Here is a 55,456-nt window from a genome sequence, read left to right as displayed (position 1 = left end):
TGATCCCCATGAGGACTTCAAGCGTCCCGGCAAACACGATGGCGGTGGCATCCAGCGTATCCAGCCGCAACACGGCGTCGGTCGGGCCAAACTGATCCAGCAGCCAGCAGGCGTCGCCGACGCGGCCGTCGGCGACCAGGGCATCGAGCACGGCCTGATAGTCCCCCTGTCCGTTGTGGTCGCGCAGGAACCATTTGTAGCCGCCCGCGCAGGGGTTCTTGGCTTTGACGAATTTCTTGGTGAGTTGCATGGCGCTGAATCGAAAAGGTGCGGTGCGTGGCCGCCGTGCAAGCCGGAAAGGGCGTGCGAGCGGCGAAATGGGGACGAGCGCCCGCCACGCGGCAGTGCGCCCGCCGGCCGGTTTCAGGCTGCAGGACGCGCGGATGTGCGCAGGCAGCCGGCAACGGGCCGGAGCAAAAATCAGAATGGGGAGAGGCGGGCGATTAGCCGGGCTTGGACCGCGCGTAAGCGGAACGCGCGGCGACCTCCTGCGAACTCAACAGCGTTGAGCGCAGGGCGCAGAGAGCGCAGGTGACGCAGGGAAGGGAAGATATATCGGATTGCACGGGGCAGATGCTACCACCGGCGCAATTGCCGTCAAGCGGGGACGAATGCAAAGCGGGGCGCCAACCGCAAACCGCCGGCCCGCGCCCCGCTCGTCAGGTTGCGATCAGTTCGTCAGGACGATGTTGCGGTCCTTGGCGATGCGCTGGCGCAGTTCAAGTTCGCGCTTGATCTGTGCGGCGTACTCGGCCGGCGTGTTGCCGTCCACGATCGATCCGCCGTCGGCCAGACGCTGGGCGATCTTCGGATCCTTCAAGGCCTTGACCGCCGCCGCGTGCACGCGGTCGACCACGGCTTGCGGCGTGCCGGCGGGAGCCACCAGGCCGTACCAGGCCATATTGTCCATGTCGGGCAGGCCACCCTCGGCGAACGTCGGCACGTCCGGCAGGGCGGGCAGGCGCTTGGGCGCCGCCACGGCCAGCGCGCGCAGCTTGCCCGCCTGGATGTGCGGCATGGAGGAGGGCAGGTTGTCGAACTGGACGTTCACCTGGCCGGCGATCACGTCGTTCAGCGCCGGACCCGATCCGCGGTAAGGAACGTGAACCATGTCGGTCTTGGTCAGCGACTTGAACAGCTCGCCGTCCAGGTGGCTGATGCCGCCCGCGCCCGACGAGGCATAGCTGTACTTGCCGGGGTTGTTCTTGAGCAGGGTGATGAATTCGGCCAGGGTCTTGGCGGGCACGCTCGGGTTGACCGTCATGACGTTGGGCACGTTCACCATGTTGGTGATGGGCGTGAAGTCCTTGAGCGGGTTGTACGGGTTCTTGGGGTTCGTGGCCGGATTGGTGGCCATGGTGCTGACCGTGGCCACGCCCAGCGTGTAACCGTCGTTGGCAGAGCGCACCAGGGCGTCGGCGCCGATGGACCCGCCGCCGCCGGCGCGGTTTTCCACGACCACGGGCTGGCCGAGTTCACGGCCCAGGCCCTCGGCCACGACGCGCGCCACGATATCGGTGGTGCCGCCGGCTGCAAACGGGACGATCAGGCGGATGGGTTTATTGGGGTAGGGATCTGCGGCCTGGGCAGCGGAGGTCAGGCAGGCGCCAGCGATGGCGGCGGCCAGGACGGCCTTGGCATGTGACAACACGTTCAAGAGTCTTCTCCATATTGTTGTTCCGAGCCGGCCATCTTGCCGGGCCAGCTTCGGTGAGGCGCGCATTGCCGGGGTGTCGCAAGCCAACGCCTCGTGGCCGCATTCCACACAGGTATGTCCCCATGGTCAACTCGGGATTGTCCCTGTCATGAGAAATCGCAAAATTTCTAACGTGTTCCTAAAAAGCGCGGAGATGACAGAAGTTACAGGAAAAAGTCAGTCTGACAGGCAGTTGAACACAAATTGAGAAGCTTTCGGTGCGCAATCGCTGCGCAGTCATCTTGCTGTCATTAGCTGGGTACGTACATAAATCCCTGCATAACTTACAAGAATCTGATATTTTTCGGCTGAGATTCTTGCCCGGTCTTGCAAGAAAGCTATTGCGTTTGTTTCTGTCTGCGCCGTTCAATTGGCGTTGGTTGATGACCCCTCGGGGCAACGTGTAGTGCAGCGACGCACCGGGCCAAGGGTTCCGTCCGTTTTTCAATCCCCGGTCTGTTTCGTCTCTCGCTGCCCCGCGCTGGCGGGAGGGGGCCCGGACATTTTCGGAACGCCATGTCGCTGATCCTGATCCTCGCTCTGCCGTTCGCCGGCAGCCTGTGCGCCGCGCTGCTGCCTTCCAACGCCCGCAACGCCGAGGCGTGGTTGGCTGGCCTCATCGCCCTCGCGTGCGTGGTTCTGATCGCGACGCTCTATCCGGACGTCGCCAACGGCGGCGTCATACGGGCCGACATGCCTTGGGCGCCCGCCCTGGGTCTGCAATTCACCCTGCGCATGGACGGCTACGCGTGGCTCTTTGCGCTGATCGTCTCCGGCATGGGCGCGCTGGTCGTGTTGTACGCGCGCTATTACATGTCGCCGGAAGACCCGGTCCCACGCTTCTTTTCCTTCTTCCAGGCCTTCATGGGCGCCATGCTCGGCGTGGTGCTCTCGGGCAACCTGATCCAGCTGGTTCTGTTCTGGGAAATGACCAGCCTGGCGTCGTTCATGCTGATCGCCTACTGGCACCACCGCCTGGACGCGCGCCGGGGCGCGCGCATGGCGCTGACGGTCACCGGGGCGGGCGGTCTCTGTCTGCTGGCCGGCGTGCTGATCCTGGGTCATATCGTCGGCAGCTACGACATGGACCGCGTCCTGGCGTCGGGCGACCTGGTCCGCGCCGACCCCTGGTATCCAGCCGTCCTGGTGCTGGTGGCGCTGGGCGCGCTGACCAAGAGCGCGCAATTCCCGTTCCATTTCTGGCTGCCCAACGCCATGGCCGCGCCCACGCCGGTGTCCGCCTATCTGCACTCGGCCACGATGGTCAAGGCAGGGGTTTTCCTGCTGGCGCGCTTCTGGCCCGTGCTGTCTGGCACCGACGAGTGGTTCTGGATCATCGGCGGGCTGGGTCTCATCACCCTGGTGCTGGGCGCCTACGCGGCCATCTTCCAGCAGGACATGAAGGGCGTGCTGGCGTATTCCACGATCAGCCACCTGGGCCTCATCACGCTGCTGCTGGGTCTGAACAGCACGCTGGCGCTGGTGGCCGCCATCTTCCACATGATCAACCACGCCACGTTCAAGGCGTCGCTCTTCATGGCGGCGGGTGTGGTCGACCACGAAACCGGTACGCGCGACCTGGGCCGGCTGTCCGGGCTGTATAAGGCAATGCCCATCACGGCCACATTGGCGATGGTGGCCGCGGCTTCGATGGCGGGCGTGCCGCTGCTGAACGGTTTCCTGTCCAAGGAAATGTTCTTTGCGGAAACCACCTTCGTCAGTGCCGACCGCTACGTCCAGCTTGGCCTGCCGCTGCTCGCCACGATCGCCGGCGCATTCAGCGTCGCCTATTCGCTGCGTTTCATCCTGCAGGTGTTCTTCGGTCCCCCGGCCACCGACCTGCCGCGCGAGCCCCACGAGCCGCCGCGCTGGATGCTGTTGCCCAGCGCATTGCTGGTCATGATGTGCCTGTTGGTGGGCATCGTTCCCAGCCTGACGGTCGGCCCGTTCCTGGCCACTGCGGCGCAGAGCATCCTGGGCGAGAACATGCCCGACTACAGCCTGGCCGTCTGGCACGGTTTCAATCTTCCGCTGGCGATGAGCCTGGTCGCCACTACCGCAGGCGTGCTGCTGTACCTGGCCCTGCGCGCGCATCAGCGCGCCAATCCGGGCCGGGTGCCGTTCATCTACCGCCTTGACGGCCGCCGCACCTTCGAAGCGCTGCTCGATGGCTCCAGCGTCGCCGCCGCATGGCTGCTGCGCTGGGTGTCGTCCACGCGCCTGCAGGTCCAGATGGTGCTGATCCTGGTGGGCACGCTGTTCGTCGCGTGGCTGCCGCTGCGCGCCGGCGGCTGGCTGGACGGCGCCGTGCGCCTGACGCCGGTCGATCCGGTTTTCGCCTTGCTGTGGATCGTGGGCGGCACCTGCGCCCTGGCCGCCGCGTTCCAGGCCAAGTACCACCGCCTGGCCTCCCTGGCGCTGGCGGGCGGGGCAGGGCTGATCACCTGCCTGACCTTCGTCTGGTTCTCCGCGCCCGATCTGGCGCTGACGCAGCTGTCTGTCGAGGTCGTGACGCTGGTGCTGTTGTTGCTGGGCCTGCGCTGGCTGCCGCGCCGCATCGTGCAGGACGACGAGGAAAGCCTGAAAGCCACGCTGCAGGCACGCGGCCGCCGCCTGCGCGATCTGCTGCTGGCAGTCGCCGCCGGCACAGGCATGTCCGCGCTGGCCTATTCGGTGCTGGCGCGGCCGCAGACCAATCCCATTTCGTCCTATTTCGTGGATCGGGCGCTGCCTGACGGCGGCGGCACCAACGTCGTCAACGTGATCCTCGTGGACTTCCGCGGCTTCGATACGTTCGGCGAAATCACGGTGCTTGGCATCGTGGCGCTGACCGTCTACGCGCTGTTGCGCCGCTTCCGTCCAGCCGCCGAGAGCGCGGACATTCCGCGCCAGCAGATGGATCAGGACGGCGGCATCCCGGACGCGCCCGACATCAAGTCTCCGGTGCCCGCAGGCTCGATGATGGTGCCCGCGGTGCTGGTGCGCCTTCTGCTGCCGATCGCCGCGCTGATCTCCGTGTATTTCCTCTTGCGCGGCCACAACCAGCCCGGCGGCGGTTTCGTGGGCGGCCTCATCTTCGCCACCTCCGTCATCCTGCAATACATGGTGGGCGGGGTGTATTGGGTCGAATCCCGCAGCCGCCTGAATCCCCAGAACTGGATCGGCATCGGGCTGCTGTCCGCCGGCATTGCCGCCGTGAGCGCATGGCTGGCCTACAAGCCGTTCCTTGCCGCGCTGGCCTGGGACGTCGCGCTGCCGCTGATTGGTCACGTCCACGTGTCCAGCGTGCTGCTTTTTGATCTGGGCGTCTACATGCTGGTCGTCGGATCCACCGTGCTGGTGCTGGTGGCGCTTGCCCACCAATCGCTGCGCGCGCAACGCAAGGCCGCCGCCGAGCTCCAGGCGGCCGCCGTTCAAACAGGAGAAGCCTGATGGAATTGATATACGCTGCCGCAATCGGCGTGCTGGCGGGCTCGGGCGTGTGGCTGCTGCTGCGGCCCCGGACGTTCCAGTTCATCATGGGCCTGTCGCTGGTCTCCTACGCGGTGAACCTCTTCATCTTCGGCATGGGCCGGCTCACGTCCGGCAGGCCGCCGGTGGTGGATCCGTCCATGGCGCATGATCCTTCCTGGTATGCGGATCCGCTGCCGCAGGCGCTGGTGCTGACCGCCATCGTCATCGGCTTTGCCACCACCGCGCTGTTCCTGGTTGTGCTGCTCGCCTCGCGGGGCCTCACGGGTACCGACCACGTTGATGGACGGGAGTCCCAATCTTGAGTTTCTGGCTTCAACACCTTCCTGTCCTGCCCATCATCATTCCGCTGGTCGCGGGCGCAGCGATGCTGCTGTTCGCCGACACCAGCCGCTACGCGCGCGGCGGGGTCGCGCTTCTGTCGACGCTTGCCCAGTTGGCGGCCGCGATCGCCTTGCTGGTCGTGGCCGGCGGGGGCGTGCCCGGCGTCTGGGAAAACGGGGTAGGGGCCTACCTGGTGGGCGACTGGCCCGCGCCGTTCGGCATCGTACTGGTCGTCGACCGCCTGGCCGCCGTCATGCTGACGCTGACGGCCGTACTCGGTCTGGCCACGCTGGTCTACGCGCTGGCCCGCTGGGACCGCGCCGGCGTGCATTTCCATTCGCTGTTCCAGTTCCTGCTGATGGGCCTGAATGGCGCCTTCCTGACCGGCGACCTGTTCAACCTGTTCGTGTTCTTCGAAGTGCTGCTGGCGGCGTCCTACGGCCTGCTGCTGCACGGGTCCGGCGTGGCGCGCGTTAGCGCGGGCCTTCAGTACATCGCCGTGAACCTGGTGGCCTCGTTCCTGCTGCTGATCAGCATTGCGCTGATCTACGGCGTGACGGGCACGCTCAACATGGCGGACCTGGCCCTGCGCGCAGGCAATCTGGCGGGCGCCGAACGCATGCTGTTCGAGGCTGGCGCCGCCATCCTCGGCGTGGCGTTCCTGGTCAAGGCAGGGGCCTGGCCGCTCAACTTCTGGCTGGTCAAAGGGTATGGTTCGGCCGGTGCACCGATCGCGGCCATGTTTTCCATCATGACCAAGGTCGGCATCTACGCGCTGTTGCGCATCGGCTCGCTGCTGCTGCCGACCGGCGCGCCCGCCGCCTTCAGCCTGGACTGGATGTTTGCCGCCGGACTGGCCACGCTGCTGTTTGGCGCCCTGGGCCTGTTGGCGACCCAGCAGCTGGAGAAAATGGTCGGCTACTGCGTCATCGTGTCGGCCGGCACGTTGCTGACCGCGTTGGGCATGCCGGGCGTGACGCTCACGGGTCCCGCGCTCTTCTACCTGATCAGCTCGGTGCTGACCACGGGCGCGTTCTTCCTGCTGGCCGAACTGATCGAACGCACCCGCAGCTTCGGCGCGAACGTGCTGGCGGTCACGCTCGATGCCTTCGACCTGGACGATCCAACCTCTGTGAACCGCTCCGACGACGTCGTCGGCGTGGCGATTCCCGCGGCAATGGCGTTCCTGGGCCTGGCCTTCATTTCCTGCGCGTTGCTGGTGACCGGCCTGCCGCCGCTGTCCGGCTTCGTCGCCAAGTTCTCGCTGTTGTCGGCAGCGGTATCGGCCGCCACCGAGTCGGCGCCGCCGATGGACGCCTGGCTGCTCGTGGCCGCCGTGCTGGTGTCGGGCCTGGCGGGCCTGATCGGCCTGGGCCGCACCGGCATCCGTATCTTCTGGGCCAGCGACGACCGCAGCACGCCGCGCCTGCGCGTAATCGAGGCAGGCCCGGTCGCCGTGCTGGTGCTGCTGTGCGTGGGCCTGGCCGCCGGCGCGGGTCCCGTGTCGGCCTACCTGGACGACGCCGCCCGTTCGCTCGACCAGCCCGCGTCGTATATCGACGCCGTCATGTCCGCGCAGACCGTGCGCGGCGTCAAGGGAGGAAGCTGATGCGCCGCCTTTACTTCCTGATCCTGCCCACGCTGCTGTTTGCACTGTGGCTGCTCCTCAATGAAAGCGTGTCGCCGGGGCAGATCGCCCTGGGCATCGCGCTGGCGCTGTGGTTCACGTGGGCCGCCTCGCGCCTGCGCCCGCTGCATGCACGGCCGCGCCACCTGTGGAAGGTGATCCCGCTTTTCCTACACGTGACGTGGGACATCATCAAGTCCAATATCGCGGTCGCGCGGCTGATCCTCAATCCGCGCCGCAATGAGTTCTCGCCGGGATTCATCCTGATCCCGCTCACCATGCGCGACCCGCATGGTCTGGCGATGCTGGCCTGCATCGTCACCTACACGCCCGGCACGGTCTGGGTGAGCCTGACTGAAGACCACGCGCTGAAACTGCATGTGCTCGATCTGCAAAACGAAGACGAGTGGATCGAACTGGTGCAGCAGCGCTACGAGCGCCCGTTGATGGAGATGTTCGAATGAATTCCGTACTGTATTGGGCGGCATCCTTTGCCTTGCTCTGCTTTGCGCTGGGCATGGTGTTCGCCACCATCCGCCTCTTGCGCGGCCCCACCGCCCAGGACCGCGTCCTGGCCCTGGATACGCTGTACATCAACGGCATGCTGACGATGCTGGTGTTCGGTATCCGGTCCGGCACGTCGGTGTACTTCGACATCGCGCTGCTGATCGCGCTGTTCGGCTTTGTGGGCTCTACCGCCATGGCGCGCTTTCTGTTGCGCGGTGAGGTCATCGAGCCATGATGGAAGTCGATATCCCCCTGTGGGCCGGCATTCCCGCCACCATTCTGCTGGTGCTGGGCGGACTGCTGGCCGTCACCGGCTCGGCCGGGCTGCTGCGTTTCCGCACCTTCCAGTCGCGCATCCATGCCCCCACGCTGGGCAACACGATGGGCTGCGCCTGCGTGCTGGCGTCTTCCATCCTGGTGTTCTCGGCGCTGTCTGCGCGCCCGGTGTTTCACGAGGTCATCATCACGCTGCTGCTGATTGTGTCGTCGCCTGTCACGGCCATGTTGCTGATGCGCGCAGCTACGTACCGCAACCGCCTCACCAAGGCGGAGGCGGACAAAGACGCGCGCTGATTTCGGGCCGTCCCTGTTTGCTGACGTTGAAACGTAACCTTACGAATTCACGTCGCTAGTTATGTCCCCCATCGCGCGGTCATGGGATAGTGAGCTCAGTTGGCGGCGCGGTTGATACCGCGCCGTCCGGGTTCAATCTCTTCATAAGGAGCTGACCATGAATACTGTTCCCATGCCTTCGAAGCGCCTTGCTGCCATTCTCTGCACCGCCGGCCTGATGCTCGCCGCTGGCGCGGTTCAAGCGCAATCTTCCGGCGCCTCGGCGCAGTCCAGCTATCAGCAGGACGTCGCCGCCTGCAAAAGCGGCAGGACCGGGCAAGCGCTGGATGCCTGCCTGCGCGAAGCCGGCGCGGCGCGCCAGGAGCGCAGCCGCCAGAATCTCCGCGAAGAAAGCCCCGAACAACTGCAGCAGAACATGGTGGCGCGCTGCAACCGTCTGCCCGAAACCCAGCGCCAGAATTGCGTCACGCAAATGACCGCGCCGGGTAACGTGCGCGGCAGCGTGCAGGGCGGCGGCGTGCTGCGCGAGACCGTGATCCAGGTGCCCGCCGGCACGGCCCCGGGCATGGCCCCCGCGCCGGGCATGGCTCCCGCCCCAGGCATGGCGCCCGCTCCCGGCACGGGAACGATGACCGCGCCGATCCGCCAGTAAGGCGTTGCTCCGAACCAGGGCGCATGATTTAAAGCGCATGAAGCGAAGGTGAAGCAGGGCGCTGCGTGATGCACCGCGCTGCTTCCAAGGCGCAGCCGCTGCCGCATTCAGGCAAAATGGCGGCTGTCGCCATTTTTCACGCATATTCATGTCCGACGTCATCGCCCTGATTTTCGATTTCGACGACACGCTGGCCTCGGACAGCACGTCCGGTTTCCTGGACAGCATCGGCGTGGACACGGCCTCGTTCTGGAAGGAAGAGGTCGATCCCCTGCTGTTTCAGCAGGACTGGGATCCCGTGCCGGCCTATCTCTATAAGATGATCGAACTGTCCCGGCAGGGACGGCACGGCCTCATCACGCAGCAGCGCCTGAAAGATTGGGGCGCGCGCCTGGATCTGCACGATGGCGTGGCCACGCTGTTCCAGCGTCTGCGCGCCGCGGTCCGGGCCGAGCACCCGCAGGTGCAGCTCGAGTTCTATCTCATCTCCAGCGGCATCGGCGACGTGGTGCGCTCAACGCCCATCGCGCATGAATTCACCGAAATCTGGGCGTCCGAATTCGTCTATGGTGAGGACGGCGGCATCGCGTTTCCGCGGCGCGTCGTCAGCTTTACCGACAAGACTCGCTACCTGTTCCACATCCAGAAGGGCATCATCGGCCGCGAATTCCGCAACAAGCCGTTCGAGGTCAACCGCAAGGTTCCCGAGGACCGGCTGCGCATCCCGTTCGACCAGATGGTCTTCGTGGGCGACGGGTACACCGACATCCCGTGCTTTTCCCTGATCCGCCGCGCCGGCGGCTTTGCCTTCGGCGTCTGGGATCCCAAGCACCGCGACAAGCGCAGCCGCGCCTGGGGCTTCATCGAAGAAGGGCGCGTGTCCAACCTGAACCAGGCCCGCTACGACGAAGAAGCTGAGTTGTATCAATGGCTCGAAGAAGCAGTCACCAGCCTGGCGGGCCGCATCGCGCTGAAATCGCGGGTGTACCGTGGCTGAGCTGGCCCCGATGGACGCGGTGCCGCGCTGGACCGAGCAGGACGCGCGTTTCATGACCCTGGCCCTGGAACAGGCCCAGGCCGCCTACGACATCGGCGAGGTGCCGGTGGGCGCGCTGGTCGTGTCCGCCCAGGGCGACATCCTGGGGCGGGGCTACAACCGCACCATCATCGACCACGATCCCACGGCGCACGCCGAAATCGTCGCCCTGCGCGGCGCCGCGCGCCAGCTTGAGAACTACCGGCTGCCCGGCATCACCGTCTACGTCACGCTGGAACCGTGCGTGATGTGCATCGGCGCCATGCTGCATGCGCGCCTTGCGCGCGTGGTGTTCGGCGCGTACGACCCCAAGACCGGGGCCTGCGGCAGCGTGCTGGACGTCGGGTCCGTGCCCAAGCTCAACCATCACACTTCAGTCACCGGCGGCGTGCTGGCCGAACCCTGCGGCGACCTGCTGCGCCGGTTCTTCCGCGAACGCCGCGCCAAGGAATCCATCGCATGAGTACCCCCAAAGCCGCCAAGTCCGCTGCCAAGCCCGCCGCCAAGGCGCGCCGCGCCAAGGCCGCAGCCACCCCGGCGCTCGATCACCCGCACGATCACGGCCCGGACTGCGGCGACGCCTGCGGTCACGACCACGATCATGGCCACGACCACGCGCACCATCACGGTCCCCAGCCGGACGCCCGCGGCATCTACCTGATTTCCCCGTCGTCCGCCGTGCGCGACCCCGCCACCGTGACGCTGGCGCTTGAACGGCTGGCGCAACAGGGCTTCAAGACCGCGCTGGACCGCACGGCGCTGGCCGAGCATCAACGGTTTGCCGGCACGGACGCCCAGCGCCTCGCCAGCCTGACCCGCGCCACGAAGCAGAAGCTGCCGATCGTCATGGTGACGCGCGGCGGCTACGGGCTGGGCCGGTTGCTGCACGCCATCGACTGGAAGGCCATGGCCGACAGCGGCAAGCGCTTTGTCGGCATGAGCGATTTCACGGCGTTCAATCTGGCGCTGCTGGCGCAGACCGGCGCGGTCAGCTACACGGGCGCCACCGCGGTCCAGGATTTCGGCGGCAAAAAGGTCGATGACCTGACCGAAGCGCTGTTCGGCGAAGTGATGCGCGGCGAGCTGGAGATCCTCAGCTTCGAAACCCAGGACGCCGACCCGGTCGACGCGCGCGGCATCCTGTGGGGCGGCAACCTTGCGATGCTGACCTCGCTGCTGGGCACGCCGTACATGCCGAAGATTCGCGGCGGCATCCTGTTCCTGGAAGACGTGGCCGAGCATCCGTACCGCGTCGAGCGCATGCTGATCCAGCTCTGGCAGGCTGGCATCCTGGCGCGCCAGAAGGCCATCGTCCTGGGCCGTTTCACCGAATACAAGCTGGCGCCGCACGACAAGGGGTACGATCTGCACGAGGTCGTGGCCTGGCTGCGCAAGACGGTCAAGGTGCCGGTCATTACCGGTCTGCCGTACGGCCATGTCGCCACCAAAGCCACCTTGCCCATCGGTCAGAAGGTCGGCATCGCCACCGAAAAGGGCCTCGCGCATCTGGTGCTGGACGAGCATCGCCACTGATCCCCGGTCTGGCGGTGCGGCGGTCCGGCGGTGCGGCGCTCCGGCGCTCCGGGGGCGGGCGCTCCGGCGCTCCAGCAACGCCGCTCTAGCCAATATAAATAAGGGCCGTAGCCCGTTTGCTACACTAGCAGGTTTTCCCGCATGCGCTTTCGGGCGCCTTCAAACGTACATACACCGTGATATCCACCGCCAATCTCACCATCCAGTTCGGTCCCAAGCCCCTTTTCGAGAACGTCAGCGTCAAGTTCGGGGAAGGCAACCGGTACGGGCTGATCGGGGCCAATGGGTCCGGCAAGTCTACGTTCATGAAGATCATCGGCGGCGACCTGGAACCCTCCGGCGGCAACGTCGCGCTTGAACCCGGCGTGCGCCTGGGCAAGCTGCGCCAGGACCAGTTCGCGTTTGAAGACGTGCGCGTGCTGGACGTCGTGATGATGGGCCACACCGAAATGTGGGACGCCATGTCCGAGCGTGACGCGATCTACGCCAACCCGGAGGCGACCGAAGACGATTACATGCGCGCGGCCGATCTGGAAGCCAAGTTCGCGGAATACGACGGCTACACCGCCGAAGCCCGCGCGGGCGAGCTGCTGCTGGGCCTGGAAATCGCGGTCGACCAGCACAACCTGCCGATGCGCGAAGTCGCGCCGGGCTGGAAGCTGCGCGTGCTGCTGGCGCAGGCGCTGTTCTCGAACCCCGACGTGCTGCTGCTGGACGAACCCACCAACAACCTGGACATCAACACGATCCGTTGGCTGGAAAACGTGCTCAACGGCTACCAGAGCACGATGATCATCATCAGCCACGATCGTCACTTCCTGAACCAGGTGTGCACGCACATGGCTGACGTGGATTACGGTGAAATCCGCATCTACGCCGGCAATTACGACGACTACATGCTGGCTTCCACCCAGGCCCGCGAGCGCCTGGTGGCCAACAACGCCAAGGCCAAGGAACGCGTCGCCGAACTGCAGGACTTTGTCCGCCGTTTCGCGGCCAACAAGTCCAAGTCGCGTCAGGCCACCTCGCGCCTGAAGCAGATCGACCGCATCAAGGCCGACCAGGTCGTGGTCAAACCCTCGTCGCGCCAGAACCCGTACATCCGGTTCGAGCAAAGCAAGGTCATGCACCGCTTGGCTGTCACCGTCGAAAACCTCACCAAGGCCTACGACGCACCCGTCATCACCAAGTTCTCGGCCATGGTCGACGCCGGCGAAAAGATCGCCATCATCGGCGCCAACGGCGTCGGTAAGACCACGCTGCTGCGCCTCCTGGCGCAGGACCTGCAACCCGATTCGGGCACGGTGAAATGGTCGGACAACGCCGACCTCGGCTACATGGCGCAGGACGTGTCCGACCAGTTCCAGCAAACCGACATCAATCTGCTGGACTGGATGGGCGACCACCGCCAGCCGGGCGACGACGACCAGTCGATCCGTTCGGTGCTGGGCCGCCTGCTGTTCTCGGCTGACGACCTGCCCAAGGCCCCCAAGGTGCTGTCCGGCGGCGAAAAGAACCGCATGACCTTCGGCCGCCTGATGCTGGGCCGGCACAACGTGATGCTGCTCGACGAGCCCACCAACCACCTGGACATGGAATCGATCGAGTCGCTGCAATTCGCGCTGGAAAAGTACGAAGGCACGCTGGTGTTCGTGTCGCATGACCGTGAATTCGTGTCCGGCCTGGCCACGCGCGTGATCGAAATCCTGCCCACCGGCGAGATCGTCGACTACCGCGGCGGCTACGAAGACTACCTGTCCTCGCGCGGCATCGAGGCCTGATTCCGCGGCGGGTCATGAAGCGGCGCACGGGTTCGTGCGCCGCTTTCTCATTTGCGCCACGGCCGCGCGCCATGCAGTCCGCCGGGCCGCGATGGCCACCTGTTCAGCCGGGCGCAATCTGCGCTGCGCTATCATCGGGCCCGACCCTGGCGGCTGTCCGGTCAGGCTTCTTTTTGTCCCCACATGTCTCCCTCTTTGCATGACGCGCCTGATGGCGCGCAGATCGGCACGTTCACCCTGACGGCCCGCATCGTTGCCATCGCCTTCTTTACCTTCATCTGCTACCTGGCCATCGGCCTGCCGCTGGCCGTGCTGCCGGGTTACGTGCACGGCAACCTGGGATACGGATCCGTGCTGGCCGGCCTGGCGATCAGCGTGCAGTACGTGGCGACCCTGCTCAGCCGCTCGCACGCCGGCCGCATGGCCGATACGGTCGGCCCGAAGCAGACCGTCGTCATCGGCATGGCGGCCTGCGCGATAAGCGGCATTTTTCTGCTGCTCGCGTACGCCTTTGAACGCACCGCGTGGCTCAGCCTGGCGGCAATCATCCTCAGTCGTCTGGCGTTGGGATTCGGCGAGAGCTGGGTCGGCACCGGCTCGGCCACCTGGGCCATCGCGCGGGTAGGGCCGTTGCACACCGCCCGCGTCATATCCTGGAACGGCATCGCCACCTATGGCGCGCTGGCGCTGGGCGCGCCGCTGGGCGTGCAGCTTGAAAAGCACTGGAGCATGGGCGCACTGGGCGGCGCGGTGCTGTTGCTGGGATTGGCCGGACTGGGTCTTGCCATGATCCGGCCGGCCGTCGCCATCGTGGGCGGGCACCGCATGGCTTTCAAGAGTGTGGTGCTGCGCGTGTTCCCGCACGGCGTGGCGCTGGGTCTGGGGTCGGTCGGCTTCGGCACGCTGGCCGCCTTCGTCGCGCTGTATTACGCCAGCGTCTCGTGGGACGGCGCCGCAAGCGCGCTCAGTGCGTTCGGCGGCGCGTTCATTGGCGTGCGCCTGCTGTTCGCCGGCACCATCACCCGCTTTGGCGGATTCCGGGTCGCGCAGGTGTCGTTTGTGGTGGAAGCGGCCGGTCTGTTGCTGTTGTGGCTGGCGCCCAACCCGGGCATGGCGCTGCTGGGCGCCGCGCTGACCGGCTGCGGCTTCGCGCTGGTGTTCCCGGCCATCGGCGTCGAGGCCGTGGCGCGCGTGCCGGCCGGCAGCCGCGGCGCGGCGCTGGGCGCCTATTCGGCCTTCCTGGACCTGGCGCTGGGCGTGACCGGCCCGATCGCGGGCTACATCTCCAGCGGCTTCGGCTACCCCGCGATCTTCCTGGCCGCGTCCCTGTGTGTCACGCTGGGCTTCGTCATTGCGTTCGGATTGCAGCGGGCGGCCAGCAGGCAGACGGCGACGGTCTGATCGTTATTACGAAAAGAAGTAAAGACATTCGATATTGATCGTTTGGATTCATATAACGAATTGTTAGATTTGAGGCTCGTTTTCACGCGCGCTGACGATTCGTTCCATGAACCTGACTTTCGACCACGTCCACAAGCATTTCGGCGACCTGCCCGTCGTCGACGGCTTCACCAGTGAATTCAAGACCGGCGAGCTGGTCGCGCTGGTCGGGCCCTCGGGCTGCGGCAAGTCCACGTTGCTGCACCTGGCCGCCGGGCTCGAAATGCCCACGCAGGGCAGCGTGCTGGCCGACGGCGACAAGGTCACGGGACCGAATCCCAGCCGCACGCTGGTGTTCCAGGAACACGCCCTGTATCCCTGGCTGACGCTGGAAGACAATGTGGCGCTGGCGCTGGAATTCCAGAACACGCCCAAGAAGCGCGCCCGCGAAGCCGCACGCGAATGGCTGGCGCGCGTCAGCCTTGAAGGCTTCGAACACTACTATCCCCATCAGGTCTCCGGCGGCATGCGCCAGCGCGCTGCGCTGGCCCGCGCGTTCATCGCCCAGCCCCAGACCATGCTGATGGACGAACCCTTCGGCGCACTGGACGCGCTGACCCGCCTGAGCCTGCAGGATGTGCTGCGCCAGCTCATCGCGCAGGAAAAGCCGACGGTGCTGCTGGTGACCCACGACGTCGACGAGGCCCTGTTCCTGGCCGATCGCATCGTCGTCTTCAGCCCGCGTCCGGCGCGGGTGCTGCGCGAATTCAACCTGGCCCACCGCGTCAAGACGCACGACCTGTCCGACCTTGCCACCGAGAAGCGCGAAATCCTGCGCCTGTTGGGCATCGGCGTCGGCGGTTCGGACGCGCACGCCGACATCGCGCTGGCCGCCTGACCTTCTTCCCCAAATACCCACGGCCGCCCGGGCGCGGCCGCTTATCGAATTTCCTGGAGCTCTTCTGATGAAACTGAAGCAATGGTTGTCCCTGCCGCTGGCCGCGGCGCTGCTGGCGGCTGCCCCCGCGATGGCTGCCGAGAAGTTCCGCGTGGGCTACCTGCGCGTGATGGACGACGCGCAGGCGATCGTCGCGCAAGAGGGCGGCTACTACAAGAAGGCCGGCCTGGATTCCGAACTGATCGAATTCAAATCGGGCACCGATCTCATCAAGGCAATCGTCGGCGGCCAGCTCGACATCGGCGTGCTCGGCTTCACCAACGCGGTCGCGTGGGCCTCCAAGGGCGCTGACCTGAAGGTGGTGGGCGGCGCGCAGCAGGGCTATCACTCGCTGATCGTGCGTGACGATTCCGGCATCAAGGACATTGCAGGCCTGAAGGGCAAGACGCTGGCCTCGCAGGCCGAAGGCAGCACCGCCGACGTGGTCCTGAAGGGCGTCGTGCTCAAGCAGGGCAACCTGACTGCCGACGACGTCAACGTCATGGGCGTGAGCCCGGCTGTGGCCGTGCAGTCGCTGGTGGGCAAGCGTGTTGACGCGGCCTTCCTGTTCGAACCCTACGACCGCATCGCGCAACTGGTCGCGCCGGTCAAGCAGATCTACGAAGTGGGGCAGGCCTGGCCGTTCCCGTGCATGGTCGTCATCACCTCGGGCGAAACGCTGGCCAAGCGCAAGGACGATGTCTGGAAGGCGCTGGACGCCCAGAACCAGGCCATCACGCTGCTGCAGAAGGAACCGGCGCAGGCATCCAAGCTGATCGCGTCGTACTTCATCGCCGAGCCCACGCTCAAGACGCTGACCCGCGGCGAGCTGCCGCGCGAGACCGTCATTTTCGAGGCCATCAGCACGCAGGTGTTCACGCCCAAGCTGACGGAAAAGGACACGGCGCGCATGCAGGAAATCGCTGACATCCTGCAGGCCCAGGGTTCGCTCAAGACGCGCGACGGCAAGCCGTACGACGTCTCCAGCATCGTCGACCTGTCCTGGCAAGAGGCTCGCAAGCTTTGAGCGCATCTACCCGTGTGACCGGCGCCCGCAAGCATCTTGCGGGCGTTTTGGGCGTCCTGTTCATCCTTGCGCTGTGGCAACTGGCCGCGTTCGCGCTGCCCGACTTCCTGATGCCGGGCGTGCCCGCGGTCGTCGAGCGGCTGTTCGAAGACCTGGGCAAGCAGTCGTTCCATCAGAGCCTCATGGGCACGCTGGGACGGTTGGGCGCGGGTTACGGGCTGGCGCTGGCCGCCGGCGTGGGCTTCGGCCTCGTGGCGGCCGTGCTGTTCTTCTTCCGCGAAGTCCTGCGCAGCGCCATCGTCATCCTGCAGTCGATCCCGTCCATCGCGTGGGTGCCACTGTTTCTCATCGTGATGGGCTTTGGCAATACGCCCATCATCGTGGTCGTGGCGCTGTCGGCGTTCTTCCCGGCCGCGCTCAGCGTGATGAACGCCACCGAATCCGTGCAGCGTGTGCACGTGTCGGCGGCGCGCGTCATGGGCGCGACGCGCTGGGGGCTGATCAAGCGGGTGTATCTGCCGGCGGTCATGCCCGAGCTCATCACCGGCGCGCAGTTGGCGTTCGGCAATGCCTGGCGGGCGCTGATTTCGGCCGAAATGCTGATCGGCTTCGGCAAGGGGCTGGGCCGGTCGCTGGCGTACTCGGGCGAAATCGCGGACATGACCGGCGTCATGACCAACATCCTCGTGATCGCCGTGCTGGCTGCGCTGATCGACCAGTTCGTGCTTGAAAACCTCAAGCATCGTTTGCTGCGTTACCAATACGTCTGACGTTGTCATCATGATGTCCTGCATGCGTCCATTCGTCCTTGCCGCGGGCCTGCTGCTCGCGGGCTTCGCGCAGGCGCAGCCGGAGACCTTTCCGGCGGCGCGGGCGCGCGGTGAGCTGGTCGTGGGCGTGCCGTATCTGGCGCCGCCGCCGGTCGCGGGGGCGAAGATCCGCACGCCCGAAGGCCTGGACGCCGCCATCACCGACAAGCTGGGCGCCAGCCTGAAGCTGCCCGTGCGGCTGGTCCAGTTGCCGGCCGCTGACGCCGCCCGGGCGCTGAAGGCAGGCGAGGTGGATCTGGTGCTTGCGGACCGCGCCGACGGACAGCCGCAGACCGTCGCGGTACAAGCCACCGGCTATGCGGCACGGCCCAAGGCCGTGATCCGCACCGACACGCGGATGCGCAAGCCCGCCGACGTGCAGGGCCGCAGCGTCTGCATGGCCGAAGCCGCCACGCAGGCGCAAGCCCTGGCGCAAAGCTGGGGCGCAACCGTCAAGACGTATCGCGTGCCGTCGGACGCGCTCGTCGCCGTGCGCGAAGGCGAGTGCGACATCGGTCTGGTCGACGATGCCGTCTGGGAGCCGCTGATGCGCTTTCCGGAATGGAAGAAGTTCTCCTCGACGCTGACGCCGGATGGCGCACGCCAGGAGCGCGTGTGGCTGCTGCGCGCGCAGGACGAGGCCTCGCGCGCGTGGCTCGGGCAAGAGATGCGGGCGTGGGACCGCGCCGGCGCCTGGAAGGCCATGACCACGAAATGGGCGCGCGACGTCGCGTTCGACGTCTATCTGGATCAGGAAGTCCCGGACTGCCACGGCTGATGCGCGGCCGGTCGGCGCCGCGCAGGCCGGGCCGCGCAGGCCGCATCCGAGCAGGCCGGGCCGCGCAGGCCGCATCGCCTGCCGATCCGCGCACTTACAATGCCGGGCATGACGCACACGCTGACCGCTCCCTGCACCTACCAGGAAGACATCAAGAAAAGCCGCTTTGCCGCGTATGCCGCGCCGGTCGCCACGATCGACGACGCCATGCGCTTCTTTGCCGAGCACAGCGACCCCGAGGCCACGCACAACTGCTGGGCCTACCGCATCGGACAGGAGTATCGCTTCAATGATGATGGCGAACCCGGCGGCACCGCGGGCAGGCCGATCCTGCAAGCCATCGAAGGCCAGGACATGGACCGCGTGGCGGTATTGGTCGTGCGCTGGTACGGGGGAATCAAGCTCGGCGCGGGCGGACTGGTGCGCGCTTACGGCGGATGCGCAGCCAATTGCCTGCGGTTGGGCGAGCGCACGGAAATCGTCGACATGGCAACGGTGCGCTGCGCATGCGGATTCGGCGAGATGGCGCTGTTGAAATCGCGGTTGGCCCAGGCAGGCGCCGCCATCTCGCAGGAAGACTACAACGCGGACGGCGTCACGCTCACGTTCACGGTGCCGCGTGTGGTGCTGACTGAATTGGAAGTCACTGCGGCGAACATCACGCGCGGCCGGTCCGCGTGGGAAGTCGTTTTGTAGCCAGCCAGCGTCCGCACCGGCCTGCCGCGCAGCGGCGTCCGGGAAGCAAATGTCCCGGTGCAAAAGGAAGGGGCCCGATCCGGACCCCTTGCGGTTTTACGCGTCCTGGCTGTCTTGCGCCGCGGCGATTTCCTGGTGGACCTTTTCCATGTCCACTTCCTTGATCTTGGCGAGCAGTTCGTTCAACTGACCGCCGGACAAGGCGCCGGGTTGCGAGAACAGCAGGACCTTTTCGCGGAAGACCATCAGCGTCGGAATCGAGCGGATGCCCAGCGCGCCGGCCAGTTCCTGCTCGACGTCGGTATTCACCTTGGCGAACGTGACGTCCGGATGCTCGGTGGCGGCCTGTTCAAATACCGGCGCGAAACCGCGGCACGGGCCGCACCAGGGCGCCCAGAAGTCGACGATGAGGGTGCCGTCGGGCGTGATGGCTTCCTGGAAGCTGTCTTTGGTGAGTTCAACAATACTCATAAGAAATCCTTGCCGCGTGGGCGGCGAAAAGCGGTGGCGGAGACACCGGGGGCCTGCCCCGGCGCTGATGCGGCGACGCGTATTGCCAGGCCTTGAAAGCCCATAGTAGAGCCGGTCCAGGCCGCGTCGCAATGGTTGGCGCCGTCAATGGCGCAGAATACGGCCCTCAGGCCGCCGATTTCGTGGAGACGCCCGCGCCGTTTTTCAGCGAGGCGACGATCTCGAAAGAACGCAGGCGGTCTGCGATGTCGTAGAAGTCGGACACGATCATGACCTCGTCGGCCTGCGTTTCCGCGACCAGGGCTTCGAGTTCCCGCTTGACGGTGTCCGGTCCGCCCACGATCGAAGCGCCCAATCTCTGATTGACCGCCTCGCGCTCCCATTCGTTCCACACGCCGTCCATGCTTTCGACCGGCGGCTGCAATTGCAGGCGATGGCCGCGCACGAGCGACAGGAACTTCAGTTGCTGCGTGGTCGACTGGAACCGCGCGGCCTCGTCGGTTTCGGCGGCAATGACGGGCACGCCGATCATCGAATAGGGGCGCGCCAGCGTCTCGGAAGGCTTGAACAAATGACGGTACAAGCGCATCGCGGCCATGCCTTCCGGCGAGAAATGCCCGGCAAACGAGAAGGGCAGGCCAAGTTCAGCCGCCATGCGCGCGCTGAAGTCACTGGAACCCAGCAGCCAGATCGGCACATCCAGGCCTTCACCGGGGATGGCGCGCACGGGCTGGCCGGGGCGCGAGGGGGCCAGAAAGCCGCGCAACTCCTCGACCAGGGCCGGGAACTCAAGACCGCTGCGCGGACTGCGGCGCAGCGCCTGTTGCGTGGCGCCGTCGCTGCCGGGTGCGCGGCCCAGGCCCAGGTCGATGCGGCCGGGGTACAGGGTCTCGAGCGTGCCGAACTGTTCTGCGATGATCAACGGCGCGTGGTTGGGCAGCATGACGCCGCCCGAGCCGACGCGCAGCGTGCGCGTGTGGCCGGCCACATGGCCGATCAGCACAGCCGTGGCGCTGCTGGCGATGCCGTTGATGTTGTGGTGCTCGGCCAACCAGAAGCGGTTGTAGCCCAGTTGCTCGACATGCTGCGCCAGCGCGACCGTATTGCGGAACGCGTCTGCGGCATCGCGGCCCTGCACAATGGGGGCCAGGTCCAGCACGGAAAAGGGGATGTTCGCCAGGGCGCTCATGCGTGCGCCTCCGCTGCGTCATGACAGGCCGGCAGCGCGGAAATGAAAGGGGAAGGGCGCAAAATGTACTCCATATGCTGATCTACGTGGGGAGTGTATCGGCGAATTCAACCGCGCCCGCCAGCAACCATGCCCTTGGCCGGGTTGATTGATTTTTCCGATCCCTACAATAGCAAGCACGAACGCGGCCTGGAATGGCCGCGCATTGGCCATTCCACACTTGCCATCCAACCAAAGGAGACGCGCATGGGCGCCAGCGGCCAGAACAACCGCATCGACAACATCGAATTCAACGTCGCGGACATCGCGCGCAGCAAGCGCTTCTATGGCGACGTCTTCGGATGGACGTTCACGGATTACGGTCCCACGTATTCGGAATTCACCGATGGCCGGCTGACGGGCGGCTTCACGACGGGTGAAGCGGTGCGGCCGGGCGGTCCGCTTGTGATCCTGTACGGCGACGACCTGGCCGCAACCCGGCAACGCATCACGGCCGCGGGCGGTCGCATCAGCCGCGACGAGTTCACGTTTCCGGGCGGCAGCCGCTTCCATTTCACGGACCTCGACGGCTACGAACTGGCGGTGTGGGCGGCCACCAAATGAAAAAACCGCCGCAAGGCATGGCCTGCGGCGGTTCTGGGCGAACAGCGTGTCAGCCTGACTATTCAGGGAAGAACGCGTAGCGGATCACGAACAGCACGGCCACGAGCCACGTGGCCGGGTGCACGTCGCGCATCTTGCCCGTGGCGGTCTTGAGCACCACGTAGCTGATGAAGCCGAAGGCAATGCCGTTGGCGATCGAGTACGTGAACGGCATGACCAGCGCGGTCAGCGCGGCCGGCGTGGCTTCGCAGACGTCGTTCCAGTCGATGTCGATGAGCTCGCGCATCATCAGGCCGGCGACGTAGAGCAGGGCGGGTGCGGTGGCGTAGGCCGGCACGGCGCCCGCCAGCGGCGAGATGAACAGCGCGGCCAGGAACAGCAGGCCCACGATCAGTGCAGTCATGCCGGTGCGTCCGCCAGCCTGCACGCCGGAGGCGCTTTCGACGTAGGCGGTGGTGCTGCTGGTGCCCAGCATCGAACCGGCCACGATGGCGGTGCTGTCCGCGAACAGCGCGCGGCCCAGGCGATTGGGCCGGTCTTCAGGCACCAGGCCCGCGCGCTTGGCTACGCCCACCAGCGTGCCGGTGGCGTCAAACACTTCGACCAGCACGAACACCAGAATCACGTGCACGAAGCCGGAATGCAGCGCGCCCATGATGTCCAGCTTGAAGAGGGTAGGCGACAAGCTGGGCGGCGCCGAAAAGATGCCCTTGAACTCGTTGTAGCCCATCACCATCGACAGCACCGTGACGACGATGATGCCGATCAGGATGGCGCCACGCACGCGCAGCGCATCCAGCGACGCGATCACGAAAAAGCCCAGGATGGCGAAGAGCGGACCGTGCGTGGTGAGGTTGCCCAGCGTGACCTTGGTGGCCGGATGGGCGACCACGATGCCCGCGCTGGATAGCGCGATAATGGCCAGAAACAGCCCGATGCCGGCTGCGATGGCACTGCGCAGTGAATGCGGGATGCCTTTGACCAGCCAGACCCGGATGCCGGATATCGTCAGGAACAGAAAGATGATGCCCGAGATGAACACCGCACCCAGCGCCTGCTCCCAGGTGTAGCCCATGGTCTTGACCACGGTGAAGGCAAAGAAGGCGTTCAACCCCATGCCGGGCGCCATGCCGATGGGCCAATTGGCGATGAACGCCATCACCAGCGAGCCCAGCGCGGCGGCCAGGCAGGTGGCAACAAAGACCGCGTCGCGGTCCATGCCCGTCGAGGACAGGATGTCAGGATTGACGAAGATGATGTACGACATCGTCAGGAATGTCGTCAGGCCGGCCACGACTTCCGTTCTTGCGGTCGTGCCGTGCTCACGCAGCTTGAATAGCTTCTCCAGCATTCGAGTCCCCAGGGTTTTTGCAGGATTTTCAGGTTGTGGCGGGCGGGGCGGAAAGCCCCGTCCCAGTCAAGAACCCGCGTATTTTCGCATCAGTTGTAAACTCTGCCGCCATGATCATTCTCGGCTTTGAAAGCTCCTGCGACGAAACCGGCGTCGCAGCCGTCTGTACGGAACGCGGCCTGCTAGCGCACGCGCTGCATACCCAGATCGCCATGCACCAGGAATACGGGGGCGTGGTGCCGGAACTTGCCTCGCGCGACCACATCCGCCGCGTGGTGCCGCTGACCCGCCAGGTGCTGCAGGACGCTGGCCTGCAGATGTCCGACATCGGCGCCGTGGCCTATACGGCCGGGCCGGGTCTTGCCGGCGCCTTGCTGGTCGGCGCCAGCGTGGCGCAGTCGTTCGCCTGGTCGCGCGGCCTGCCGGCCATCGGCATCCATCACCTCGAAGGCCATCTGCTGTCGCCGATGCTGGCCGATCCCCGGCCCGAGTTTCCCTTCATTGCCTTGCTGGTCTCAGGCGGCCATACCCAGCTCATGCGCGTGGACGGCGTGGGTCGCTACGAGCTGCTGGGCGAAACCCTGGACGACGCCGCGGGCGAGGCCTTCGACAAATCCGCCAAGCTCATGGGCCTGGGCTACCCGGGTGGACCCGCGCTGTCCCGGCTGGCCGGCAGCGGCGACGCCTCGCGCTTCGACCTGCCGCGCCCCATGTTGCACAGCGGTGACCTGGACTTTAGTTTCAGCGGCTTGAAAACCGCCGTGCTGACCCGAGTCAAGGCGGCCGAACAGAATGGCGGCCTGGACGAACAGACCCGCGCGGACCTTGCGGCCGCCACGCAGGCGGCCATCGTCGAGGTGCTGGCGGCCAAGTCCATCCGCGCGCTTAAACAGACCGGGCTGCGCCGCCTGGTCGTGGCCGGCGGCGTGGGGGCCAACCAGCTTCTGCGCGCCAAGCTCGATGCCGCGTTCAAGCCGCTCAAGGCCCGCGCATACTTCCCGCCGCTGGAACTGTGCACCGACAACGGCGCCATGATCGCGTTCGCGGCCGCCGAACGGGTGAAGGCCGGATTGGCCCCGCTGGACGCCAGCGCCCATAGCTTCACGGTCAAGCCGCGCTGGGATCTGGCCGATATCGCCTGAAATGAAGAACGGGCGGCCAGGCCGCCCGTTTTTTTCCACCCCTCTGATCCGCCCATCGCGGGGGGATTACTTTTTCTTGCTGCCGATCCGGCTTTCGGTGCCCTGGATCAGCCGGGCGATATTGGCGCGGTGACGGTAGAACAGCAGGATGCCGATGATCGCCAGCGCCACGCCCAGCGCCGGCTGCGCCTGCCAGGCCAGCCCGGACCCGAACACGTAGTACACGGGGGCGAAGAACGCGGCCACCAGCGAAGCCAGCGACGAATAGCGGAAGAAAATGGCGATGAGCAGCCAGGTTGCTGCGGTGGCGACGGCCAGCCAGGGCTGGATGGCCACCAGCACGCCCAGCGCGGTCGCCACGCCCTTGCCGCCCTTGAAACCCAGGAACACGGGGTAGAGGTGGCCGATGAAGGCGGCCAGCGCCACGCAGGCGAGGGCGACGGGGCCGATGCCGGGCGCCAGCTTCTCGGCCAGCCAGATCGCGAACCATCCCTTGGCGGCGTCCCCCAATAGCGTCAGCGCGGCGGCGGTCTTGTTGCCGGTGCGCAGCACGTTGGTCGCGCCGGGGTTCTTGGACCCATAGCTGCGGGGGTCTTGCAGACCCATCAGCTTGCTGACCACCACGGCGAAGGGCACGGAGCCGATCAGGTAGGCCAGCACGACGAGCGCGACGGTAAATGCCAGGGAGGGTTCGGTTATCGCCATGGAAGGGGAGTCCGTTGTTGTAGTAGTGGCTGCGGATTCTACCGCGGGTACAATCCGCCACGTCACCCGCGTTTTATTTTCTTTCGGATGCACAATGCGAATTCTGGTTTCGAACGATGATGGCTATTCGGCCCCTGGCCTGGAAGCGCTGGTCGCCGCGCTGGAAGGGCTGGGCGATCTGACCGTCGTCGCGCCCGAGACCAACCACAGCGGCGCCTCCAACTCGCTCACGCTGAACCGGCCGCTGTCGGTGCGCACCGCTTCAAACGGCTTCATCGCGGTCAACGGCACGCCGTCCGATTGCGTGCACGTCGCGCTGACCGGCCTGATGGATACGCGCCCCGACCTGGTCGTGTCGGGCATCAACAACGGCGCCAACATGGGCGATGACACCCTCTATTCGGGCACCGTCGCCGCCGCCAGCGAAGGCTATCTGTTCGGCATCCCCGCCATCGCGTTCTCGCTGGCGGAAAAGGGCTGGGAGCACATCGACTCGGCCGCGCGCGCCGCCCGCCTGGTCGTCGAGCGCCATCTGGCCCAGCCGCTCGCGGCGCCGGTGCTGCTCAACGTCAATATTCCGAGCCGCCGTTTTGAAGACATGCACGGGTTTGCGGTCACGCGGCTGGGCAAGCGGCATCCGTCGCAGCCCGTCGTGCGCACCACCACGCCCTATGGCGACACGGTCTACTGGATCGGACCGGTCGGTCTGGCCGCCGACGCCACGCCCGGCACGGACTTTCACGCCGTCGAGCAGGGCATCGTATCCGTCACCCCGTTGCGTCTGGACCTGACCCAGCACAGCCAGCTTGACGAGATCCGCACCTGGGCAGAGCCGCTATGCGCAAACGCATAAGCCAGCCGGACATCACGCCCGGCGCCGGCCGCAGCAGCCCGGCCCGCCACGACGCCGGCCGTCTCGGCCCGGGTTACACGCCGGCCAACAGCAACACGCGCATCTCGGCCGCCACCTTGCAGCGGCAGGCGCAGACGCCCGTGCCGCAAGCGGGCAGCAACCTTGGCCTGAACTCCGAACGCTTGCGCCAGGCCATGGTGCAGCGTCTGCGCTCTCAGGGCATCACCGACGAACGCGTGCTGAACGCCATGGCCGCAGTACCGCGCCATCTGTTTGTAGACGAAGCCCTTGCCAGCCGCGCGTACGAAGACGCCGCGTTGCCCATCGGTCACTCGCAAACCATTTCCCAGCCGTGGGTTGTGGCGCGTATGATCGCGGCTGCTTGCGAAGACCGCGCGCCTACCCGTGTGCTCGAGGTCGGCGCCGGTTGCGGATACCAGGCCGCGGTGCTCGCGCAGTTCGTGCGCGACGTCCACACCATCGAACGCATACGTGGGCTGTACGAGCTGGCGCGCGAGCATCTACGCGCCTTGCGGCTCACTACAAGGATCCGGCTCATCTATGGAGACGGCACTTTGGGGCTGCCCGGCGTGGCGCCGTTCGATGCTATCGTTGTGGCTGCCGCAGGTCTGACCATCCCGCAAGCGCTGCTGACGCAGCTTGCTCCGGGCGGCCGTCTCATCGCTCCCGAAGGGGGCTCGAACCAGCGCCTGGTTCTGATCGAACGCACGGGCGCGGCAAGCTGGAAAAGAACCGAACTAGAGGCCGTGCGCTTTGTGCCGCTACGGTCCGGAATACAATCTTGAGCGACAGGAGAAACGTATGCTCAACGGGCAGTTGCAACTGACCGATATGAATTTGGGCGCGTCCATGACGCGTCTTCGCCGCCCGCTCTTCGCAGTGGGGGTTCTCAGCCTCGCCATCCTGGCCGGCTGCGCATCCAAAGGTACTCGTGCCCCGGTGGTCGACATGACCGGCGGGCAACCCGCGCCGACGGCCACGTCCGGCAGCTATGTGGTCAAGCCGGGCGACACGCTCTACAAGATCGCCCGCGCCAACAACGTCGACATCGAAAACATCAAGCGCTGGAACAACATCAGCGACCCCAACCAGATCTCGGTGGGGCAGGTGCTGCGCATGTCCGGCGGCGCCACCGGCGGCGGCGCGCAGACCGCGCCGATTGCCAGCAACCGGCCACAACCGCGTCCGCTTGACCAACCCGAAACTCCCGCGGCCACCACGCCCGCACCTGATGCCACGCCCACGCCGCCGCCGGCGCCGGTCGACACCAAGCCGGCCACGCGTGCGGCCGATGCGGGCGTCATCAACTGGGCCTGGCCGGCCAACGGCCAGATCGTGCAGGCGTTCAATGCCAGCAGCAAGGGCATCGACATCGCCGGCGCGCTGGGCGACCCGATCACCGCCGCGGCGGATGGCCTGGTCAAGTACAGCGGCAATGGCGTGCGCGGTCTGGGCAACCTCATCATCGTCGAGCACCAGAACGGCTTCATCACGGCCTACGCGCACAACCGTGCGCTGCTCGTGAAGACCGGCCAGACGGTCAAGCGCGGGGCCAAGATCGCTGAACTCGGCCAGAGCGACACGACGTCGCCGCGTCTGCACTTTGAAATCCGCCGCCAGGGTACGCCGGTGGATCCGATGCAATACCTGCCGCCCAAATGACGCCCACCCTGGTATTCGACCTCGAGACCATCCCTGACGCCGACGGGCTGCGCAAGCTCAACGGCTGGGGCGCCGACGTGCCCGACCACGAAGTGGTCGAGCGCGCGCTGACCGCGCGGCGTGAGGCCGTGGGCCACGACTTCCTGCCGCTGCATCTGCACAAGGTCGCGGTGGTAGGGTGCGTGTTCCGTGACGACCAGGGCTTTCGCGTCAAGACGCTGGGCCAGCCGGACGATCCCGAAGCGGCCTTGCTTGCGGGCTTCTTCAAGACCATCGAACGCTACACGCCCAAGCTCGTCAGCTGGAACGGCTCGGGCTTTGACCTGCCCGTCCTGCATTACCGCAGCCTGATCCAGGGTGTGCCCGCGCCGCGCTACTGGGACATGGGCGAAGAAGACCGCGATTTCAAGTTCAACAACTACATTTCGCGCTATCACAACCGTCACATCGATCTGATGGACGTGCTGGCCAAGTACAACGGCCGCGCCAACGCGCCGCTCGACGAACTTGCCAAGCTGTGCGGCTTTCCCGGCAAGCTCGGCATGGACGGCAGCAAGGTCTGGGAAGCCTGGAGCACGGGCCGCGCCGACGAGGTGCGGGCGTACTGTGAAACCGACGTGGTCAATACGTGGCTGGTGTATTGCCGCTTCCGCTTCCTGCGCGGTGAACTCGACCGCACCGCCTACGAGACCGAAATCGCGCTGGTGCGCGACACGCTCTCGGCCAGCGATGCGCCGCACTGGAAGGAATACATGGCGGCCTGGGACGCGGGCTGATCCGCGCGGGCGGCCAGCCAGCCTGATTCCTTGCCAATGCGCACGGGTCAGGGGATACCGACGGGGCCTGTGTGGCCCCGTTCTCGCGTCTGGCGGGCAAGCAATCGACTGAAACAAGACGGCCGTAAACGAAACCTGGATGAAACCAGGCGGATCGCACAATGGCCTCGCTTTCTTCACTTTCAGGAGACATCCATGTCCCGATTCGCTATCCGCTCCAATCTGGCCGTCCTTGCTATCGTCGCCGCGTCGAGCGGTTTCGCGGCTGGCTCCGCAATGGCTGCGCCGCCTCCTCCCGCCGAGGGCGGTCCGGCCGCCATGCACGAAGGCCATCGCGGCGGTGGTTTCCACAAGGGCATGCGCGACGGCCTGCTGATCCCCGGTCTGGGCCCCGTCTCCAAGGCCCAGGTCGCCGAGCTGAAGCTCGACGCCAAACAGGAGGCCCTGTTCAAGACCGCCCAGGAAGGGCAGCGCAGCCTGCACGAAGCGATGCGCGCCGACCGCGGTACGCGCCATGACCTGCTCAAGTCGCAGCTGGACAGCGGCAAGCTGGATCCCCGCGCGCTCATCGAGCAGTCGGAAAAGCGCCGCGACGCGTTCGGCCCGCAAGCCAAGCAGGTGCGCGACCAATGGCTGGCCGTCTGGGACAGCCTGAACGACACGCAACGCGGCCAGGTGACCAAGATCGTCAAGGAGCGCGAAGCCCGCATGGCCGAGCGCCACGCCAAGATGGAAGCCCGCGCGGACGGCAAGGGTCGCCCCGGCATGCGCGGCGCCGACGGTCGTCCCGGCATGCCGCCGCCTCCGCCGGCTGCGGGCGACGTCCCGCCGCCCCCGCCGCCTGCCGCGCCCCAGGCCAACTGAGCCGGCAAGTCCTGGGCCATCACACTGGCCGCAAAGCGGAGCAACGCTCCGCTTGAACAGCACCCCGACACGCTTCCCGCGTGCCGGGGTGTTTGTTTTCCAGGCGGGGCCAGGCCGGATTTCCCCGTTTTGACGCATGGGCCTTGGCCGCGCCCCACAACAGGGCACCAGCATGGTGCATTGCCAGCGCCCGAAGGACACTGCGGCAGGCCGCACGCTGGCGCTGAGACCTGGCACGGACATTGCTTGAAGGGATTTGAGCCGGCTTAACCTGCACAAGCCGGCCAGCCGGATGTGCCGCGCGCCGTCCGCTCTTTCGACTATCCGATCAGGACCTTCGCACCATGAATAAGACGTTGCTAGCCTTGCCCCTCGCGCTTGCCGCTTGTTTTGCAGGTGTGGCGCAAGCCGAACCCACCGACCTGGGTGGCGGCTTTTCGCTCAGCGGTAACGCCACCATAGTCAGCGACTACCGCTTCCGCGGCTATTCGCAGACCGACTTCCGTCCCGCCGTCCAGCTGGGTTTCGACCTGAACCACAGTTCGGGCTTCTACCTGGGCAACTGGAACTCCAACGTCTCCAGCTTCGTGTTCACCGACGGCAACCTGGAAATGGATTTCTACGGCGGCTGGAAGGGTGACGTGGGCGGCGGCTTCACGCTGGATGCGGGCGTGCTGCATTACTACTATCCCGGCTCCAGTTCCCCCAAGGGCGGGAACTACAACAACACGGACCTCTACCTGGGCGCGTCCTACGGCAACTACAGCCTCAAGTATTCGTACACGCCCAGCGACTTTTTCAGCACGCCGGACAGCAAGGGCACCTGGTACCTGGACGGCACGGCCACATTCGACCTGGGCGACGGCTGGGGATTGCTGGGCCATCTGGGCTACCAGAAGCTCAAGAACCAGACCAACATGGACGGCGACTCGATCGGCCATTACGTCGACTACAAGGTGGGCGTGACCAAGGACCTGAAGGGCTGGATCCTCGGTCTGGCGGCCGTCGGCGCCACCAAGGACAACTGGCTGCCCACCAAGTACGGTCACCCGTCGGGCCGTATCGGCGCCGTCTTCTCGGTGGCGCGCTCGTTCTGATATCCGTGGCGGCGCCTGAACGGCGCCGGCCTTTGGGGCTGTTCCGGCACGCCGCCTTGCCCGGCGGCGGGCCGGAACAGCCCCTTTTTTACCTGCGCGGGGCGCAGCGCCACGCGGCGTGGTGCGGGCAGCTCCGGCCCCATCAAACCCGATTTCCGGTAAATCGCGAAGTCCTTCTACAATCACGGGTTGCGTGCAATTCTGGACTGCGTGAGATGTCTGACGTTTTGAGTATCGAATCCCTGGACCTGGAAGCCAGGGGGATCGCCCGCCGCGACGGGAAAGTCATTTTCGTGGAAGGCGCCTTGCCGGGCGAACGGGTCACCGCGGTCACGTTGCGCCGCAAGCCTTCCTATGAAACCGCCCGTGTCGACGAGGTGCTGCGTCCCTCCTCGCAACGCGTGGAACCCCGCTGCCCGCATTTCGGCGTCTGTGGCGGCTGTGCCATGCAGCATCTGGAGCCCACCACGCAGGTGGCGATCAAGCAGCGCGCGCTCGAAGACACGTTCTGGCATGTCGGCAAGCTGCGCCCTGCGCTGATCCTGCCGCCGCTGCAGGGGCCGACCTGGGGCTACCGTTATCGCGCGCGCCTGTCGGTGCGCGTGGTGCCCAAGAAGGGCGGGGTGCTCGTGGGCTTTCACGAACGCAAGAGCAGCTTTGTGGCCGACATGCGCGAATGCTATGTGTTGCCGCGCCACGTCAGCGACCTGTTGATCCCGCTGCGCGAAATGATCGCGTCCATGTCCGCCCCTGACCGCATGCCCCAGATCGAGGTGGCGCTCGGCGAGGGCGTGACGGCGCTGGTGCTGCGCCATCTGCTGCCGCTGACCGACGGCGACATCGCCATCCTGCGCGCCTTCGCGGCCAAGCACAACGTGCAATGGTGGCTGCAGTCCAAGGGTCCGGAAACGGTGCACGCGCTGGAGCGCGAGCACAACGATGCGCTGTCCTACACCATGCCGGAGTTCGGCCTGCGCATGCCGTACCGGCCCACCGACTTCACGCAGGTCAACCACGCCATCAACCGCGCAATGGTGTCCCGCGCGCTCAAACTGCTGGACGTGCAGCCTACCGACCGCGTGGCGGATCTGTTCTGTGGCTTGGGCAACTTTACGCTGCCGCTGGCCACGCAGGGCCGCGAGGCCGTGGGCGTGGAAGGCAGCAAGGCGCTGACCGACCGCGCCTTCGATGCGGCGTCGCGCCACGGCCTGGGCGAGCGCACCAGCTTTGCCACGCTGAACCTCTTTGAAGTCGACGCGACCTGGCTGCGCAGCCTGGGCTACTTCGACCGCATGCTGATCGATCCTCCGCGCGAAGGCGCCCACGCCGTGTCGCAGGCGCTGTCCGATCTCACGTACGAAGAGCGGCCGCGCCGCATCGTCTATGTGTCCTGTAATCCCGGCACCTTGGCGCGAGACGCATCCATCCTGGTCCACGAAGGCGGCTACGTGCTCAAGAGCGCCGGCGTGATCAACATGTTCCCGCACACGGGCCATGTGGAATCGATCGCCGTATTCGAAACGCTGGATGCCGAGGGTGTGCGGGAGGCGAAGGAACGCGCTCGTCAGCGCGCGATCCAGGCAGCGGCCGATGCGGCGGCCGCCGAGGAAGCCAAGCTGGCCGCGGCGGCTGAAAAGGCGGCAGCCAAGCAGGCTGCCACCGAAGCTTACGAGGCCCGTGTCGCCGCCGAGGCGCAGGCGGACCAGTAAAAAGCAGCGGCGGGCGAGCCCGCGGCGGGCGTCTCCCGCGCCGGGCGTCATCCCGCGGCCGGAAAACTTCCGCCGCGTGTCGTCAGTGCGAGCAGCCCAGGTTCTCCAGAATGGGGCAGTCGGGCCGCTCGTCGCCATGGCAATGCTGCGCCAGATGCTTGAGCGTGGCGGCCATCTCGCGCAGCGCCTCCGCCTTGCGCTCCAGCTCCTCAACGTGCTCAAGCGCAATGCGCTTGACGTCTGCGCTGGCTCGGCTGCGGTCCTGCCAGAGCGCCAGCAGCTCGTTCATCTGCTCCACCGAAAACCCCAGATCGCGCGCGCGGCGCACGAAGCGCAGCGTGTGCACGTCATGATCGCTGTACACGCGGTAGCCGGAATCGGTGCGCACGGCGGGGCTGATCAGGCCGATGCTTTCGTAATAGCGGATCATCTTGGCCGAGATGCCGGATTGCTTGGCGGCTTGTCCGATGTTCATGCTTGCCTCCCGTGGGGGCGAAATGCCTTCAGGCGCAGCGCATTGCCCAGCACGAAGACGCTGGACAGCGCCATCGCACCCGCCGCGAAGATCGGCGACAGCGACAGACCGAAGGCCGGATACAGCGCGCCCGCGGCCAGGGGAATCAGCGCCGCGTTATAGGCGAACGCCCAGAACAGGTTTTGGCGGATGTTGGCCAGCGTGGCGCGGCTGAGCGCGATGGCGTTGGGCACGCCGTGCAGGTCGTCGGCCATCAGCACGACGGACGCTGCCTCGATCGCCACGTCGGTGCCGGTGCCGATTGCGATGCCGGTGTCGGCTGCGGCCAGTGCGGGGGCGTCGTTGATGCCGTCGCCCACGAATGCCACCTTGCGGCCGCCTTCGCGCAGCGTCGCGATAGCCTCGACCTTGCCGTCCGGCAGCACCTCGGCGCGCACTTCATCGATGCCCAACTGGCGCGCGACCGCCTGCGCGGTGTGGCGGTTGTCGCCCGTGATCATGGCGGTCTTCAGGCCTTGCGCGTGCAGTGCGGCGATGGCGGAGACGGCCGACGGCTTGACCGGGTCCGTCACGGCGATCATGGCGCCCGCCTGGCCGTCGATGGCGACGTAGATCGGCGTCTTGCCTTCGTTGCCCCAGTCGGCGGCGCGTGCGCCGAATGCGCTGACGTCAACGCCACGTTCGGTCATCAGACGCGCTGCGCCCGCCAGCACCTCGCGGCCCGCCACCGTGGCCTCGACGCCGGCGCCGGTGATGGCAGCAAAACCTTCGGCGGGAAGCAGTTCAATCTTGCGTTCGGCTGCCGCGGCCACGATGGCCAGCGCGATGGGATGCTCGGAGCGCGCCTGCACGGACGCCACCCACTGCAGGACCTGCTGCGCATCGTGGCCCGGCGAGGGCTCCAGTTCGGTGAGTGTGGGCTTGCCCAACGTCAGGGTGCCCGTCTTGTCGAAGGCCACGACGATGACGTCGCGCAGCGTCTGCAACGCATCGCCCTGCCGGAACAGCACGCCCATCTCGGCGGCGCGCCCGGTGCCCACCATGATGGACGTGGGCGTGGCCAGCCCCATGGCGCACGGGCAGGCGATGATCAGCACGGCCACCGCGTTGACCAGCGCATGGGATAGCGCCGGTTCGGGGCCCATGAAGAACCACGCCAGGAAGGTGAGCAGGGCGGCCGCCATGACCGCCGGCACAAACCACGCTGTGACCTGGTCCACCATCGCCTGGATCGGCAGCCGCGCGCCCTGGGCCGCTTCGACCATGCGGATGATCCGGGCCAGCATGGTGTCCGCGCCCGTGTGCGTGACGCGCAACGTGAAGCTGCCGGACGTGTTCAGCGTTCCGCCGGTGGCCTGCATGCCCGGCTGCTTTTCCACGGGCACGGGCTCGCCCGTCAGCATGGATTCGTCGACGTACGAGCTGCCTTCGATGATGTCGCCGTCCAGCGGAATCTTCTCGCCCGGCCGCACCATCACGATGTCACCCGTGCGCACGCGTTCGATCTCGATGTCCTGCGCCTGGCCGTCGCGCAGCACGCGCGCTGTGCGCGGCTGCAGGCCGATCAGCCGCTTGATGGCCGCGCCCGTCTTGCCCTTGGCCCGGGCTTCCAGCATGCGGCCCAGCAGGATCAGCGTGACGATGACGGCGGCGGCTTCAAAATAGACGTTGCGCGCCGCGTCCGGCAGCAAGCCCGGCGCAAACGTGGCGACAACCGAATAGCCCCAGGCCGCGCCCGCGCCCAGCGCCACCAGCGAATTCATTTCGGGCGCGCGGCGCCACAGCGCCACAAGCCCCTTGGTGAAGAACTGCCGGCCCGGCCAGACCAGCACGGCGGTGGTCAGTACAAACTGCAGCAGCCAGCTGTTTTGCCGGCCAATCGTTTCCATCACCCAATGGTGCATGGCGGGAATCAGGTGCGATCCCATTTCCAGCGCAAACACCGGCAACGTCAGGACCAACGCGGCGATGAATGCACGTTGCAGGCGGTGCGCCTCGGCGTCGCGGGCTTCGGACTGCCGCTCGGCATGGTCATCCTGGTCGGCGATCGGGCGCGCCTCATAGCCCATCTTGCCGACGGCCGCGACGAGCGCCTGCGGCTCGGCAGCAGTGGGGTCGAAGGAGACCCGCGCGCGCTCGGTTGCAAGGTTCACTTGCGCCTGCGCAACGCCGGGAACATTCGCCAGCGCTTTTTCCACGCGCTTGACGCATGATGCGCAGGTCATGCCTTCGATGGCGAGTTCCAATTCGGAAAATGAGGACGAGCGTGCTGCGTGCATGACTATCTCGATCTGGATGGGAGCGCCCAGTTTCATCCTTCCCATCGTGGGAAGGTCAAGCGCCATTCTACGCTTGACCTTGACATGATGGGAACGTTTAACCTGCCCGACATGGTGGCTAAACCGCCGCCGTCAACTTTTGGAGAAAACCATGAGCATCGCTTTCCAAGTGCCCGACATGACCTGCGGCCATTGCGTCAAGACCATCACCGGCGCCGTCAACGAGGCTGTCCCGGGCGCCGTGGTCGCCGTGGATCTGCCCACGCATCGCGTCACCATCACCGGCACCGACCAGGCCGACAAGGTAGAAGCCGCCATCCGCGACGCGGGTTACGAGCCGGCCCGAGTCTGAGCACGCGAACGCGGCTTTGTGATAGCTTCTATCTTTCTTGAAATATTCATCAATCGATATAGACTATCGATCAATTAAGTTAATTAAATTGGATTAATTGATAGTCCAGATTTATGATTCTTTTCATGGCGGGCCAGAAACCCGCCACTTAAGTTATCAAACCAAGGAGAGAATCGAATGCTGCAAAACCGCGAAGGCCAACGTGTTCCGAATGTGACGTTCCCCGTTCGTGAGGACAACACGTGGAAGAAGGTCACGACCGACGACCTGTTCAAGAACAAGACGGTCGTGGTCTTCTCGCTTCCCGGCGCTTTCACGCCGACCTGCTCGTCCACCCACCTGCCGCGCTACAACGAACTGGCTCCCGCGTTCTTCGCCGCCGGCGTCGATAGCATCGTCTGCGTGTCGGTCAACGACACCTTCGTCATGAACGAATGGGCCAAGGACCAGGAATCGGCCAACATCACGCTGCTGCCCGACGGCAACGGCGCCTTCACCGAAGGCATGGGCATGCTCGTCGACAAGAGCGACCTGGGCTTCGGCAAGCGCAGCTGGCGCTATTCCATGCTGGTCAAGGACGGTGTCGTCGAAAAGATGTTCATCGAGCCGGAAAAGGAAGGCGATCCGTTTGAAGTGTCGGACGCCGACACCATGCTGGCTCACGTCGCGCCGTCGGCCAAGAAGCCTGACCAGGTCGTGGTGTTCTCCAAGCCCGGCTGCCCGTTCTGCGTCGAAGCCAAGGCGCTGCTGGACAGCAAGGGCTACGCCCCGATCGAGATCCCGCTGGAAAACAAGGTCCGTGGCCGCGTGATCGGCGCAGTGTCCGGCAAGGGCACGGCCCCGCAGGTGTTCATCAACGGCGCCCTGATCGGCGGCCTGGAAGACCTGAAGGCGCACTTCGCCTGATAGACCGGCGATGCGGCCGGGCAGGGGCATGGCCCCCGCCCGGTCGCCCGGACGCGCGGCGGTTGATTCCGCACTGGCCGCCGCGCGCTCCGGCGCAAGGGCCGGCAACGTAGCCGCCGCGCTACTCCCGCAAGTTTCCCTTCTTTTGCACCCTTGTGCGGGCGCCGTGCGTCCGCAATCAGGACGCAGGACGGCGTTTGCCTCGAGGGCGCGCAACAAGGCGGAATTTGCCTTCACATTCTGATCATTACGCGACCACGGGGGACTCCCAATCATGAAGACGCTGCATACCGACATTGCTGTCATCGGCGCCGGCACCGCAGGCCTGGCTGCTTACCGAGCCGCCAAGGCGGCGGGCAAGCGCGCGCTGCTTATCGAAGGCGGCCCTTACGGCACGACCTGCGCCCGGGTCGGCTGCATGCCGTCCAAGCTGCTGATCGCGGCCGCCGAGGCGGCGCACGCGGCGGCGCACACCGATGCGTTTGGCGTACATGTCGGCGGCGAGATCACGGTCGACGGCGCCGAGGTCATGGACCGCGTCAAGCGCGAGCGCGACCGCTTTGTGGGTTTCGTTGTCGACGGCGTGGAAAACATTCCGGCCGAAGACAAGGTGCGCGGCTACGCGAAATTCGTGTCCGACACCGTGCTGCGTGTGGATGACCACACCGAAATCCAGGCCTCGCGTGTCGTGATCGCCACCGGCTCGCGGCCGTCCGTGCCGCCGCCTTTCCGAGCGCTGGGCGATCGCCTCGTTGTGAACGATGACGTGTTTGCGTGGGACGACCTGCCTAACCGTGTGGCGGTTTTCGGGCCCGGCGTGATCGGGCTGGAGCTTGGTCAGGCGCTCGCCCGGCTGGGCGTGGAAGTGCGCGTGTTCGGCATGAGCGGCAGCCTGGGCGGCATCAGCGATCCGCAGGTGCGGCAAACCGCCCGCAAGATCTTTCAGCGCGAGTTCTATCTGGACACCGATGCCCGCGTCCTGGAAACCAGCCGCGTCGGCGACGAGGTGGAAGTGCGTTACGTGGCGCTGGACAACAGCGAGCGCACCGAGCGCTTCGACTACGCGTTGGTCGCCACGGGCCGCCGTCCCAACGTCGATGGTCTTGGTCTGGAAAACACGTCGCTGGCGCTCAACGCGCAAGGCGTGCCGCAGTTTGACCGGCTGACGATGCAGGCGGGCAGCTCGCCGATCTTCATTGCCGGCGACGCCAACGCCGACGCGCCGCTCCTGCACGAGGCCGCCGACGAAGGCCGCATTGCGGGCGAGAACGCGGCGCGCTTCCCGGAAGTGCGCGAGGGATTGCGCCGTGCGCCGCTGGGCGTGGTCTTTTCGGATCCGCAGATCGCGCTGGTCGGCGCAGGACACGCCAAGCTGGTGCCGGGCACGTTCGTTACCGGTGCAGTGGATTTCAGCGACCAGGGCCGTTCGCGCGTCATGCTGAAGAACCGCGGCATGCTGCATGTTTACGCCGATATTGAAACGGGCCGCTTCCTGGGCGCCGAGATGATCGGACCCAGCGCGGAGCACATCGGCCATCTGCTGGCGTGGGCCGTGCAGCAGGAGCTCACGGTGGCGCGCATGCTGGAAATGCCGTTCTACCACCCGGTGATCGAGGAAGGCTTGCGCACCGCGCTGCGCGATGCCGCGTCGAAGCTGGCGCTGGCGCAGGAAGCGATGCGACAGGCCGACGTGGAAATGGTCTGAGCGCCGCAGACGTGAGCGAGTCGCAGACGTGAACGGGTCGCAGACGTAAGCGGGTCGCAGACGTAAGCGGGTCGCAGACGTAAGCGGGCCGCGGTCGCAAAAAGGGTCGCTGACGTAAAAGGGTCGCGGACCTCATCGGGTCGCGATCGCAAAAAAGAGGCCGCGCCATGAAGGCGCGGCCCTTTGTCGTCGGCGCGGCCGCATTGCCCCGGTGCGGGGCAGGGCGTCAGTCGTCCGATTGCTTCTTCGGCACCGGGAACGGGTTCTCGCGGTATTGCAGCGTGAAGCCTGCGCGTTCGTCCTGCGCCAGTTCGCGCGCCAGATACGGCATGGCCTGTTTCAGCGCGTCGTGCAACGTCCAGGGCGGGTTGATGAGGAACATCCCGCTGCCGTGCAGGCCGTAACCATCGATGGTCGCCTTTTTGACGGTCAGGGTGGCGTGCAGCCAGCTCTTGACCTTCAGGTTTTCGAAATGGCGCGCCATCTCGCTGGCCTCGCGGCGTTGCACCAGCGGATACCAGATGGCATACGTGCCGGTGGCAAAGCGCTTGATGCACTCCTTCACGGTGAGGAGCGTGCGCCGATAGTCGTGCTTGTCCTCATACGACGGGTCGATCAGCACCATGCCGCGTCGCGTGGGCGGCGGCAGCAGCGCCTTGATGCCCTCGAAACCGTCGTCGCCGTAGATCGTGGTCTGGCGCTGCGCGGCGCGGCCCTGGTGCTCCAGGTTGCCGACCAGCGTGTCGATTTCGGTGGGATGCATCTCGAACAGGCGGAGGCGGTCGGACGGGCGCAGCGCGTCCAGCGTCAGCCACGGCGAGCCCGGATAGCGGCGCAGCCGGCCGTTGGTGTTGTAGTCGCGGATGCGCGCAACGTAATCGGCCAGCAGCGGCGGCAGGTCCTGCGCTTCCCACAGGCGGCCGATGCCGTCCGCGAACTCGGACGTCTTGGCTGCCCAGTCGCTGTCCAGGCTGTAGAGGCCGGCGCCCGCATGGGTGTCGATGACCCAGTACGGGGCGTCTTTCTTGTTGAAGTAGTCCAGGGTATGGACCAGGATGGCGTGCTTGAGCACGTCGGCATGGTTGCCGGCGTGAAAGGCGTGGCGGTAGCTGAACACGGGGCTTTCTGCCTCAGGCGGCGGGCCGGATGGCGGCCAGCTCGTCGGTGAAAATGCCGTCGATGCCCCAGTCGAGCAGCAGGCGCGCGCGCTCGGGGTCGTTGACGGTCCAGGCCGCGATGCGGTAGCCGGCGGCGTGCACGGCGTCGATCAGTTCGCGGGTGGCGTCCTTCTGGTTGATGTTCAGCGCCACGCATTCATATTTGGCAAGGCGTTCGCGCCAGTCGGCGGGGACCTTTTCCACGAGCAGGGCGCGCGGCAATTCGGGAGCGGCCTGGCGGGCGGCTTCCAAGGCTTCTTCGGCAAACGAGGACAACAGCGGCGCGGTGCCGGCGCCTTGCCACAGTTCGCGGGCCGCCAGGGCGACGGCGCGGCCGGTTTCGGCTTCGCGGCCGGGGCAGGGCTTGATCTCGACGTTGCTGGCGATGCCGTTGGCCAGCGTGTAGCGGGCGACGGCGGCAAAGGTGGGGAGCGGTTCGCCGGCGTAGGCCGCCGAATGCCAACTGCCGAAATCAAGCTGCGCCAGTTCGGCGTAGGTCTTGGCGGCGGCAGGGCCTTTGCCGTTCGAGGTGCGGTCGACGTCGTCGTCGTGCATCAGCACCAGCACGTTGTCGCTGCTGAGCTTCACGTCGTATTCAAACATGGTGAAGCCGTGTTCGGCGCCGACGCGCATGGCGGCCAGCGTGTTCTCCGGCGCCAGACGGCCGCCACCGCGGTGCGCGATGTGGCGGGAGTAAGGCCAGGAGGGAAGGTTTGCGGTCATTTGGTGCTGCTTTGGGGTTCTTTTGGGACAGGTTGCAAGGATACCTTGTTCTGCGACACGTCCATGATCATGCGCGTGGCCAGATACAGGCGCGGCACGATGCTGTTGATCAGGACGTACTCGGCGTCATTCGAATGCGCGCCGAATCCGCTCAGTCCCATGCCCTCGATGACGGGTCCGCGGGCCTTCAGCGCCGCAAAGGCGGCGTCCGTGCCGCCACCGCTGGCCCGGTCCACCACCTTCAGCGGCAGGTCGAGCTCCTGGTAGACCTTCACGCCGTGCTGGGCCAGGGCGCGCGACGCCGCAGTCGCCTCCAGTGGCGGGCGGCGGACCTCGAACTTCACGCTGACCTTGGACTCGGGCAGCAGTTTCTTCTGGATGCGTTCCTCCAGCGTGCGCGCCAGGGCGTCGAAGTCGGACACGCGCAGCGCCCGCGCGTCGCCCTGGGCGGTGGCCAGTCCCGGAATGACGTTGCGGTTGGTGCCTGCCTGGGCGACGGTCCAGTTCAGCTTCAGCCCCTCGTCGGGTTTGGAAAGATCGTCCAGCTGCAGGAGCTGGTGCGACAACTCGTAGAGCGCATTGACGCCGCCCTCCGGCCGGGCGCCTGCGTGCGAGGTCTTGCCCTGCACGGTCAGGTACGCCGCCCCGATGCCGCTGGTGGCCAGCGTCAGGCGCGGTTCCATGCCGCCGCCCTCGAACGAAAAGACCGCATCCTGGTCGGCGCCCAGGCGGGTGATGGTGCTGCGCGCGCCGGGCGAGCTGATCTCTTCGTCCCCGTTGATCAGCACCGTCAGCGTGCCGTAGTCGGCAAACTTCAGTGTTTTCAGGAGCGCGATGGTGTGCAGGATGGCCGCCACGCCGTGCTTGTCGTCGGCAATTCCCAGGCCATAGGCCTTGTCGCCGTCGATCCTGAACGGCTGGTCCTTCAACATGCCGTTGCGGTACACCGTGTCCATGTGGGCGATCAGCATGATCTTCTTGCTGCCGCCGCCCTTGAATTCCGCGTGGACCATCGGCCCGACCTTCTCGGGGGTGTCGTCCAGCCGGAACACGTCGGTAGGCGCAATGATCTCGACGGCGCCGCCCAGTTCCTTGAGCCGGTCGCGGATCAGTTCGGCGATGCGTTCAACGCCTTCGACATCCTTGCTGCCCGACTCGATATTCACCAGATCCCGCATGGTATCGAGCATGGCCTGCTGCTGGCCCTTGGCCGCCTCCAGCACATTGGCCACCGGTGCGGCCTGCGTGATGTGGGCGCAGCTCAGAAACATCAGGGCGACACAGGATTTCAGCATGGGGAGGCGGGAAGGCATGAACGGCATCGTGGGTGACCTTTTTGCGCGCGGGAAGGGGAACCGGCCTTGTGCCGGCCTGGCAGGGCGGCCCCCGATCTGCGGGCTAACCCCAGGTCCACGATACGAGCGCGGGGCGGGGGCGGTAATGGGGGATTCCCGGGTTGACGGACCTCGCCCTCCGTGGGGACGGATGGTCCACGACGCCGCGCATTGCCCGTTGGCTTGGACAATGGCCGCGCAATGAATGAGAAATGGTAAAATCCGCCCGCTGAACCCGGTTTGAACCGGTATGGGAATAGAGGCGAATCGACTTCGCCTTTTTTTATGCGTTTTCGTGCGGCCCCGGGCGTCTACCCCCGGAGCGCGGCAACAGGGATTCCATGTTCGAATTTATTCGCAGCCATCGGCGCTGGATGCAGTTCATCCTGCTGATCTTGATCGTGCCTTCCTTCTTCCTGGTCGGGATTCAAGGCTATGACAGCTTCATGAGTCGGGAGCCCGAGCTGGCGACGGTGGCTGGCCAGCCGATTTCCCGCGCCGAGTTTGATCAGGCGCACCGCAACCAGCTTGACCAGTTCCGCCAGCGCCTGGGCGCCCAGTTCGATCCGGCCGTGATCGATACGCCCGCGCTGCGTGAAGGCCTGCTGAACCAGCTCATCAACCAGCGCCTGCTCGCCAACGTGGCCGCCGACAACCGTTTCTCGGTGTCCGACGAGACGCTGCGCAACACGATCGCCGCCATCCCCGAAGTCCAGGATAACGGCCGCTTCTCGCCCGAACGCTATCGCCAGGTGCTGGCCGCGCAGGGCATGTCGCCGACGTCGTTTGAAGCCGGCCTGCGCCGCGACCTGGCCATCGCCCGTGTGCTCGAGCCCGTCGGCGAATCGGCCCGCGCGCCGGCCGAAGTGGTCGCCGCCGTGGAATCGGCGCTGACCCAGGCCCGCACCGTGCAACTGCGCAACTTCTCCGCCGCCGACTTCCGCTCGCAAGTCACCGTGAACCCGGCTGACATCCAGGCCTGGTACGACGCCAACAAGCAGCAATTGCAGGTGCCGGAACAGGTGCAGGTGCAATACCTGGTGCTGGACGAAGCCGCCGCCACGCAAGGCGTGCAGGTCAAGGACGAGGACCTGGCTTCGTATTACGAACAGAACAAGAACCGCTTTGGCCAGCCCGAGCGCCGCCGCGCCAGCCACATCTTCATCGAGCTGCCGTCGGGCGAAGACGCTCGCAAGGCCGCGCGCGCCAAGGCCGAAGACATCGCCAAGCAGGCCGCTGCCGATCCCGCCAAGTTCGCCGAACTGGCTGCCAAGAATTCGCAGGACGCCGGCTCGGCCGCCAAGGGCGGTGACCTGGGCTGGATTGCCCCGGGTGCGCAGCCCGGCCCGTTGGACAAGGCCATCTTCGGCCTGGCCCAGAACCAGGTGTCCGGCGTGGTCGAAAGCCCGTTCGGCCTGCACATCGTCAAGGTCACGGAAATCAGCCCGGGCGCCGTCAAGCCGCTGGCCGAGGTCAAGGACCAGATCACCGCGGAAGTCCGCAAGCAGATCGCCGCGCAGCGTTTTTCCGAGATGGCCAGCCAGCTGAACAAGCAGGTCTACGACCAGCGCGACAGCCTGCAACCGGCTGCCGACGCCGTCGGCCTGAAGCTGCGCACCGCTTCCGGCGTCACCCGCGAAGGCCTGCTGCCCGCCGAGAAGGCCGGTCCGGGCTCCGCGGCCGACAGCCCCGACGCCGCGCTGCTGGACAACCCGCGCGTGCGCCAAGTGCTGTTCTCGCCCGACGTGCTGCGCGAAAAGCAGAATTCCGGTGTGATCGAACTCGCGCCCGACACGATGCTGGCCGTGCGCGTTGCCTCCGTTGAACCGGCCCACGTGCCGCCGCTGGACAAGGTCAGCGAAGTCATTCGCGCCAAGCTGCTCGACGAGCGCTCCGCCGAAGCCGCCAAGAAGGCCGGTGAGGCGGCCCTGGCAGCCGCCAAGGCTGATCCCGCCGCGACGCCCGAAGGCTTCGGCCCGGCCATCAGTGTGACGCGCCAGAATCCCCAGGATCTGTCGCGCCCGGTGCTGGACGCCGTGATGCGCCTGCCGTCGGCCACGCTGCCGGCCTTCACGGGCGTGCAGTCCGGCGTGGACTACACGCTGGTGCGTCTGGAAAAGGTGGAAGCCGGCAAGTCCGATGCCGCCGACATGGAGCGCCTGGCGCAGCAACTGTCGGGTGCATGGGGCCAGGCCGAAAACGAGGCTTTGATCCGCATGCTGCGCCAGCAGTACGAGGTGAACGTCACGCCCGCCGCCGCGGATGTCATCCGCGGCGATCAGGCCCAGGCCGCGGGCTGATCGCCCTGTCAGATAGTCAGTTCAACATGGGCCGCAGCGCCGGCCACACGTTGTCCAGCAATTGAGGCTGGGCATCCTCGTTAGGGTGGATGCCGTCAGCCTGAAACATCGCCCGGTTCGTCGCGATACCTTCCATCAGGAAGGGCACGAGCCGGGCGTTTTCGTTTTTGGCCACATTGGAAAACACCGCTGCAAAGCGTTGGGCGTAGTCCCGTCCGTAATTGGGCGGAATCTGCATCCCGACGATCAGCACCTCGGCATCGGCCTTGCGCGCCGCCTGGGTCATGGTCCGCAGGTTTTGCTCGGTCATGTTCAGGGGCAGGCCGCGCAACGCGTCGTTGGCGCCCAGCTCCAGCACCACGACCGCCGGGGCATGCTGGCGCAGCAAGGCGGGCAGGCGGGCAACGCCGCCGCTGGTCGTGTCGCCGCTGATGCTGGCATTGACGACCTGGAACTTCGGGTATTGTTCTGAGATCCTCGCGGACAGCAGGGGCACCCAGCCCGTGCCGCGTTTGATGCCGTATTCGGCGGACAGGCTATCGCCCACCACCAGCACGGTGCGCGGCGTGGAACCCTGGGGCGCCGCGGCGGTCTGAGCGTGGGCGGACGCCGCCGCGGCGGTCGCGAAGGCAGTCACAAGAAGCAGACGGGAAAATAGGCGCATGGATAGCAATAACTCAATCGTGGTGAAAGGGCTGGGCAAGCGGGTGGCAGATGCCGGTGGATCGCTTTCTATCCTGGAAGGAATTGATTTTACGGTCGCGGCGGGCAGCGCCGTGGCCATCACGGGCAGCTCGGGCTCGGGCAAGTCGACTCTGCTGGGACTGCTGGCCGGTCTGGATGTTCCCAGCGTGGGCAGCGTACACCTTGCCGGGCAGGACCTGTTCGCCCTGGACGAAGACGGCCGCGCGCGCCTGCGGGCCAATCACGTCGGCTTCGTGTTCCAGTCCTTCCAGTTGCTGCCCAACCTGACCGCGCTGGAAAACGTAATGCTGCCGCTGGAGCTGGCCGGGCAATCCGCGCGCGAGGCCGCGCAGGCCATGCTGGAACGGGTGGGGCTGGGCGCGCGCCTGCACCACTACCCGCGCACGCTGTCGGGCGGCGAACAGCAGCGCGTGTCGCTGGCCCGTGCGTTTGTCGTGCAGCCGGACCTGCTGTTTGCCGACGAGCCCACCGGCAGCCTGGATGCCGCAACCGGCGTGACGGTCATCGATCTGATGTTCGACCTGCACCGCGAGCACGGGACGACGCTTGTGCTGGTCACGCACGATCCGCAACTGGCGGCGCGCTGCGGACGGCAATTGGTGCTGGCGGCCGGCCGCATGGTCACGGACGATTGAGACGAATACCCATTGCTGTCGCAAATGTACGGGAGTAGGCTAACTCAAGGAGTTGCCATGTCTGCCCGTACATCCATCCATGCGTTCTTGGTTGTTGCGTTGCTGGCGCCCGCCGTTGCCGGCGCGAGCGGTGGTGTTATCCGCTTTGTCGGGGGCATCGTGGAACCGGCGGTCTGCCGGCCGCGCGTGACGCCGGCAAGCGCCGGTGGACTCCCCCGCGTGGTCTGCGTGCCTGAATCCCGGACCCGCGCAGTGGATCCGGCGCCGCGGGTCAAAACCTCCGTGCGGGAAGTGCCTGCGGACACTTCCGAAGACCGGGCCGCGGGTAAGCGCTATTTGGTGACGCTGGAATACCTGTAGGAATGGCGCCGTCCCGGTGCGCCGGGACAGCACGAGCAACGCGCGGTCGGCACGGCCGCCCCGCGCTCAGCCCAGGTTGCGGATCTCCACGACCGGATCGACGTCGGCCGCATAATCGACGCCGTCGATTTCAAACCCGAACAGCCGCAGGAAATCGCGTTTGTAGCCAGCAAAATCGGTCAGCGCATAGAGGCTGTCCGTATCGACCTGATCCCACAGCGCCTGCACCCGCGCCTGCACCTTCGGGTCCAGTTCCTTGTAGTCGGCGCGCAGCCGGCCTTCGTCGTCCAGGATCGGCGACGGGCCGCACAGGCTGTCGCGATAAAGCCCATACACCTGCTCGATGCAGCCTTCGTGCGTGCCGTCTTCCTTCATGACCTTAAAGAGCAGGGACAGGTACAGCGGCATCATCGGGATGGCCGAGCTTGCCTGCGTGACCACTGCCTTGAGCACCGACACGCGCGCGTCGCCCCCGTGTTCCGAAAGCTTGGCACGGATGTCCAGCACGCGCTGGTCCAGGTCTTTCTTGGCCGCGCCGATGGACCCGTTCCAGTAGACGTCGTGCGTGATCTTTTCGCCCAGATAGGTAAAGGCCGTGGTGGTGGCGCCGTCCGCCAGCACGCCGGCCTCCAGCAGCGCGTCGATCCACATCTGCCAGTCTTCGCCGCCCATCACGGCGACGGTGGCGTCGATTTCATCTTGCGAGGCGGGTTCCAGCACGCCGTCCTTGATGAGCTCCTTGTCGGTATCCAGGCCGCGCAAGGTCACGGATTTGCCGATGGGCTTGAGCGTGGAGGTGTAGACCTGGCCCGTCTTCGGGTGCGTGCGTCGCGGGGCCGCGAGGCTGTAGATGACCTGATCGACCTGACCCAGGTCCGCCTTGATGGCGGCGATGGTCTTTTGCTTGATCTCATCGGAAAAGGCGTCGCCGTTGATGCTCTTGGCGTACAGGCCTTCGGCCTCGGCAAACTTGTGGAACGCGGCGCTGTTGTACCAGCCCGGCGTGCCCGGCTTGGCGGCGTCGCCCGGCCGTTCGAAGAAGACGCCCAGCGTCTGCGCGCCACAGGCAAAGGCCGCGCTGATGCGTGCGGCCAGCCCATACCCCGTCGACGCGCCCAGGATCAGCACGCGCTTGGGGCCCCCGGGCACCGGTCCTTGCGCCTTCACGTAGTCGATCTGTTGCTTCACGTTGGCTTCGCAGCCGGCAGGATGGGTGGTGACGCAGATGAAACCGCGCACGCGGGGCTTGATGATCATGGGAGCCTCTTGTTGGGAATACGCCAGGGACGGATGCGGGAATGGGCATCAGGCGAAGCGCATTGTACGGGAGGCGGCCGGCCCGCGATTTCGAATCTGTCGCCGTTCAACGCCGGGCTTACGTGCCGCGGGCAGCCCGCGCCGCCGCGGCGCTTTGCGCGCGACCCCGGCGCCATTCGATCATGCCGATCCCCACGCCGCTGGCGCAGATGATGGCGATGCCCAGCCAGGTCAGCGGGTCGGGAAAATGGCCCCATACCAGCCAGCCCACGGACGTGGCGCTGATGATCTGCAGGTAGATGAACGGCGCCAGCGTGGACGCCGGCGCGCGGCGGTAGGCGGCGATCTGGAACAGGTGGCCCACGCAGCCCGTGATGCCGGTGGAGATCAGCACGGCCCAGTCGAACGCAGACAAGGCCTGCAGGAAAGGCAGCGCGGGCGGCAGGATGAAGGGCAGGGCAAGGGTCAGGCAGATCGTGCCCACCGCACCGCTCCAGATCAGCGAGGTGAAGGGGTCGTCGCCGGCGACGCGGCGCGTGGCGATGAACTGGGCCGTGAAGCAACAGGCCGTCAGCAGGCCGAAGATCGTGCCCACCGGGTGCAAGCCGCCGCCGGGGCGGATGACGATCAGCACGCCGACAAAGGCGATGCCCGCCGCGACAAAGCGCGACATGCGCGCGGGTTCCTTCAGGATCCAGGGCGCCAGCGACAGCACGAGCAACGGCGCCAGGAAATTGATGGACGTGGCCTCGGCCTGGGGGATGTAGCTCAGCGTCGTGAAGAACATGAGCGTGGCCAGGAACATCGAGCCGCCGCGGATGAGCTGCTCGCGCGGCTTGGTGCTGCGCAACACGCGCATGCCGCGCGCGGGCAGCACAAGCGCCAGCACGAGCACCAGGTGGATCGCGTAACGGAACCACGACAGCACGAGCAAAGGTACGCCCGCGTCCATGACCCACTTGCCGCTCGCGTCCAGGCACGACAGGGTCCACATCGACAGCACCAGCAGCAGCACACCGATCATCGGGCCGCGCGCGGCGGACGCGCCGGAGCGCGGGCGACCGTTATCGGCCGGGGACATGGAGGGTACTCCTTTCAGCGTGCACGAGGCATGGCGCCTTTGGGGCGATGGGCGGCTGACATGATACGCTCATCGCGCCGGGGGAAAAGGCCAATGATAGAACTACGCAACGTCGAAACGTTTTTCTGGGTCGCCACGCTGGGCAGCTTTCGCGCCGCGTCCGACAAACTCAACACCACGCAACCCGCCGTCTCGCAGCGCATCGCTTCGCTTGAAGCCGACCTGGGCGTCAAGCTGTTCGAGCGTGATGCGCGCGGCGTCAAGCTGACCGCCAAGGGACACGAACTGCTGTCGCACGCCGAGCGCATGCTGCAGGTGCGGCGCGACATGTTCGAAGCCGCGCGCGAGCAGAACGTCATGTCGGGAACCGTGCGCATCGGCGTGGCCGAGACCATCGTGCAGACCTGGCTACCCGCGCTCATTGAACTGATCCACGCGACGTATCCCGCGCTGGTGCTGGAAATCGAAGTCGATACCACGCATGTGCTGCGCTCGCACCTGATGTCGCGCCAGATCGATCTGGCGTTTCTGATGGGGCCGGTGCTTGAAGCACGGGTCGAGAATCTGCCGCTGTGCACCTATCCGCTGGCGTGGGTCGCCAGTCCGCTGCTCGATCTGGGCCCCGAGCCCCTGACGCTTGCAACGATCGGCAAGCTGCCGATCATCACGTATCCCTCCAACAGTTCGCCGTACCGCGTGGTGCGCGACATGCTGACCCGTGCGGGTGTCACGTCGCCGCGCATGTATGGCAGCGCCTCGATGTCCATGGTGGTGCGGATGACGCAGGACGCCATCGGCACCAGCGTGATCGCCCCCGTGTTTCTGGGCAAGGAGCTGGCGCGTGGCGAGTTGCGCATTCTGCAGGTGCAGGCTGATCCGCTGCCCGAGTTGAGCTTCACCGCCACGTGGGTGCAAGGGCCGGACAGCCATGCCGTGCGCGTCATCGCGCAGATGGCGCAGAAGGTTGCCGCGCAGACCTGACCGGCAATTTGGCCGTAGGTGTTTTCCCGAGCGGGCGGCGTCGCGGATTGCTTGTTGCATAAGCGAGAAGGGTGCCGCCGCGATTGCCCGTCGGCCGCAAAGCCGCGCCGATGCGTCGTTTGCGCGGATTGGCGCCGCCGCACGTCGCGAGACCCAAAAAATATTTATACCCCCACATCGGAACTTACGATTGGACGCTCGCCGCCCCTGACGCTGCAATGGCGCTCATAACGGAGTAGCGGCTGGATACACATCCGAGACCACCGATTCCTACCGGCGCGCAACCAGGACAACGGGATCCCGCGCGCGGCACACGATCCCGCAGCCAGGAGTTTTTCCATGAAGAAGTCCCTTGCTTTTGCCGCCATCGCCGCCAGCCTTCTGGCCGGCGCCGTCCACGCCCAGGACCTTCCCAAGACCCACTTGAAGATCGTGGGCGGCCTGTCCAACCTGACCGCCTACAACGACTACGAAAAGCCGTTCTGGACGAAGACCATTCCCGAGCAGTCCAAGGGACAGGTCACGGCGGAGATCAAGGGCTTCAATGAAATGGGCTTGAAGGGGCCCGAGCTGTTGCGCCTGATGTCGCAGGGCGTCATCGAATTCGGCACCGCCACGCTGTCCTACTTTGCCAGCGACAACCCGATCAACGAAGCCATCGACCTGGCTGGCCTGGCGCCCGACGTCAAGACCGCGCGCGCCGTGACCGAAGCCTTCGAGCCCGTCTACGCCAAGCTGTACGGCGAAGGCAACAACGTCAAGTTGCTGGGCATCTCCACCTATCCGGCGCAGGTGCTGTTCTGCAATGCCGAGATCAAGGGCCTGGCCGACATCAAGGGCAAGAAGGTCCGCACCAGCAGCCGCACCACGGCCGAATTCGTCGAAGCATTGGGCGGTTCGAGCGTGACGATGGCCTTCGGCGAAGTCGTTCCCGCGCTGCAGAACAAGGTGGTCGATTGCGCCATCACGGGCTCGCTGTCGGGCTACTCCGCCAAGTGGTACGAAGTGTCGACGCACCTGGTGGCGCTGCCGATCAACTGGAACCAGCAGATCCATGCCGTCAACCAGAAGGCCTGGGACAAGCTGGATCCGAAGGTGCGCACGTTCTTGCAGGACAACGTCAAGACGCTGGTCGACAACATCTGGGATGCCGCCGCGCGCCAGACGCAGGAAGGCTATGACTGCAACACCGGCGCGGCCGCGTGCCCGTTCCCGGTCAAGGGCAAGATGGTCCTGGTGCAACCCTCCGACGCCGACAAGGCGCTGCTCAAGAAGGTGGCGCAAGAGGCCGTCCTGCCCAAGTGGGCCGCCCGCTGCTCGGCGCAGTGCGTGAAGGACTGGAATGCCACGGTCGGCAAGACGCTGAACCTGACCGCCAGCAAGTAAACGCCAGGATGCACCGGCCCGTGGGCCGGTGCAGATTCCGGCCGGTGATGGCGCGCGGTGGTCCGTGACCTTGGCATGAGGTCCGCGGCGCCCGCACGCGATGGCAGGCCGTGCCACCTGAGGTTCCATTCATGACTCAAACCGAACACTTCCGTCTGCTCGGCGGCCTGTTGCGGCGCGCGGAAAGCTTTTCCCGCGCTGCCGTATGGGCCGGCGGCGCCCTGACCGTGGCCAGCGTGCTGCTGATCTCTTTCGACGTGCTGGCCCGCAAGTTCCTGGGTTTCACGACCGGGGGCGCGGACGAACTGTCCAGCTACGCGTTTGCCATCAGCACCTCCTGGGCGCTGGCGTTTGCCACGCTGCAGCGCGCCAACGTGCGCGTCGACGTGCTCTATCAATATTTGCCCGTGCGCCTGTCGGCCGTGCTGGACTGGATTTCCATGGTGGCGCTGGCCGTCTTCATGGTGTTTCTGACGTATTACGCGTACGACGTGGTGGTGACGTCCTGGACGCAGAAGTCCGCGGCCAACACGCCGCTCGCCACGCCACTGTGGATTCCACAGGGATTGTGGGTGCTGGGTCTGGCATGGATGTGCATCACGGTCGCGCTGATGCTGGCGCGGGCATCCGCCGCGCTCGTCACGGGCGATATCGAACTGGTCAAGCAGATCTGCGGCGTGCGTTCGGCGCAGGAAGAGGCTGACGAGGAAGCCGCCGCGGGCGAGCGCATGGTGAAGGGAGAAGCCGCATGATTGCCACCGCTTTGACACTGCTGCTGGTCCTGATCGGTCTGTCGATCCCCGTGGGCGCTGCGCTTGGCGTCCTGGGCCTGATCCTTGACCCGATGTTCTCGATGTTGCCGCTGACGCGCGCCATTGGCGAGATCTCCTGGAGTTCGAACAACGAATTCCTGCTGGTCGCGATTCCGCTGTTCATCATGCTGGGAGAGGTCTTGTTGCGCGCCGGCTTTGCCGAACGCATGTACAGCGCGATGAGCCTGTGGCTGTCGTGGCTGCCGGGCGGATTGATGCACGCCAACATCGGCGCCTCGACGCTGTTCTCGGCGACCTCCGGCTCCAGCGTGGCAACGGCTGCCACCGTCGGCACCGTCGCCATTCCGCAGATCCGCAAGTATGGCTACAACGAGCCCCTGTTTCTCGGCAGCCTTGCCGCGGGCGGCACGCTGGGCATCCTGATCCCGCCATCGATCAACCTGGTCATCTATGGCGTGCTGACGAACTCGTCGGTGCCCAAGCTGTACCTGGCCGGCATCATCCCCGGGTTCGCGATGGCGGCGCTGTTCATGCTGACCGTCGTGATCGCCTGCGTGGCCAAACCGTCGTGGGGCGGGAAGAAGATCCACGCAACGTGGGGCGAACGGATCGCCAGCCTCGTGCATCTTGCGCCGCCGCTGGGCATCTTCTTCCTGGTGGTCGGATCGATCTACGCGGGCCTGGCAACGCCGACCGAGGCCGCCGCGCTGGGCGTGCTGGGCGCGTTCATCCTGGCCGCGTGGTTCCGCCGCCTGACGTGGTCGATGCTGCGCGAGGTGATGGAGGGCACGATGCGGTCCACGGCCATGATCATGCTGATCGTCATTGCCGCCAGCTTCCTGAACTTCGTCATGTCGGCGACGGGCCTGACCGATGCGCTGACCAAGTCGATCACCGGCCTCGGCCTGTCCCCCGGCTGGATGCTGCTGATCGTGGTGATCTTCTATCTGGTGCTGGGCTGCTTCATGGAAACGCTGTCGATGATGATCACGACGATCCCCATCGTGGCGCCCATCATGATCGGCCTGGGCTATGACCCGATCTGGCTGGGCATCGTAATCATCGTGCTGGTCGAGGCCGCGCTCATCACGCCGCCCGTGGGCCTGAACCTGTTCGTCGTGCAAAGCCTGCGCAAGAGCGGCTCGATGAGCGCCGTGATCGTCGGCAGCCTGCCGTTCGTGGCGGCCATGTTCGTGATGCTGGCGCTGCTGGCGTTCTGGCCCGACATCGCGCTGTGGTTGCCGCGCGTCTTCGGTTGATGACTCTTTGATTCCGGCGCGGCCCGTCGGCCGCGCCGCTTCCCACTCCTTCTTCGCAGGACTGATATGAAAGCCGTATTCAAGATCGACGACGCCAATCCCCGCCAGGTGGAAGTGGCCTTCAACAGCGTGATCGTGGCGGGCTGGGCCGGGCGTGACATGGCTGCCATCGAACACCACATCGAGGAACTGGCCGCCATTGGCGTGCCGCGTCCGAGCAGCGTGCCGCTGTACTACCGCATCGCCGAGAACCAGCTTACGCAGTCGGCCAACGTGCAGGCGCTGGGCGAGGAATCGTCGGGCGAGGTCGAGACGTTTGTTTTTGCGATTGAGGGCGAGATGTACGTCAGCATCGCGTCCGACCATACCGACCGCAAGCTGGAGACCGTCAGCGTGGCGATGTCCAAGCAGGTCTGCGTGAAGCCTGTGGGCGCCGAAGCCTGGCGGCTTGCGGACGTGGCGGGGCACTGGGACGAACTGATCATCCGCGCCTACATCGTTGAGAACGGCGAAAAGGTGCTGTACCAGGAAGGGCCGCTGTCCACGTTGCGCACGCCGCAGGACCTGATCGCGGGCTACACGGGCGGCGGCGCCGTGCTGCCGGAAGGCGCTGGCATGACCTGCGGCACGGTGGCCGCCATCGGCGGCATCCGCCCGGCCGCGGATTTCACGATGGAACTGCACGATCCGCGCCTGAACCGCACGCTGCGCCACCGCTATCATGTCGAGTCGCTGCCCGTGGTCGCCTGATGGCCGCCACGCTCGGCGCTGAATCCGGGCGCGTTCCCCGCGAAGGCGTCCGTCCGAACACTTACGCCGCCAGGCGGCATTAGGACAATGATGGTTTCGACCCTGAATGATCTGACCTCGGCCCTGCGTGAGGGCCGCAGCACCTCCGTCGCATTGACCGAAGCCGCGCTGGCGCGGGCTCAGGATCCGGCGGGCGAGGGCGCTCGCGCCTTCACCAAGCTCTACGCCGATTCGGCGCTGGCGCAGGCGCGCGCGTCGGACACGCTGCGCGCGGCCGGCATCGTGCGGTCCGCGATCGAAGGGTTGCCCATCAGCATCAAGGACCTGTTCGACATCGCGGGCGAGACCACGATGGCCGGTTCCGTGGCGCGCGAAGGCGAGCCGGCGGCCGAAGCGAATGCCGAGGTCGTGCAGCGCCTGATCGCCGCGGGCGCCGTCATCATCGGCCGCACCAATATGACCGAATTCGCGTATTCGGGCCTGGGCATCAATCCCCACTACGGCACGCCGCTGAACCCGTACGACCGCGCCACCGGCCGCATTCCCGGCGGCTCGTCGTCCGGTGCGGCGGTGTCGGTTGCGGACGGCATGGCCGTCGCGGGCATCGGGTCGGATACGGGCGGCTCCGTGCGCATTCCTGCCGCCCTGTGCGGCCTGACCGGGTTCAAGCCCAGCGCCTGGCGGGTGTCCATGCAGGGCGTGCTGCCGCTGTCGGCCAATCTGGATTCCATCGGCCCCATCGCCGCCAGCGTGCGGTGCTGCGCCGAACTCGACGCCATCCTGTCGGGCGATGCGGGTCCCTTGCCGCAGGCGCTGCCCGTGCGTGGCCTGCGTCTGGCCATTCCGACGACGCTGGCGCTGGACGCCATGGACAAGCATGTCTCCGACACCTTCGCGGCGGCGGTGCAACGGTTGGAGGACGCCGGTGCGCTGATCGACCGGATCGAGATTCCGGAATTCGCCGAGCTGGCCGCCATCAACAGCAAGGGCGGTTTCACCGCCGCCGAAGCCTGGGCCTGGCACCGCGACCTGATCGCGCGCGCGGGCAAGCGTTACGACCCGCGCGTCGTCTCGCGCATCATGCGCGGCCAGGATATGACGGCCGCCGATTACATCGAACTGCTCGATGCGCGCGAGGCGTGGGTAGCCGCTGTGGACCACCGCATTGCCGGTTACGACGCGCTGATCATGCCCACGACGCCCATCGTGGCGCCGCCGGTCGCGGACCTGCAGGGTTCCGACGAAGCCTACTACGCCGCCAACGGACTCATCCTGCGCAATCCCACCCTCATCAATTTCCTGGACGGCTGCGCGCTGTCCTTGCCCTGCCACGCGGCGGGCACGGCGCCCGTGGGCCTGATGATCGCGGCCAGCAATGGTGCGGACCGCCGCGTCCTGGGCATCGGCCTGTCGGTCGAAGACCTGTTCGCCGCGCGCTGAGCGGCGCTTACCTGCAACGAGAGAACCCATGCCAGACGCCGATAACGTTAGAACCAGCCTCGCGCTTGCCCGCCAGGCGCGGCTGGATGCCCGCAGCGGGCGCCTGACGGGTCCCACGGCGAATCTGGCGCCTGGGCACGTTCAGGCCAACCTGGCGATTTTGCCGCGCGCGCTGGCGGCGGATTTTCTGCACTTCTGCCAGCGCAATCCCAAACCGTGCCCGTTGCTGGCCATGTCCGAGCCAGGTGACCCGGCGTTGCCGGAGCTGGGCGCGGATATCGACATCCGCACCGACATCCCGCGATACCGCGTCTGGAAGGACGGCGCGCTCGTGGCGGAGCCGACGGACGTGCGCGACCTGTGGCGCGACGATCTGGTGTCCTTCCTGATCGGCTGCTCGTTCTCGTTCGAGGAGGCGATGCTGGATAACGGCCTGCCCGTGCGTCACATCGAGCAGGGCAGCAATGTGCCCATGTACCGCACCAACATCGCAACGCAGCCGGCTGGCGTGTTCGGCGGTCCGCTGGTGGTGTCGATGCGGCCCCTGAAGGCCGCCGACGCGATCCGGGCGATCCAGGTGACGTCGCGGTTCCCGTCGGTGCATGGCGCGCCCGTTCACATTGGCGATCCGTCGCTCATCGGCATCGCGGATATCGATGCCCCCGATTACGGCGATCCCGTGGAGATCCGCCCTGGCGAAATGCCGGTGTTCTGGGCGTGCGGCGTGACGCCGCAATCGGTTGTGGCGGCGGTGCGGCCGGAATTCTGCATTACGCATGCGCCCGGCCACATGCTGGTCACCGACCTCATCAACAGCCGCATGGCGGTGTTCTGATCCGGGCGCGGCCCCAAGTTGGTTTGTCGGCCGGGCGTCAGCGCTGTTGCATCAGCGCCTTCACGCGCTGGTCGTAGTCGGGCGGGAAGGTCCAGAAGCGCATGCCTTGCTGCGTAAAGCCTTCCAGCAGTCCGCGCTCGGCCGGCGCCTTGTGCCACAGGAACTGCATCAGCACGTCGCTGCTGACCCACGCGTTGCCGAACCAGAAGCTGTGGGCGCGGCGATTCAGATCGGGGATGGCGCGCGGATCGACCCAGATCATGTCGAAGTTCAGCCGCTGCGAGGCGGCGTTGACGAAATCCACCTGCTCCTCGGTCAGATCGTCCGCATCGGGCCGGCCGGCCCGTGACGCACGCTGGTGGCGCGCCGCGAAACGCAAGGCGCGATCGCCCAGGTTGGCGCCCAGGCTCACGCGTTCGGTCAGGTCGATGTACTGCTGCAGGTCCGTTACGAACCGGTAGGTGTCCTCGTCGGGCGCCGCGAAATAGATCTGACCCAGGCGCAGCCGCGCGCGCAACGCCTCGCGGCTTTCGCCTTCGCGGGGCTGCGCCAGGGTGGCAAGCCCTTCACTGGCGATGCGCGCGCCCGCGCTGAACGCCAGCACGTTGATGTGCTCGGCATTCGTGTTGCGCGCGAGCAGTTCCAGCAGGCGCGCAAAGGCGGGCACCGATGCCCGCGCAGTGCGGACATCCGTGGCGTAGGACAGCAGACTGCCGGCGGACGGCCACAGAAAGGCCAGGACGACCGCCTGCCGGCCCGTAAAGTGATGAAACTGCGCGGCCTGGGCGGTGCCGCGCCATACGGCATTGTTGAAGCCGTGCACATAGACGATCAGGTCGCGGTGCCGGCTGACCGCCAGGGCGTCGTTGATTAGCGCGAAGTAGGCCTGGGCCTCAGGAGACGTCTCCGCATCGCTTTGCGGGGTGAGGGCGACAAGCTCCTCCATGCGCTCCAGGCTGAGCACCGGCCGGCCGCGCTGACTGCCCGAGGCCGAAAGCTGGCGCAATTGATCCCAGTCCAGCGTCCCGTCGCCAATCTGCACTTTGGCCACACCCATGCGCAGCGTGTCACTCGGAAAGATCGAATAGAACGGCTGGCGCGATTCCAGGAAGACGGCGCGGTTGGTGGCGTAGAGCAGGGGAATCGACGTGCCGTCGAGCGCGGTTTTGTGCGCAAACGGCTCCACCTGGCCGGTCGTGAACTTGACCGGGGTGGGCATCAACTGCACGGGCGAGGAGCAGGCGGCCAACAGCGCCGTCAAGCACGCCGCCAGGACGGCGCGGGCGGCCCACCACCGGCATAGCGGCGACGCAAGTGAGCGGGCTTCGGGAAAGCGCATGCGATGGGCCCGGTGCGTGTTGGGGGTTGGCGCGAATCGGCGAAGGGACGCGAGGATTGTCGCCGTGGTTCCGGCGGCGATCAAGGGGGAGGGAAAACGTGTGGCGCGGCTGCGAACGCCGCCGTGGGGGGAGAGACTGCCGGGGGATGCGGGG

Annotated in this window: 53 protein-coding genes and 1 pseudogene (1 of these 54 cut by a window edge); 39 read left to right on the top strand and 15 right to left on the bottom strand. The window is 66.2% G+C overall.

Going from position 1 to position 55,456, the window contains the following annotated elements; all coding sequences use genetic code 11:
* Positions 1 to 250: pseudogene (locus tag MHZ91_RS15885) on the bottom strand (hypothetical protein) (its annotated part extends 608 nt beyond the left edge of the window); the annotation flags it as partial.
* A gap of 420 nt (positions 251 to 670) precedes the next feature.
* Positions 671 to 1,657, bottom strand: a complete 987-nt coding sequence (locus MHZ91_RS15880) for a tripartite tricarboxylate transporter substrate binding protein (RefSeq protein ID WP_056560769.1) — start codon at positions 1,655 to 1,657, stop codon at positions 671 to 673.
* Positions 1,658 to 2,212: 555 nt separating this feature from the next.
* Here MHZ91_RS15880 and MHZ91_RS15875 point away from each other — a divergent pair.
* The 17 genes from MHZ91_RS15875 (at position 2,213) to MHZ91_RS15795 (ending at position 18,827) form a co-directional block, all read left to right on the top strand.
* Complete coding sequence (locus MHZ91_RS15875; RefSeq protein WP_175136642.1) at positions 2,213 to 5,128, top strand: monovalent cation/H+ antiporter subunit A; 2,916 nt, start codon at positions 2,213 to 2,215, stop codon at positions 5,126 to 5,128.
* Positions 5,128 to 5,472: a Na+/H+ antiporter subunit C gene (locus tag MHZ91_RS15870; RefSeq protein ID WP_175121730.1), complete on the top strand. Its 345-nt coding sequence runs from the start codon at positions 5,128 to 5,130 to the stop codon at positions 5,470 to 5,472. Before MHZ91_RS15875 ends, MHZ91_RS15870 begins: the two co-directional genes overlap by 1 nt.
* Complete coding sequence (locus MHZ91_RS15865) at positions 5,469 to 7,100, top strand: monovalent cation/H+ antiporter subunit D (RefSeq protein WP_175121729.1); 1,632 nt, start codon at positions 5,469 to 5,471, stop codon at positions 7,098 to 7,100. Before MHZ91_RS15870 ends, MHZ91_RS15865 begins: the two co-directional genes overlap by 4 nt.
* Positions 7,100 to 7,582, top strand: coding sequence for a Na+/H+ antiporter subunit E (locus MHZ91_RS15860; protein ID WP_175121728.1), 483 nt, complete (start codon positions 7,100 to 7,102; stop codon positions 7,580 to 7,582). Before MHZ91_RS15865 ends, MHZ91_RS15860 begins: the two co-directional genes overlap by 1 nt.
* Positions 7,579 to 7,860 (top strand): K+/H+ antiporter subunit F, encoded by a 282-nt coding sequence (locus MHZ91_RS15855; RefSeq protein WP_056317324.1) that lies wholly within the window; start codon positions 7,579 to 7,581, stop codon positions 7,858 to 7,860. Before MHZ91_RS15860 ends, MHZ91_RS15855 begins: the two co-directional genes overlap by 4 nt.
* A complete protein-coding gene (gene mnhG, locus MHZ91_RS15850; protein ID WP_175121727.1) occupies positions 7,857 to 8,198 on the top strand; it encodes a monovalent cation/H(+) antiporter subunit G in 342 nt (113 codons plus the stop codon). The genes MHZ91_RS15855 and mnhG overlap by 4 nt, the downstream gene beginning before the upstream one ends.
* A gap of 157 nt (positions 8,199 to 8,355) precedes the next feature.
* A complete protein-coding gene (locus tag MHZ91_RS15845) occupies positions 8,356 to 8,850 on the top strand; it encodes a hypothetical protein (RefSeq protein ID WP_239214513.1) in 495 nt (164 codons plus the stop codon).
* Between the two features lie 148 nt (positions 8,851 to 8,998).
* Positions 8,999 to 9,847, top strand: a complete 849-nt coding sequence (locus MHZ91_RS15840) for an HAD family hydrolase (protein ID WP_175121726.1) — start codon at positions 8,999 to 9,001, stop codon at positions 9,845 to 9,847.
* Between the two features lie 10 nt (positions 9,848 to 9,857).
* Positions 9,858 to 10,349, top strand: a complete 492-nt coding sequence (gene tadA / locus MHZ91_RS15835; RefSeq protein ID WP_175122009.1) for a tRNA adenosine(34) deaminase TadA — start codon at positions 9,858 to 9,860, stop codon at positions 10,347 to 10,349.
* Positions 10,346 to 11,419: an LD-carboxypeptidase gene (locus MHZ91_RS15830; RefSeq protein WP_239214511.1), complete on the top strand. Its 1,074-nt coding sequence runs from the start codon at positions 10,346 to 10,348 to the stop codon at positions 11,417 to 11,419. The genes tadA and MHZ91_RS15830 overlap by 4 nt, the downstream gene beginning before the upstream one ends.
* 176 nt (positions 11,420 to 11,595) lie before the next feature.
* Entirely contained in the window at positions 11,596 to 13,200 is a 1,605-nt protein-coding gene (locus MHZ91_RS15825; RefSeq protein WP_175121724.1) for an ABC-F family ATPase, read from the top strand.
* A 183-nt stretch (positions 13,201 to 13,383) separates the two neighbouring features.
* Complete coding sequence (locus MHZ91_RS15820) at positions 13,384 to 14,601, top strand: MFS transporter (protein WP_175121723.1); 1,218 nt, start codon at positions 13,384 to 13,386, stop codon at positions 14,599 to 14,601.
* A gap of 106 nt (positions 14,602 to 14,707) precedes the next feature.
* On the top strand, positions 14,708 to 15,478 hold the full coding sequence (locus MHZ91_RS15815; protein WP_175121722.1) for an ABC transporter ATP-binding protein: 771 nt from the start codon (positions 14,708 to 14,710) through the stop codon (positions 15,476 to 15,478).
* 67 nt (positions 15,479 to 15,545) lie between these two features.
* Positions 15,546 to 16,544, top strand: a complete 999-nt coding sequence (locus MHZ91_RS15810; protein ID WP_239214509.1) for an ABC transporter substrate-binding protein — start codon at positions 15,546 to 15,548, stop codon at positions 16,542 to 16,544.
* Entirely contained in the window at positions 16,541 to 17,314 is a 774-nt protein-coding gene (locus MHZ91_RS15805; protein ID WP_175121720.1) for an ABC transporter permease, read from the top strand. Before MHZ91_RS15810 ends, MHZ91_RS15805 begins: the two co-directional genes overlap by 4 nt.
* Before the next feature lie 22 nt (positions 17,315 to 17,336).
* Positions 17,337 to 18,131: a transporter substrate-binding domain-containing protein gene (locus MHZ91_RS15800; RefSeq protein ID WP_370647823.1), complete on the top strand. Its 795-nt coding sequence runs from the start codon at positions 17,337 to 17,339 to the stop codon at positions 18,129 to 18,131.
* 108 nt (positions 18,132 to 18,239) lie between these two features.
* Positions 18,240 to 18,827 carry a YigZ family protein gene (locus MHZ91_RS15795; protein WP_239214507.1) on the top strand — a complete coding sequence of 196 codons (588 nt, stop codon included), beginning with the start codon at positions 18,240 to 18,242 and terminating at the stop codon, positions 18,825 to 18,827.
* 96 nt (positions 18,828 to 18,923) lie between these two features.
* On the opposite strand, the gene MHZ91_RS15790 is transcribed toward MHZ91_RS15795, so the two are convergent.
* Positions 18,924 to 19,298, bottom strand: a complete 375-nt coding sequence (locus tag MHZ91_RS15790; protein ID WP_006388150.1) for a co-chaperone YbbN — start codon at positions 19,296 to 19,298, stop codon at positions 18,924 to 18,926.
* A gap of 166 nt (positions 19,299 to 19,464) precedes the next feature.
* The gene (locus MHZ91_RS15785) at positions 19,465 to 20,487 is read right to left on the bottom strand and encodes an LLM class flavin-dependent oxidoreductase (protein WP_175121717.1); all 1,023 of its coding nucleotides are present in this window, start codon (positions 20,485 to 20,487) and stop codon (positions 19,465 to 19,467) included.
* 246 nt (positions 20,488 to 20,733) lie between these two features.
* Here MHZ91_RS15785 and MHZ91_RS15780 point away from each other — a divergent pair, with 246 nt between their 5' ends.
* Positions 20,734 to 21,090, top strand: coding sequence for a VOC family protein (locus MHZ91_RS15780; protein WP_239214506.1), 357 nt, complete (start codon positions 20,734 to 20,736; stop codon positions 21,088 to 21,090).
* Between the two features lie 58 nt (positions 21,091 to 21,148).
* Here MHZ91_RS15780 and MHZ91_RS15775 read toward each other — a convergent pair whose 3' ends face one another.
* Complete coding sequence (locus MHZ91_RS15775; RefSeq protein WP_056560820.1) at positions 21,149 to 22,441, bottom strand: NCS2 family permease; 1,293 nt, start codon at positions 22,439 to 22,441, stop codon at positions 21,149 to 21,151.
* Between the two features lie 110 nt (positions 22,442 to 22,551).
* On the opposite strand from MHZ91_RS15775, the gene tsaD reads away from it, so the two are divergent.
* Positions 22,552 to 23,583 (top strand): tRNA (adenosine(37)-N6)-threonylcarbamoyltransferase complex transferase subunit TsaD, encoded by a 1,032-nt coding sequence (gene tsaD / locus MHZ91_RS15770; protein WP_239214505.1) that lies wholly within the window; start codon positions 22,552 to 22,554, stop codon positions 23,581 to 23,583.
* Positions 23,584 to 23,649: 66 nt separating this feature from the next.
* On the opposite strand, the gene plsY is transcribed toward tsaD, so the two are convergent.
* Entirely contained in the window at positions 23,650 to 24,288 is a 639-nt protein-coding gene (gene plsY, locus MHZ91_RS15765) for a glycerol-3-phosphate 1-O-acyltransferase PlsY (protein ID WP_239214504.1), read from the bottom strand.
* Between the two features lie 94 nt (positions 24,289 to 24,382).
* Here plsY and surE point away from each other — a divergent pair, with 94 nt between their 5' ends.
* The 7 genes from surE (at position 24,383) to rlmD (ending at position 31,270) form a co-directional block, all read left to right on the top strand.
* Positions 24,383 to 25,141, top strand: coding sequence for a 5'/3'-nucleotidase SurE (gene surE, locus MHZ91_RS15760; protein ID WP_175121712.1), 759 nt, complete (start codon positions 24,383 to 24,385; stop codon positions 25,139 to 25,141).
* Positions 25,126 to 25,947: a protein-L-isoaspartate(D-aspartate) O-methyltransferase gene (locus MHZ91_RS15755; RefSeq protein ID WP_239214502.1), complete on the top strand. Its 822-nt coding sequence runs from the start codon at positions 25,126 to 25,128 to the stop codon at positions 25,945 to 25,947. The genes surE and MHZ91_RS15755 overlap by 16 nt, the downstream gene beginning before the upstream one ends.
* 16 nt (positions 25,948 to 25,963) lie before the next feature.
* The gene (locus MHZ91_RS15750) at positions 25,964 to 26,824 is read left to right on the top strand and encodes a peptidoglycan DD-metalloendopeptidase family protein (protein WP_218343692.1); all 861 of its coding nucleotides are present in this window, start codon (positions 25,964 to 25,966) and stop codon (positions 26,822 to 26,824) included.
* Complete coding sequence (locus tag MHZ91_RS15745; protein WP_175121709.1) at positions 26,821 to 27,600, top strand: 3'-5' exonuclease; 780 nt, start codon at positions 26,821 to 26,823, stop codon at positions 27,598 to 27,600. Before MHZ91_RS15750 ends, MHZ91_RS15745 begins: the two co-directional genes overlap by 4 nt.
* Before the next feature lie 195 nt (positions 27,601 to 27,795).
* Complete coding sequence (locus MHZ91_RS15740; RefSeq protein ID WP_175185366.1) at positions 27,796 to 28,464, top strand: hypothetical protein; 669 nt, start codon at positions 27,796 to 27,798, stop codon at positions 28,462 to 28,464.
* 344 nt (positions 28,465 to 28,808) lie between these two features.
* Positions 28,809 to 29,561, top strand: coding sequence for a TorF family putative porin (locus MHZ91_RS15735; RefSeq protein ID WP_175121707.1), 753 nt, complete (start codon positions 28,809 to 28,811; stop codon positions 29,559 to 29,561).
* A 215-nt stretch (positions 29,562 to 29,776) separates the two neighbouring features.
* A complete protein-coding gene (rlmD, locus tag MHZ91_RS15730) occupies positions 29,777 to 31,270 on the top strand; it encodes a 23S rRNA (uracil(1939)-C(5))-methyltransferase RlmD (RefSeq protein WP_239214500.1) in 1,494 nt (497 codons plus the stop codon).
* A gap of 82 nt (positions 31,271 to 31,352) precedes the next feature.
* Here the strand turns inward: rlmD and cueR are convergent, their stop codons facing one another.
* Both cueR and MHZ91_RS15720 read right to left on the bottom strand, forming a co-directional pair.
* Positions 31,353 to 31,745, bottom strand: a complete 393-nt coding sequence (cueR, locus tag MHZ91_RS15725) for a Cu(I)-responsive transcriptional regulator (protein WP_175121705.1) — start codon at positions 31,743 to 31,745, stop codon at positions 31,353 to 31,355.
* Positions 31,742 to 34,024, bottom strand: a complete 2,283-nt coding sequence (locus tag MHZ91_RS15720; protein ID WP_239214498.1) for a heavy metal translocating P-type ATPase — start codon at positions 34,022 to 34,024, stop codon at positions 31,742 to 31,744. Before MHZ91_RS15720 ends, cueR begins: the two co-directional genes overlap by 4 nt.
* 151 nt (positions 34,025 to 34,175) lie before the next feature.
* On the opposite strand from MHZ91_RS15720, the gene MHZ91_RS15715 reads away from it, so the two are divergent.
* The 3 genes from MHZ91_RS15715 to MHZ91_RS15705 all read left to right on the top strand — a co-directional run bounded on the left by MHZ91_RS15715 (position 34,176) and on the right by MHZ91_RS15705 (position 36,987).
* Positions 34,176 to 34,376 carry a heavy-metal-associated domain-containing protein gene (locus tag MHZ91_RS15715; protein ID WP_175185363.1) on the top strand — a complete coding sequence of 67 codons (201 nt, stop codon included), beginning with the start codon at positions 34,176 to 34,178 and terminating at the stop codon, positions 34,374 to 34,376.
* A gap of 177 nt (positions 34,377 to 34,553) precedes the next feature.
* Positions 34,554 to 35,282, top strand: coding sequence for a glutathione peroxidase (locus MHZ91_RS15710; RefSeq protein WP_128829433.1), 729 nt, complete (start codon positions 34,554 to 34,556; stop codon positions 35,280 to 35,282).
* Positions 35,283 to 35,556: 274 nt separating this feature from the next.
* Positions 35,557 to 36,987, top strand: a complete 1,431-nt coding sequence (locus MHZ91_RS15705; protein ID WP_239214496.1) for a dihydrolipoyl dehydrogenase — start codon at positions 35,557 to 35,559, stop codon at positions 36,985 to 36,987.
* A 226-nt stretch (positions 36,988 to 37,213) separates the two neighbouring features.
* On the opposite strand, the gene MHZ91_RS15700 is transcribed toward MHZ91_RS15705, so the two are convergent.
* The 3 genes from MHZ91_RS15700 to MHZ91_RS15690 are packed head-to-tail and all read right to left on the bottom strand — an operon-like array spanning position 37,214 to position 40,189.
* Complete coding sequence (locus MHZ91_RS15700) at positions 37,214 to 38,104, bottom strand: 23S rRNA (adenine(2030)-N(6))-methyltransferase RlmJ (protein WP_175121701.1); 891 nt, start codon at positions 38,102 to 38,104, stop codon at positions 37,214 to 37,216.
* A gap of 13 nt (positions 38,105 to 38,117) precedes the next feature.
* Positions 38,118 to 38,867 (bottom strand): glycerophosphodiester phosphodiesterase, encoded by a 750-nt coding sequence (gene ugpQ, locus MHZ91_RS15695; protein ID WP_175136628.1) that lies wholly within the window; start codon positions 38,865 to 38,867, stop codon positions 38,118 to 38,120.
* The gene (locus MHZ91_RS15690; protein WP_239214494.1) at positions 38,864 to 40,189 is read right to left on the bottom strand and encodes a M20/M25/M40 family metallo-hydrolase; all 1,326 of its coding nucleotides are present in this window, start codon (positions 40,187 to 40,189) and stop codon (positions 38,864 to 38,866) included. The genes ugpQ and MHZ91_RS15690 overlap by 4 nt, the downstream gene beginning before the upstream one ends.
* A gap of 353 nt (positions 40,190 to 40,542) precedes the next feature.
* Between MHZ91_RS15690 and MHZ91_RS15685 the strand changes: the two genes are divergently transcribed.
* On the top strand, positions 40,543 to 42,501 hold the full coding sequence (locus MHZ91_RS15685) for a SurA N-terminal domain-containing protein (RefSeq protein ID WP_218343698.1): 1,959 nt from the start codon (positions 40,543 to 40,545) through the stop codon (positions 42,499 to 42,501).
* Between the two features lie 16 nt (positions 42,502 to 42,517).
* On the opposite strand, the gene MHZ91_RS15680 is transcribed toward MHZ91_RS15685, so the two are convergent.
* Positions 42,518 to 43,165, bottom strand: coding sequence for an arylesterase (locus MHZ91_RS15680; RefSeq protein WP_239214492.1), 648 nt, complete (start codon positions 43,163 to 43,165; stop codon positions 42,518 to 42,520).
* Between MHZ91_RS15680 and MHZ91_RS15675 the strand changes: the two genes are divergently transcribed.
* Complete coding sequence (locus tag MHZ91_RS15675) at positions 43,164 to 43,841, top strand: ABC transporter ATP-binding protein (RefSeq protein WP_105238766.1); 678 nt, start codon at positions 43,164 to 43,166, stop codon at positions 43,839 to 43,841. The two genes, MHZ91_RS15680 and MHZ91_RS15675, sit on opposite strands and share 2 nt — an antisense overlap.
* A gap of 57 nt (positions 43,842 to 43,898) precedes the next feature.
* Positions 43,899 to 44,201 carry a hypothetical protein gene (locus tag MHZ91_RS15670; RefSeq protein ID WP_218343700.1) on the top strand — a complete coding sequence of 101 codons (303 nt, stop codon included), beginning with the start codon at positions 43,899 to 43,901 and terminating at the stop codon, positions 44,199 to 44,201.
* Positions 44,202 to 44,267: 66 nt separating this feature from the next.
* Here MHZ91_RS15670 and fabV read toward each other — a convergent pair whose 3' ends face one another.
* Together fabV and MHZ91_RS15660 are read right to left on the bottom strand one after the other, a co-directional pair.
* Positions 44,268 to 45,458, bottom strand: coding sequence for an enoyl-ACP reductase FabV (gene fabV / locus MHZ91_RS15665; RefSeq protein ID WP_191578927.1), 1,191 nt, complete (start codon positions 45,456 to 45,458; stop codon positions 44,268 to 44,270).
* Positions 45,459 to 45,576: 118 nt separating this feature from the next.
* A complete protein-coding gene (locus MHZ91_RS15660) occupies positions 45,577 to 46,539 on the bottom strand; it encodes a DMT family transporter (protein WP_175185355.1) in 963 nt (320 codons plus the stop codon).
* Between the two features lie 93 nt (positions 46,540 to 46,632).
* Between MHZ91_RS15660 and MHZ91_RS15655 the strand changes: the two genes are divergently transcribed.
* The 7 genes from MHZ91_RS15655 (at position 46,633) to MHZ91_RS15625 (ending at position 53,963) form a co-directional block, all read left to right on the top strand.
* Positions 46,633 to 47,520, top strand: coding sequence for a LysR family transcriptional regulator (locus MHZ91_RS15655; protein ID WP_175121693.1), 888 nt, complete (start codon positions 46,633 to 46,635; stop codon positions 47,518 to 47,520).
* Positions 47,521 to 47,859: 339 nt separating this feature from the next.
* The gene (locus MHZ91_RS15650) at positions 47,860 to 48,906 is read left to right on the top strand and encodes a TRAP transporter substrate-binding protein (protein ID WP_105238771.1); all 1,047 of its coding nucleotides are present in this window, start codon (positions 47,860 to 47,862) and stop codon (positions 48,904 to 48,906) included.
* 131 nt (positions 48,907 to 49,037) lie between these two features.
* Entirely contained in the window at positions 49,038 to 49,658 is a 621-nt protein-coding gene (locus tag MHZ91_RS15645; protein ID WP_175121692.1) for a TRAP transporter small permease subunit, read from the top strand.
* Positions 49,655 to 50,938 carry a TRAP transporter large permease gene (locus MHZ91_RS15640; RefSeq protein ID WP_218343705.1) on the top strand — a complete coding sequence of 428 codons (1,284 nt, stop codon included), beginning with the start codon at positions 49,655 to 49,657 and terminating at the stop codon, positions 50,936 to 50,938. Before MHZ91_RS15645 ends, MHZ91_RS15640 begins: the two co-directional genes overlap by 4 nt.
* 66 nt (positions 50,939 to 51,004) lie before the next feature.
* On the top strand, positions 51,005 to 51,688 hold the full coding sequence (locus MHZ91_RS15635) for a DUF2848 domain-containing protein (RefSeq protein ID WP_239214489.1): 684 nt from the start codon (positions 51,005 to 51,007) through the stop codon (positions 51,686 to 51,688).
* 90 nt (positions 51,689 to 51,778) lie between these two features.
* Positions 51,779 to 53,128, top strand: a complete 1,350-nt coding sequence (locus MHZ91_RS15630) for an amidase (protein ID WP_239214582.1) — start codon at positions 51,779 to 51,781, stop codon at positions 53,126 to 53,128.
* Positions 53,129 to 53,156: 28 nt separating this feature from the next.
* The gene (locus MHZ91_RS15625; protein WP_239214487.1) at positions 53,157 to 53,963 is read left to right on the top strand and encodes a putative hydro-lyase; all 807 of its coding nucleotides are present in this window, start codon (positions 53,157 to 53,159) and stop codon (positions 53,961 to 53,963) included.
* Positions 53,964 to 54,000: 37 nt separating this feature from the next.
* On the opposite strand, the gene MHZ91_RS15620 is transcribed toward MHZ91_RS15625, so the two are convergent.
* The gene (locus tag MHZ91_RS15620) at positions 54,001 to 55,302 is read right to left on the bottom strand and encodes an alpha/beta hydrolase (RefSeq protein ID WP_239214485.1); all 1,302 of its coding nucleotides are present in this window, start codon (positions 55,300 to 55,302) and stop codon (positions 54,001 to 54,003) included.
* Positions 55,303 to 55,456: the final 154 nt, after the last annotated feature.

Origin of the sequence: Achromobacter sp. ACRQX, from assembly GCF_022346505.1 — a bacterium.
Lineage (GTDB): Bacteria > Pseudomonadota > Gammaproteobacteria > Burkholderiales > Burkholderiaceae_B > Achromobacter > Achromobacter animicus.
The sequence above is the reverse complement of the archived record's forward strand: the minus strand, read 5'-3'. Positions and strand labels throughout refer to the sequence as shown.

What these genes read in the sequence shown, in the direction of transcription:
- MHZ91_RS15875 (WP_175136642.1), top strand. Translation starts at nt 2,213, where the DNA reads ATGTCGCTGATCCTGATCCTCGCTCTGCCGTTCGCCGGCAGCCTGTGC.
- MHZ91_RS15870 (WP_175121730.1), top strand. Translation starts at nt 5,128, where the DNA reads ATGGAATTGATATACGCTGCCGCAATCGGCGTGCTGGCGGGCTCGGGC.
- MHZ91_RS15860 (WP_175121728.1), top strand. Translation starts at nt 7,100, where the DNA reads ATGCGCCGCCTTTACTTCCTGATCCTGCCCACGCTGCTGTTTGCACTG.
- MHZ91_RS15855 (WP_056317324.1), top strand. Translation starts at nt 7,579, where the DNA reads ATGAATTCCGTACTGTATTGGGCGGCATCCTTTGCCTTGCTCTGCTTT.
- mnhG (WP_175121727.1), top strand. Translation starts at nt 7,857, where the DNA reads ATGATGGAAGTCGATATCCCCCTGTGGGCCGGCATTCCCGCCACCATT.
- MHZ91_RS15845 (WP_239214513.1), top strand. Translation starts at nt 8,356, where the DNA reads ATGAATACTGTTCCCATGCCTTCGAAGCGCCTTGCTGCCATTCTCTGC.
- MHZ91_RS15840 (WP_175121726.1), top strand. Translation starts at nt 8,999, where the DNA reads ATGTCCGACGTCATCGCCCTGATTTTCGATTTCGACGACACGCTGGCC.
- tadA (WP_175122009.1), top strand. Translation starts at nt 9,858, where the DNA reads ATGGACGCGGTGCCGCGCTGGACCGAGCAGGACGCGCGTTTCATGACC.
- MHZ91_RS15830 (WP_239214511.1), top strand. Translation starts at nt 10,346, where the DNA reads ATGAGTACCCCCAAAGCCGCCAAGTCCGCTGCCAAGCCCGCCGCCAAG.
- MHZ91_RS15820 (WP_175121723.1), top strand. Translation starts at nt 13,384, where the DNA reads ATGTCTCCCTCTTTGCATGACGCGCCTGATGGCGCGCAGATCGGCACG.
- MHZ91_RS15815 (WP_175121722.1), top strand. Translation starts at nt 14,708, where the DNA reads ATGAACCTGACTTTCGACCACGTCCACAAGCATTTCGGCGACCTGCCC.
- MHZ91_RS15810 (WP_239214509.1), top strand. Translation starts at nt 15,546, where the DNA reads ATGAAACTGAAGCAATGGTTGTCCCTGCCGCTGGCCGCGGCGCTGCTG.
- MHZ91_RS15800 (WP_370647823.1), top strand. Translation starts at nt 17,337, where the DNA reads ATGCGTCCATTCGTCCTTGCCGCGGGCCTGCTGCTCGCGGGCTTCGCG.
- MHZ91_RS15795 (WP_239214507.1), top strand. Translation starts at nt 18,240, where the DNA reads ATGACGCACACGCTGACCGCTCCCTGCACCTACCAGGAAGACATCAAG.
- MHZ91_RS15790 (WP_006388150.1), bottom strand. Translation starts at nt 19,298, where the DNA reads ATGAGTATTGTTGAACTCACCAAAGACAGCTTCCAGGAAGCCATCACG.
- MHZ91_RS15785 (WP_175121717.1), bottom strand. Translation starts at nt 20,487, where the DNA reads ATGAGCGCCCTGGCGAACATCCCCTTTTCCGTGCTGGACCTGGCCCCC.
- MHZ91_RS15780 (WP_239214506.1), top strand. Translation starts at nt 20,734, where the DNA reads ATGGGCGCCAGCGGCCAGAACAACCGCATCGACAACATCGAATTCAAC.
- MHZ91_RS15775 (WP_056560820.1), bottom strand. Translation starts at nt 22,441, where the DNA reads ATGCTGGAGAAGCTATTCAAGCTGCGTGAGCACGGCACGACCGCAAGA.
- tsaD (WP_239214505.1), top strand. Translation starts at nt 22,552, where the DNA reads ATGATCATTCTCGGCTTTGAAAGCTCCTGCGACGAAACCGGCGTCGCA.
- plsY (WP_239214504.1), bottom strand. Translation starts at nt 24,288, where the DNA reads ATGGCGATAACCGAACCCTCCCTGGCATTTACCGTCGCGCTCGTCGTG.
- surE (WP_175121712.1), top strand. Translation starts at nt 24,383, where the DNA reads ATGCGAATTCTGGTTTCGAACGATGATGGCTATTCGGCCCCTGGCCTG.
- MHZ91_RS15755 (WP_239214502.1), top strand. Translation starts at nt 25,126, where the DNA reads ATGCGCAAACGCATAAGCCAGCCGGACATCACGCCCGGCGCCGGCCGC.
- MHZ91_RS15750 (WP_218343692.1), top strand. Translation starts at nt 25,964, where the DNA reads ATGCTCAACGGGCAGTTGCAACTGACCGATATGAATTTGGGCGCGTCC.
- MHZ91_RS15745 (WP_175121709.1), top strand. Translation starts at nt 26,821, where the DNA reads ATGACGCCCACCCTGGTATTCGACCTCGAGACCATCCCTGACGCCGAC.
- MHZ91_RS15740 (WP_175185366.1), top strand. Translation starts at nt 27,796, where the DNA reads ATGTCCCGATTCGCTATCCGCTCCAATCTGGCCGTCCTTGCTATCGTC.
- MHZ91_RS15735 (WP_175121707.1), top strand. Translation starts at nt 28,809, where the DNA reads ATGAATAAGACGTTGCTAGCCTTGCCCCTCGCGCTTGCCGCTTGTTTT.
- rlmD (WP_239214500.1), top strand. Translation starts at nt 29,777, where the DNA reads ATGTCTGACGTTTTGAGTATCGAATCCCTGGACCTGGAAGCCAGGGGG.
- cueR (WP_175121705.1), bottom strand. Translation starts at nt 31,745, where the DNA reads ATGAACATCGGACAAGCCGCCAAGCAATCCGGCATCTCGGCCAAGATG.
- MHZ91_RS15720 (WP_239214498.1), bottom strand. Translation starts at nt 34,024, where the DNA reads ATGCACGCAGCACGCTCGTCCTCATTTTCCGAATTGGAACTCGCCATC.
- MHZ91_RS15715 (WP_175185363.1), top strand. Translation starts at nt 34,176, where the DNA reads ATGAGCATCGCTTTCCAAGTGCCCGACATGACCTGCGGCCATTGCGTC.
- MHZ91_RS15710 (WP_128829433.1), top strand. Translation starts at nt 34,554, where the DNA reads ATGCTGCAAAACCGCGAAGGCCAACGTGTTCCGAATGTGACGTTCCCC.
- MHZ91_RS15705 (WP_239214496.1), top strand. Translation starts at nt 35,557, where the DNA reads ATGAAGACGCTGCATACCGACATTGCTGTCATCGGCGCCGGCACCGCA.
- ugpQ (WP_175136628.1), bottom strand. Translation starts at nt 38,867, where the DNA reads ATGACCGCAAACCTTCCCTCCTGGCCTTACTCCCGCCACATCGCGCAC.
- MHZ91_RS15690 (WP_239214494.1), bottom strand. Translation starts at nt 40,189, where the DNA reads ATGCCGTTCATGCCTTCCCGCCTCCCCATGCTGAAATCCTGTGTCGCC.
- MHZ91_RS15685 (WP_218343698.1), top strand. Translation starts at nt 40,543, where the DNA reads ATGTTCGAATTTATTCGCAGCCATCGGCGCTGGATGCAGTTCATCCTG.
- MHZ91_RS15675 (WP_105238766.1), top strand. Translation starts at nt 43,164, where the DNA reads ATGGATAGCAATAACTCAATCGTGGTGAAAGGGCTGGGCAAGCGGGTG.
- MHZ91_RS15680 (WP_239214492.1), bottom strand. Translation starts at nt 43,165, where the DNA reads ATGCGCCTATTTTCCCGTCTGCTTCTTGTGACTGCCTTCGCGACCGCC.
- MHZ91_RS15670 (WP_218343700.1), top strand. Translation starts at nt 43,899, where the DNA reads ATGTCTGCCCGTACATCCATCCATGCGTTCTTGGTTGTTGCGTTGCTG.
- fabV (WP_191578927.1), bottom strand. Translation starts at nt 45,458, where the DNA reads ATGATCATCAAGCCCCGCGTGCGCGGTTTCATCTGCGTCACCACCCAT.
- MHZ91_RS15660 (WP_175185355.1), bottom strand. Translation starts at nt 46,539, where the DNA reads ATGTCCCCGGCCGATAACGGTCGCCCGCGCTCCGGCGCGTCCGCCGCG.
- MHZ91_RS15655 (WP_175121693.1), top strand. Translation starts at nt 46,633, where the DNA reads ATGATAGAACTACGCAACGTCGAAACGTTTTTCTGGGTCGCCACGCTG.
- MHZ91_RS15650 (WP_105238771.1), top strand. Translation starts at nt 47,860, where the DNA reads ATGAAGAAGTCCCTTGCTTTTGCCGCCATCGCCGCCAGCCTTCTGGCC.
- MHZ91_RS15645 (WP_175121692.1), top strand. Translation starts at nt 49,038, where the DNA reads ATGACTCAAACCGAACACTTCCGTCTGCTCGGCGGCCTGTTGCGGCGC.
- MHZ91_RS15640 (WP_218343705.1), top strand. Translation starts at nt 49,655, where the DNA reads ATGATTGCCACCGCTTTGACACTGCTGCTGGTCCTGATCGGTCTGTCG.
- MHZ91_RS15635 (WP_239214489.1), top strand. Translation starts at nt 51,005, where the DNA reads ATGAAAGCCGTATTCAAGATCGACGACGCCAATCCCCGCCAGGTGGAA.
- MHZ91_RS15630 (WP_239214582.1), top strand. Translation starts at nt 51,779, where the DNA reads ATGGTTTCGACCCTGAATGATCTGACCTCGGCCCTGCGTGAGGGCCGC.
- MHZ91_RS15625 (WP_239214487.1), top strand. Translation starts at nt 53,157, where the DNA reads ATGCCAGACGCCGATAACGTTAGAACCAGCCTCGCGCTTGCCCGCCAG.
- MHZ91_RS15620 (WP_239214485.1), bottom strand. Translation starts at nt 55,302, where the DNA reads ATGCGCTTTCCCGAAGCCCGCTCACTTGCGTCGCCGCTATGCCGGTGG.